The organism is Shinella sp. WSC3-e (assembly GCF_945994535.1).
Lineage (GTDB): Bacteria > Pseudomonadota > Alphaproteobacteria > Rhizobiales > Rhizobiaceae > Shinella > Shinella yambaruensis.
Genome location: NZ_OZ000533.1, coordinates 283,044 through 339,636 on the forward strand (window position 1 = coordinate 283,044; position 56,593 = coordinate 339,636).

Genomic DNA, 56,593 nt, shown 5'->3' on the forward strand with positions numbered 1-56,593 from the left:
GGCTGCACAGCCGCTACGATTTCCGCGCCGTCTTCGAAAAGCGCGCGGCCGGCATCGTCAATCCGGATACGGCCCATGTCGGCGGCATTTCCGAGATGGTGCGCATCGGCCACATGGCGGAAAGCTACGATATCGCAATGGCGCCGCATTGCCCGCTCGGGCCGATCGCGCTCGCCGCCAGCCTCCAGGTGGATGCGATCTGCTACAATGCCGTCATTCAGGAACAGTCCCTCGGCATCCACTACAACAAGGGCGGTGATCTCAACGACTACCTGAAGCCGGAAAGCCGCTTCAAGGTCGAGGCCGGCTTCCTGCCGATCCCCATGGGTCCCGGCCTCGGCATCGAGGTGGACGAGGACGTGGTGCGCGCCCGCGCCGTCGAGGGCCACGCCTGGCGGGCGCCGGTCTGGCGCCATGCGGACGGCTCGATTGCGGAATGGTGAGATGACGGGCTTCGACTATATCATCGTCGGCGGCGGCTCCTCCGGCTGCGTGACCGCGGCAAAGCTGGTCAGCGAGCACGGCGCCCGCGTCGCGCTCATCGAGGAGGGTCCGTCGAACCGCCACCCGCTGCTGCGCATGCCGGCTGGCTTCGTGAAGATGCTGAAGGGCAGCAGATACCTGACCTTCCACAAGACGGAGCCGCAGCCGCAGCTCGACGGCCGGTCGCACGACCTGCCGCAGGGCCGCGTGCTCGGCGGCGGCTCGACCGTCAACGCCATGGTCTACATGCGCGGCCGCCGCTCGGACTACGACGCGTGGAACCGCATGGCGAAGGCCGGCCCCAACGGCATCGGCTGGGGCTGGGACGACATCCTGCCCCACTACCGCCGGCAGGAGGGCAACCAGTCGCTCGCCGGCCCTGCCCATGGCACGGATGGGCCGTTGAAGGTTTCCAATCCGCGCCACATCGCCGAAATCTCGAATGTCTTCGTCAAGACGCTGCAGGAGATGGGCCTGCCGCTGCGCAACGATTTCAACGACGGCACGCAGGCTGGCGTCGGCTACATGCAGACGACGATCGGCGGCGCCCGCCGCTGCGGCGCGGTCGAGGCCTTTATCGAGCCCCTGGCCGCCGATCCGAAGCTCACAATCCTGACCGGCGTACGCGTCCTGCGCCTCCTCATAGAGGGCGGCAAGGCTGCAGGCGTCGAGATCGCCGAAGGCAGCCGGATCAGGACGCTCCATGCGGCAAACGAGGTCATCCTCACCGCCGGCGCCTTCGGCACGCCGAAAATCCTGATGCTCTCGGGCATCGGTCCCGCGCACGAGCTGCGCCGCCACGGCATTGCGGTCGAGGCGGACCTTGCCGGCGTCGGCGAGAACCTGATGGACCACCACGAGGTTCCGCTGGTCGCCGCCACCCACGAGAAGCTCGGCTATTATGGCGAGGATCGCGGCCTGTGCATGCTTCGCAACGGCCTGCAATACATGCTGTTCGGCTCCGGCCCCGTCTCGACGAACGGCTGCGAGGCCTGCGCCTTCATCAACCCGCTCGACCCCGCAGGCGAACCGATGATCCAGTTCTACTGCGTTCCGACCGTCTATCTCGACCGCGATGTCATGGGCGTCGCGCCGACGGACGGCGTCACGCTCAATTCCTGCTTGTTGCAGCCGAAGGCGCGCGGCACGGTGCGCCTGCGCTCGGCCGACCCCACCGATCTGCCGATGATCAATTCCAACTATCTCGGCCATGAGGACGACATCCGTCACGAGATCGCCGGGCTGCGCTTTGCGCGCGCGGTGCTGCAGACCGGGCCCATGGCCAAGGTGGTCAAGGGCGAGATCTTCCCCGGCGAGGGCTTCCGCTCCGATGCCGAGCTGCTTGCCCATTGCAAGCGCACGGTCAAGACCAACTACCACCCCTGCGGCACCGCCCGCATGGGCGCCGAGGACGATCCGCTCGCCGTGCTGACGCCGAACCTGCGCGTCAAGGGCATCGAGGGCCTGCGCGTCTTCGACGTTTCCATGATGCCCCGTATCGTCAGCGGAAACACCAACGCGCCCGCCATGGCGGTCGCAGATCGCGGCGTGGACATCATGATGGGTGCAGCATGACAGAAACCGGCATTCACGACGGCGTCTACGCCGTGCTCTTCGCCCTGTTCGACGCCCAGGAAGCGCTCGATCACGACGCGATGAAAGCGCAGGTCGATTACTGCGTCGAAACGGGCTGTCACGGCATCACCGTGCTGGGGCTGGCGACCGAGGTGCTGAAGCTCACCTTCACCGAGCGTTGCGCGCTCATCGAAACGACGGCACGCGCCAATGGCGGCCGCCTGCCATTCTCGGTGACCGTCGCCGGCAATTCGGTGGGCGAGCAGGTGGAGCTCGCGACCTGCGCGGCGGCGGCCGGCGCGGACTGGCTCATCCTCCAGCCCCCGATGGTCGGCAGTTATGGCGCGGATGTCTATCTCGACTTCTTCGCGCGGGTGGCGACATCGACCGCGCTGCCCGTCGCCGTGCAGAACGCGCCGCAATATCTCGGCCGCGCCCTTTCCGGCGAGGATCTCGTACGCCTGAAGCAACGGGCCCCCAATCTTGCCGCCGTGAAGGCCGAGGACGCGGCGCTCGGCCTTGCCCGCATCATCGACGTGGCGGGCGACAGCCTTGCGGTTGTCGGCGGGCGGGGCGGGCTGGAAATGACCGATGCCCTGCGCATCGGCTGCCGGGGCTTCGTGCTGGCACCCGACATCGCCCCGGTCGCGGCGCGTATCCTCGACCTGTGGCGGGCCGGCCGCCATGCCGAGGCAGAAGCGCTCTACGCGGCCGCACTGCCCGCGGCGACCTTCGTCATGCAGTCGCTCGAACATCTCGTTACCTATGGCAAGCGCATCTTCGGCGAGAATGCCGGCATCGCGATCCACGACCGCGCGCCCTGCCTGCCCGTCCAGTCCGTCGGGCTGTCGATCGCCCGGCAATGGGCCAAAACCCTCTCCCGCCTGCAACAGGAGCAGCCATGAGCGGCATCGTCCACTCGGGACGCCGAAACCTTTTCCGTTTCTCTCAACAAACGCGCCATTGAAACCCGCGATATCTGACGCTATATTGCGTCATAATGAATGGCAAAATCGGAAGGATATCGCCATGGGTCTTGCCCAATATGCCGACGGCGGGCTCTTCATGCCGCGCAAGATCGCCGATGCCCTGCGCACGACCAGCGAGGAGATCGCGCGGACGGCCGGGCTGGGAAAGGACGCCGTCCAGCGCAAGGACCGTGTCCGTTCCGACAAGACGCAGCGGCGCCTGCGCGAGATGATCGAGATCGTCAACAAGGTCGAGCCCCGCTTCGGCTCGGCGCTGATGGCCTATGCCTGGTATCGCTCGGAACCGCTTCCCGGCTTTTCCGGCCAGACCGCCATGCAGCTGGTCAGAAGCGGGCGCGCGGACGACGTGCTCGACTATATCGACGCTGTTGACGCCGGCATCCACGCATAGTCCGGCAGATGCGCTATCAGGGAAAGCTGTACCGGGCGCTGAACCCGGTCTATGCCCGCGAGCCGCTGTCCGGGCGCGGCGCCGAGCTCTATGGCGGCCGGTTCAACCCGAAGGGCATGCCCGCGCTCTACACGTCGCTGTCGATCATCACGGCGCTGCGGGAAGCGAACCAGGTCGGCAACCTGCAGCCGACCACCCTCGTTTCCTATGACGCCGATATCGCGCGGGTTTTCGACTGCCGCGATCCGGAAGCGTTGCGTGCGCAGGACATGGATGCGACGGCGCTCGCCGATCCGGCCTGGCGCGACCGGATGCGGGCATCCGGCGCCTCCCGAACGCAGGAATTTGCACGCAGGCTTTCGGCCGCCGGCTATCACGGACTGCTCGTGCCGAGCTTCGCGCCGGCTGCCATGGACGATGACCTGAACCTCGTCCTGTGGACATGGGGCGACGCCACGCCCAGCCGCCTTGTCCTGATCGACGACGAAAACCGGTTGTCGCGATAGCAGGCAGCGCCACCAACGGCCATCGGCAGGCAACCTTATGCCTGCCGGCAGGAAGGGCGGACCGGGCCCGTGTCACGCCGTCATTGCGGCCCGGTGAGCGAAAACAGGACGAACTGCGTTGCAGGCATCTCCTTCTTCGTCTTGTCCGTCACGGCCAGGTAGAGCGTGTCCGAGATCCGGGCGAGCCCCTCGAAATTGTCGTTCAGCAGTGCATTCGATCCTGCATCGAGATCGATTGCCGTGCAGGTCTCGCCCGTGCACCCCTCAGGATCGACGATGCGCAGGCGTCCGGCGGTCGGCCCGCCCTTGCTCTCGCGGGTGCGCTCGAGCACCAGCAGCTGGCCGCCGGGCATCGTCTCGATGGCCTTCAGGTTGCTGCGCTTCGGCTGGAAGGTCGCGAACGTCCAGCGCCCGCCATCAAGGCCGTAGATCGTATGGGCGTCACCCGGCTGGCCCTGCATGGCCTCCTCCGGGGCTGTGACGATGCCGTGGTCCTGCGTGGCGGCCACGGCTTCCAGCCGGCTGTTCGGCTCGTTGTACCGTGCTGCGTCCGACAGCGCATCCGGCAGCGGCACGGCGGCGATTGCCGTGCCGTCCGGCTTGAAGCGATGGATGGCGGGGCCATCCTCGAAGGCGATGAGAAGCTCGCCGTCGGACGGCGTGCCGTTGTCGCCATTGACGACGGCGAGCCCCTCGGCATTGACGAAGGCGGGCGTCGTGCCGGTGGCCAGCCGGACGGAGAACACCGCCTCCATGCCGGCGATCCTGCCACCTTCGATCTCCACCCGGAAATGATGCAGCACGCCATCATCCGAAACCGCATAGAGCAGCTTGTCGTCGGCATCCCAGGCAAGCCCGGACAATTCGCTGATGTTGCGGCCGTCCGGCCCGGTAGCGGCAGCCGTCCTGCCGTCGAGCACGGTCAGCGCAAAGGACGCCGGCTGCGCGAAGGCGACGGACGCCGGCACGAAGGCAGAGCCGCACAAAAGCAGCACTTTCAGCATTTTCTCGATCATCATCTCTCACTCACTCCTATTCATTGTGTAACCGGCGCAGGACATCATGGCCGGGCAGGCTGCCAAGCTTGCGCAGCGCCGGCAGGAACTTGTTGTGCCGGGTGCCGGGATTGAGCAACGCCGTGCCGACGCAGTATTTCGAGCACCGTTTGGTCGGGTGCTGGTGCAGCGCCCTGAGGATGCCATCGGCAACGCCGTTGCCGTTGGCCGATTTCGTCTCGAGGATGAACAGGCTCTCATCGACCGCGTGCCGCGCATCCGGTGTGTAGAACTGCAGGCCGCAATCGATGGTCATGCGCTCGCCACCCTGCTTGGCGACCAGCGTCATGCGCCGGTAGCGCATGTCGATGACGCGCGTGAGCGTGTGGGGAAAGGGTTGCCCGTATTGAGCCCGGTACACGTCGTCGATATAGGCAAGCGCCGTCTTGTCGAGCATGCCGAAGGTTCCCGGATCCCGGTTGAGCCGCTTCTTGACGGTGATGCCGCGCCTGTCCTTCAGCTTGACCTCGAGAAAGCACAGGCCGGCCTCGGCGTAGCGGCGGAGCCGGACCTTTGCACGCCGGCGCCGGCCCTGATGGTGGTCGAAATAGCTGCGGCGGCCGGCATCGTCGAAATAGCAGGTCTCGTAGGTGAAGGCCCGCAGACCGTCGATTTCCAGCATGTCGAAAGCCTCGGCCAAGGCGCCGGCGGCGTGCTTGAGCACGGTTGCATCGACGACATATTTGTTGTCCAGCCGCTCCAGCATCGCCGCCTTGCCGTTCAGCGCAGCCAGGCTGATGGGTTGGAAACCGTGCTGCAACCAGTCGTCAGTGTTTGCGATAATAGACATTGAGCTTCGCCATTTCGGTGATGTAGTCGAGTTGAAGGACCTGGTAGGACAGCACGTCGACGCCGAGCCGCCGGGACAGTTCCGCCCGCATGGCCGCGGGATCCGCGAGCAGCGCATGGTGGATCTTGTCGAGCGAGATCTTCGTGCCGCTGACCGACTGGAGCATCTTCGGATGGTCGACGACATAGGCGCCGACCAGCACGAACAGCACCGTGACGGCCACGAACGGGATCGTCGTTCCCTGCACGGACGAAATGACCGCGATGGCGACGCTGCCGAAGAAATAGGTCATCTCGGTCTTGCTGAGCGGTTCGGAACGCAGCGTGAAAAGCGCCAGGATCGCAAACAGCCCGAAGCCGGCCGCCACGCCGAAATCGACGACGGAAAGCACGGTCAGGACCGCGAAGACGAAGATGTTGAAGAGCGCTGCCGCCGTGACGAGTTCCTTGTCGCGGTAGCGCCGGTAGTACATGCCGAACATCAGGACGGACATGCCGGCAAGATCGATGCCGAAGCGCACGAATTCCATCACGAAAAGGGTCTGCAGCATCTGGGGAGTCATCACGGCCTCCCCTTGCAAACGCCGAGAACGGGCGCAAACGAACCTGACGGCAAGCCCCGCGGGCATGCCGGTCGACGAGGGATCAACATATTCCACCTCCTGAACTTTCCGCCGCCATGGCGGTGACCTCAGGAAGAACGGAAGCGAGCGGGCTCTATTCCCTCGGCGATGAAAATTTATGAGCCGGATAAAAAGAAGCGCGTTTCCGCCGTCTCGGCCGTTCGATGTCCAGCCCCCGTGGAGAGCGGCTGTGTGGGTCGCGATCCGCAGCCGCCCTGATATCGTCCCCTCGTTGCCTCCAGTGCCTCGGGAACATGAGAGGTGCCGTTTCCGTTCCGCCTCGAAGAAGCGAGGAACGCATGAACCGAACCCACATCCTGCATGCCCTTGTCGCCGTCGCGGTCCTTCTCGCCGGCTGGCTGATCTACCGGACGCTGAGCCAATATTCATGGCAGGATATTTCAGGTTCCGTCGCCGCCATTCCCGCGGCAAGCTTCGGCCTGGCACTCGTTTTCGCGGCCTGCTCCTATCTCTGCCTGACGCTCTTCGACTTCCTGGCGCTGCACTATGTCGGCAAGCCGCTCTCCTATCCGCGCGCGGCGCTCGCCTCGTTCACCAGCCTCGCCATCGGCCATAATGTCGGTGTCGCCGCGCTCTCCAGTGGCGCGGTGCGCTACCGTTTCTATTCCCGCTGGGGCCTCGACGGGGAGGAGATCGCCAAGCTGATCGTCTTCTGCGGCGTGACGGTCGGCCTCGGCCTCGTCACGCTGGCCGGGCTTTGTCTTATCCTGCTTCCCGGCACCGCCGGCAGGATCGCGGGGCTCGGCACGGCCGCATCCGTTACCCTCGGTATCGCCTGCCTTGTGCTCGGTGCGACCTATCTTGCGCTTGCCGTCTTCGTGCGCGGCGAGCTGAAGGTGAAAGGCTGGCGCTTCGCCTTGCCGACGGCGCGCCTCGCCGGCTCGCAGATCCTGGTCGGGACCTTGAACTTCGCCTGCGTGGCCGCCTGCCTGCACCAGTTGCTGGGCGGCAAGGCGGGCTACATGGAAACGACGGCCGCCTATGTGGTCGGCAACCTGACGGCACTCATCAGCCATGTGCCGGGAGGGCTTGGCGTGCTGGAGGCGACGATCGCCTTTCTTTTGGGAGGGTCTGCATCGATCGGCGCGCTGATCGCCTTTCGTGTCGTCTATTTCTTCATCCCGCTGCCGCTGGGGCTGGTCTCGCTGCTCGCCAGCGAGGCCTTGCTGGGATCGAACGGCGATGCGGGCCTGCGTGAAAACCCGAACTGACGGCCAAGGAATGCCCGGGCCGCATCCCGCCAGGCAGGAAGCGGCCACCACGGCGCGACCGGATCGACGAGCCCGGTGCCGGCGACCGGCTCGATGGCACCCCTGCCCCCGGCATCCCGGAACGGCCGCAGCCCGCGCCCGCGCGTGTTGAAGGCGTCGATGGTCCTGCCCAGAAATCCCTCCGCATCCACCACCGCTCCGAACAGCGCCGGGTCGGCATCGAGGTGCTCGGCCAGCAACCGGTCGCGCAAGCCGACGATGGCCTTGCGCTCTCCTTGTGTGCGTGCCTCGATCGCGACGTCGAGCTCTGTGTCCAGCCCTTCGCTGCGCTGGTTGAGGTTCGAGGAGCCGATGCGCAGGAAGACATCGTCCACGATGACGAGCTTGGAGTGGACGACGATCTCCTGCTCCATGCCGCCGGGCCTCGGCACGACCGGATAGAAGGCACGCATGCGGCCGTGCCTGTCGCACCGGCCGAGGCGGCGGATCAACCGGTCGCGATTGGCGCCGAGCACGAGGCGCTCAATGGTGCCGTGGGAACTCAGCGTCGAGATCACGACGACCTCCGGCCCGTCCGGTTCGGCGAGCTTTTCACACAGCACGTCGCAAATCCTCTTCGAGGCGAAGTACTGGCTTTCGATATAGATGTGCCGCCGCGCGGCCCTGAGGGCGGCCACGGTCAGGTCCATCGCCTCCGTAGAGGCCTCCCGCCCGCGGATCGCCGGCTCCGTACGGGCGAAGGCGACGTCCACCCCGGCCATGTCGGGCGCAAGGCCATCGAGCGAGACTTCAGCCGCAGCCCTGTTGGGCGGCACCGCCTCGTCGGTGGCGAACAGCCAGCGCCGGCGCGCGATATCGCCGGCGAGCCGCGCCACATCCCCCTCAAGCGCCACCTGCATGTCATGCACCGGCTCGTAGGGTTCGCCCGAGGGCATGATCCGGCGGGGATCGTCGATACGGTGCTCGTTCGTGTCCCAGCGCTTGGCGGTGAGGTCGATGCCGCCGACGAAGGCGACGCGGTCGTCCACCACCACGAATTTCTGGTGATGGGAACCGCGGACCGGATGGCGGTTGTCGAAGGCGAGCCGGATGCGCGGATGGGAGGACCAGCGGCGCTTGCGGAACATCTTCAGCGACTTGCCGGAATAGATAGGCCCCATGGCCCAGACCAGCACGCGGATGGTGAGGTCCGGACGCTCCGTAACCAGATCGCGCAGGAAGGTGCCGAGGCTCGGTGATTGCGGCTCGTCGGGCCGGATCGGGATATCCGGATTGAAGTCCCAGCCGACGATCCAGACCTCCTTCCGCGCCTGCCGCAGGATACCTTCCAGCAGCCGGAAGTAGGCGTCGCCATCGACGAGAACCTTCAACCGGTCGGCCCTTCCCACCCGCCAGGCATTCACGCCAGGCCGGATGATGGGGGACGGCGCGCTGATGTTTGCAACGCGCACCGGGGAACTGTCGTTTCGCACTCTCTGCCGCCTCGTCTGGTGATATCACGCATCCTGCGCGGAAATTCGCGGAAACGGTTTTGGTTCCCTCCCGTGCAGAGCGTCACTACCGGATGGACACGCCGCCATGGGCTTCAGCAGGCCGCATGCTGCTTCAGCCAGGCATCCAGCCGGATCGTCACCGCCGCGATGACGAGGAACGCCAGCGTGATCAGGCCGAAGCTGACGACAAGGCTCGTCGCCTGGGCGAGGAACCCGAGCAGGGCCGGGCCCAGCAGCAGGCCGCTGTAGCCCATGGTGGTGACGATGGAGATCGCCCTGCCGGCCGCGTCGGCACCGACATTGCCGGCACGCGCGAACACGGCCGGCACCATGTTCGCGACCCCGAAGCCGCAGAGGACAAGGGCGGCAAGGCAGAGGACGACGCTGTCGGCAAACAGCAGAATGGCGACAGACAGCGCGCAGAGGAGGCCGCCGGTCCTGATCAGGGCCACATGGCCCACGCGCCGGGTCACCGCATCCCCGACAAGGCGGCCGCCCGCCATGGCCGCGGCGAAAAGGGCGAAGGCATAGGCCCCGTGGCTGTCCGACGCGCCGAGAATGTCGATCATGTAGATCGCGGTCCAGTCCATCATGCCGCCTTCCGCAAGCAGCGCCAGGAACGCGATGGCGCCGAGAAGCAGGATGAGGGGTCGCTGCGCGGCGTCGAGCGAGGCGTACCTTGTCGGCAGAGCTTCCGAAGAGAGGCCCGGGACAGCATGGGCGGCTTTCCTCGCCGTCATCCGGGCGGACAGGGCGAGGAGCATGACGAGAAGGCCGGCAGCCCCGAGGCAGACCTGCAGGTTGCCGCCATGGCCGATCAGCTGCCCCACCAGGAAGGCGCCCGCAAGATTGCCGATGCTGAAAAGGGCGTGGAACGACGACATCATGTGACGCCCGGTCTCCCGCTCCGCCCGGGATGCTTCCGTGTTCATCGCCACGTCGAGCGTTCCGAAAGCCGCCCCGGTGACAAAGACGACTGCGCCGAGAGCGATGGGACTGTCGATCAACGGAATGACGAGGAAGGAGGCGCCGAACAGCAGGCTGCCGCACAGGCTCAGTATCCGGCTGCTGATCACCCGGTCGATATAGCGGCCGATAGCGATCATCAGCACGATGGCGCCGAAGGCGAAGCACAAGAGGACCAGCCCGAGCTGCCCCTTGTCGAGCCCGACGCCGGCGGCAAGCAGCGGAAGGCTGGACGCCCACGCGCCAATGCCGATGCCGGCCGCAAGGAAGAACAGGCTGCAATGCAGCCGGCTCGACCCCGAAGGCGCTTTCACTGCGATTGAATTGCCCGCCATTTCAACAAAACCACCTGTACCGTACGTTGCGCGAATGCGCTCAACCGCCCGCTGCGTTCTGCCGCACACGGGCTGCCGCCTCCGCCACGCGATCCGGCGCGAGGCGCCCGGAACCGGCAGCATCGGCAATGCCGTCGCACAGCGCATCAAGGTGCGGCCCGCCGCCCACGAGCAGCAGGTCCGCCCCCGCACCGACGGAGGCGATCGCGGTTTCGAGGAGGGAGCGGCCACGCATCGTGGCGGGAGCGTCGAGATCGTCGCTGACGATCAGGCCCTTGAACCCGAAGTCGTTGCGCAGCATCGCCATGACCGCCGGCGCGGTGCTGGCGGCATTCTGCCTGTCGAGCGCGGCGACGGGTGCCGGCCCCGTCATGATCGCCCGCGTCCCGGCTTCGATGGCGGCCGTGAACGGCAGGGCATTGTGAAAAAGGCGATCACGCGGCGTGTGAAGGGAGACATCCACGAGCGCCGGGTCGCCGTCCAGGGCATTGAACCCGGGGAAATGCTTCGTCACCGCGGTGATGCCAGCGCTCTGGACGCCTTTCACGAAGGCCGACACCAGCCGGGCAACGGCCTGCGGATAGCTGCCCATCGTGCGGCCGCGCAGCCAGGCGTTCTGCCCGTCGAGGACATCGGCGATGGGCGCCAGGAACATCGAAACCCCGAGCGTGCGGGAGGCGGCGGCCGTTGCCCTGCACCGTTCGGCGAGCGCCGCGTCGCCAAGCGCATGCGCTTCGTCGAGCGAGGGAAGCGGCGGAACCAGCCCCTGCAGCCGCTGGATGCCGCCCAGTTCCTGGTCCACGGCAACGATCAAGCCGGGAGTTACGGCCTTCAGCCGCGCGACGGCGGCGCGGAAGCTATCCGGCGTCTCGCGCGCCAGCCGCTCGGCCGACATGCGCCGCGCGACATATTCCGCCCGCGTCTCGCCGATCAGGACGGAACAGCCGCCCTTTTCCAGGAAGGGCGCCATGACATCCATGATGTCGAGCGTATCGAAGGCGGGCAGAAGGATCGCCCGGGCGTCCTCATCCGGTGAAAAGCGCATGGTCATCTCCGTAAACCGTCAGACTGTCTCGACATCGACGCCGGCCTCGCGGATGGCCTTTAGGATGGCGGTATCCCGGCTGCTGGTGAAAAGCGCCGATACCGCCGAGACGGGCGCCACTTCATAGGTCGCCGCCTGGCCGAGCTTATCCGCCGTCGCCAGGAGCAGGGTCTTGTTCGCGGCCCGGATCATCGCCGACTTCAGGTGGGCGTCCTCGAAATCGTCCGCGCGGAGCGTCAGGCCGTGATCGACGCCGCAGGTGCCGAGAACACAATAGTCGACCCGCAGCGCCCGGATCGCGTCGATCGCGCCGGCGCCGGTCGCGCTGCGCGTCAGCCGGCCCAGGCGGCCGCCGAGCATGACCACCTCGGCGAGCGGATGATCGAGCGCGGCAGCGGCGACGTCGACCGCGGTCGTGATGATGCGCAGGGACAGCGCCGGCGAGAGCGAGCGCACGAAACGGACGACCGTCGTGCTCGAATCCACCAGCAGCGTCGCCCCGTCGGGTATCGTCGCGGCCGCGGCGCGGCCGATCGACTGCTTTTCCTCCGCGTGCAGCGTCTCGCGCCGGTGGAAATCGAGAGCCGGCGTGACGAGCCGCGCCGCGCCGCCGTGAAAGCGCTGCACCAGCCCCGCATCCGAAAGGTCGCGCAGGTCGCGGCGGATCGAATCCTCCGACACGCCGAACTCCTGCGCCAGCCCGGCCGCAAGGACCCGGCCGGCCGCATTGACCTTTTCGAGAATGACGGCCTGCCGCTCCTCCGGAGAAAGCGCCGCCAGTTCCTTCCTGTCCGCGGTCATCCCGCCGTCTCCGCCTGGGGCACAAGCAGGCCGAGGGCCGTCAGGCGGGCCTCAAGCGCCTCGGCCGTGCTGAAGTGCTCGGTGTGGAAGCCAAGCGCCGCTGCCGCGGCAATGTTCGCCGGATTGTCGTCGATGAAGATGCATTGCTCGGCGCGCACGCCCGCCCGCTCCAGATAGCGCTCGAAGATGGGCGCATGCGGCTTTATGAGCTTCTCCCGTCCGGAGACGACGAGCACATCGAACGCATCGAGGAAGGGAAAGATCGCCTGCGCCCGCGGGAAGGTCTCCGCCGACCAGTTCGAGATCGCGTGCACGGGAACGCCGTCCGCCTTCAGCCGTCCCAGAATGCCGGCGGTCCCCGGCACCTCGCCGCCCAGCATCTCGTGCCAGCGCAGCCAGTAGGCCTCGATCAGATCGGCCCGTTCAGGATGGCACTGCACGAGTTCGGCTATGCCCTCGGCAAACGGCCGCCCGGCATCGAACGCCTCGTTCCACGCCGGAGTGCAGACCTCCGCCAGGAAGGCCGAAACCGCCGCCTCGTCCGGCAGGATCTGGCGATAAAGATAGGCGGGATTCCAGTCGATCAGCACGCCGCCGATATCGAAGACCACAATGCTTGGATTCATTTCACTTGCCTTTTTGTGCATGCATTGATTCCAATCATGCACAAACATGCAAATATATGCAATAAAAAGCAGAACCTATTGACGCAAAAAATCGGCAGCGCGTTCGCCGATCATGATGCAGACAGAATTCGGATTGCCGGAGATCAGCGTCGGCATGACCGAGGCATCGGCAACACGAAGCCGCTCGATGCCGTGCACGCGCAGCTTCGGATCGACCACGGCCCGGTCGTCCTCGCCCATCCGGCAGGTCCCGGCGGGGTGCAGGGCCGCATGGGCGTCCTTGACGCAGAAGGCACGGATCTCCTCGCGGGTCCTGAGGGATGGCACCGGCGTATGGCGCGCCGTCACGAATTTCGCGATGGCCGGCTGCGCCATGATGTCGAGGGCCGCCATCGTGCCGTCGGTGATGGCTTCGAGATCGTAGGGATCGGAGAAATAGCGCGGCGCCACGCGCGGATTTGCCGCCGGATCGGCACTCTGAAGCGTGACCTCCCCTCGCGAGCGCGGCCGGATCTGCCCCAGATTGACCGTGCAGCCATTGCCGCCCGGCACGGCATCGACGCCCTCCTCAATGCCGGCGCCGACCACCATGAAATACTGGATGTCGGGCGTCGCCTCGCTCCTGTTGCCCCACCAGAACGCACCGCCCTCGATGAGGTTGGACGAAGCGGGACCGTTACGAAAGAGCGCGTAGTTCAGGCCGGCAAGGGCCTTCCAGTGCAGCTTCTTGTACTTGTCGTAGCTGTGCGGGCCATTCAGCTGGTAGACCAGCGAGATCTCGATATGGTCCTGGAGGTTCTGGCCGACGCCCGGCAGGTCGGCATGGACGTTGATGCCGTGCCGTTCGATCTCACCCGCCGGGCCGATGCCCGACAGCATCAACAGCTTCGGCGTCGCGATCGCCCCTGTGGAGACGACCACTTCCTGATCGGCGCGGTAGACGACCTTGCGTTTGCCCCTGGCGCATTCGACACCGACCGCCCTGCCCTTCTCGATGAGGATACGGGTGACCGTCGTTCCCGTCTCGATGTGCAGGTTGCCGCGCTTGCGGGCCGGGCCCAGATAGGCGACGGCGGCCGAGCTGCGGCGGCCATTGCGCGCCGTGACCTGGTAGAGCCCGCAGCCCGCCGGATCGCCGGAATTGAAGTCCGGATTGTAGGGCAGCCCCGCCTGCTGGCAGGCCTGCAGCCAGGCGCGGGTCAGCGGATGGATGTAATCGATATCGGAGACGCCGAGCGGTCCGCCGACGCCATGGGCCTCGTTGCAGAAGCGGTTGTTGTCCTCGGCGCGCTTGAAATACGGCAGGACATCGGCATAGCCCCAGCCCTCCGCGCCGAGGCGCGCCCATTGCTCGTAGTCGTCGGGCACGCCGCGGATATAGATCATCGCATTGACCGAGCTGCCGCCGCCAAGCACCCGGGCCTGCACCATGGTCGGCGTTTCCGTCCGCTCCTGCTCGGCCATCGGCTCCCAGGGGATGCGCTTCAGGAGATCGCCCTGCGCGGTCTTGTAGTAGGCGCCGGGAATGTGGATGTAGGGGCTGAGGTCGCGCGGCCCCTCCTCGATGAGGAGAACGCGCACGGCGGGATCCTCCGAGAGACGCGCGGCCACCACGCAGCCCGTCGAGCCGCCGCCGACCACGATATAGTCGAACGTGTCGACCTCGTCCGGATGCCGGGGAAAAATCCCGAAACGGGCCGATCCCATGTCGCGAAGTGCCATCACTTTCCCTTTCCAATGGCGCTGCCGGCCTTGATGGCGAGGGCAGCGATGGTGAGTGCCGGATTGACGGCGGCCGAGGTCGGCAACACGGAGGCATCCGTGATGTAGAGGTTCTCGACATCGTGGCTGCGGCAATCGAGATCGACGACCGAACTTTGCGGATCATGCCCCATGCGCGCCGTGCCGCATTGATGCGATGTCGTCTTGCGGCCGAAGGTGTGCGTCAGCACGATCGGGAACCCCGCCTTGCGCATGACGGCGCGGGTTTTCGCGATCAGCGCCTCATGCGCCCGCATGTTGGAGCGGATCCAGTGCATGACGATGCGATCGTCGCGCACCATGACCCGGCTTTCCGGATTGGGCAGGTCCTCGCTCGTCAGGAACCAGCCATAGGCATGACGCGCCACCAGCCTTGCAAACCAGGCCGGCGCCGGCATCGGCAGGTTGGCCTTGAGGATATTGCCGGTGATGTGGCCGAGGAGCTGGACATTGCCGAGCGGGAAACCGTACTCGTTGTCCTCGTTGTAGAAATCGTTGAAGGCGATGGTCTTCTGGTAGACGCAGCTGTTGGCGGCGAAGGGACGGACCGTCAGCATCGCCGTCGTGTTGTGGTTCATGAAATTGCGCCCGAGCTGGTCCGAACTGTTGCCGAGACCGGCCGGATGGACCCCATTGGCCGAGCGCAGGAGAAGCGCAGCGGACTGGACCGCGCCGGCGGCAACGGCGAAGCGGCCGGCGGAAATGCGATGCTCCACGCCGTCCTTCCTGTAGACGGCCGCGGTGACGCGGCGCCCGGTCCCGTCCGTTTCGAGGCGCATGACGCTGGCACCGGTCACGAGGCTGACATTGGGATGGGCAAGCGCGCTGGCAAGCGGCCCTACCTCCGCATCGATCTTTCCCGTTCCGGTGTTCGGAAACGCATCCCACCCCGTCGGCGCCCGTTTCAGCCAGGCGTCGAGATCGATCGACAGCGGAAGGGAGGCCGGATGGATGCCCGCCTTCTCCAGCCGGCGGCGCACGGCGGCGATCGCCGGCTCGTCGGGAACCGGCGGGTAGGAATAGGGTCTTTCATGCCGCGGCTCCGTCGGATCGTCCGTGGTCGAGCCGCGCACCCTGAAAATGTGCTCGGCCGCGTCATACCAGGGCGACAGGTCCTCGTAGGACATCGGCCAGCCGGGAGACGCGCCGTCCATATGCGGCCGCGGCGCAAAATCCTCGCGGCGGTACCGGTACATGACCGCGCCGAAGAACTTCGAATTGCCGCCGACATAATAGTAGTTGCCCGGCAGGAAGCTCTCGCCGTCCGTTCCCAGCCATTCCTCCGAGGACCGGTAGAAGCCCTTCTGGAAGATGGCGACATCGTCTCGCGCCTCTGGACTGTCCTTCAGATGCACGCCCCGTTCGAGAATGACGATCTTGAGGCCCGAAGGCGCTAGGCTGTGCGCCAGGGAGGCTCCGCCGACGCCGGAGCCGATGATGACGATGTCTGCCGTCTCGGTCATGAGAAGTCTTTCAGTCGATGCGCGTTTCGGTTTCGCTGTCGAAGAGCACGATCTTGGACGTATCGACCGCCAGCGCGGCCTCCCGGCCCGCATGGGCCTGGCGCGGCGGAAGGCGGGCGGTCACCTCGACGCCGCCGAGCTGGAAGACGGCGAGCGTATCCGGCCCTGTCGGCTCGACGACGTCGAAATCGACGGTCAGCGCGGGTGCGGCACTCGTCGTGGCGATCGAGAAATTCTCCGGGCGAATGCCGACCAGCACCTTTCGGCCCGCATAGCGGCGAAGCGCCTCCGCGGAGAGGGAAATGCCCGCGACGCGCGCCGCCGGCCGCCGGGCGATGTCGATGACGGCCGCCGCCGTTGACCCCTCGGCCTCCAGAACCGCCGGCACGATGTTCATGGCCGGCGAACCGACGAAGCGCGCGACATAGACATTGGCCGGCCGGTCGTAGACGGCCTGCGGCTCGTCGAGCTGCTGCACCACGCCGTCCTTCATCACGGCGACGCGGGTCGCGAGCGTCATCGCCTCGATCTGGTCATGCGTGACATAGACGATCGTTGTGCCGAGGCGGGCATGCAGACGCTTGATCTCGGTGCGCATGTCGACGCGTAGTTTCGCGTCGAGGTTCGACAGCGGCTCGTCGAACAGGAAGAGTTTCGGCTCGCGCACGATCGCCCGCCCCATGGCGACGCGCTGGCGCTGGCCGCCGGAAAGCTGCGAGGGCTTGCGGTCGAGAAGGTGGGTGATCTGCAGGAGATCCGACGCGGTCTTCACGGCCCTGTTGCGGTCGGCCTGGGCGATCCGGCGGATCTTCATGCCGAATTCGATGTTCTGCCGCACGGTCATCGTCGGATAGAGCGCATAGGACTGGAACACCATGGCGATGTCCCGGTCCTTCGGCGAGAGGTCGTTGACGGTCTTCCCGGCGATGCGGATCTCGCCGCCGGTAATGGTCTCCAGCCCGGCGATCATGTTGAGCAGCGTGGACTTGCCGCAGCCGGAGGGGCCGAGCAGCACGAGGAAGTCGCCGGTTCCGATGGAGATCGACACCTCCTTCAGGACCTCGAGATGGCCATAGGCCTTGCGGACGCGATCGATTTCGAGAGTGGACATGGCTTCAGCCTTTCACGGCGCCGGCCGTCAGCCCGCGGACGAAATAGCGGCCCGCGACGATGTAGACGACCAGGGTTGGGATGGCGGCGATCATGGCGGCGGCCATGTCGACATTGTACTGCTTGCGGCCGGTGGTCACGTTGACGATGTTGTTGAGCGCCACCGTGATGGGACTGCTGGAGCCGGACGTGAACGAGACGCCGAACAGGAAATCGTTCCAGATCTGCGTGAATTGCCAGATGCAGGAGACGACGATGATCGGGATGGAGGTCGGCAGGATGACGCTCCAGAAGATGCGGAAGAAGCCCGCGCCATCGACCATCGCCGCCTTGGTCAGCTCATCCGGCAGCGACACGAAGTAATTGCGGAAGAACAGCGTCGTGAAGCAGATGCCATAGGAGGCATGCACGGCGACGAGGCCGGGAATGGAACCGGCAAGCCCCAGAAGGCCGAGCGTGCGGGCCATGGGGATAAGGATCGCCTGGTAGGGCAGGAAGCAGCCGAACAGCAGGAGGCCGAAGACGAAATTCGCGCCGGGAAACCTCCATTTCGTGAGGATGTAGCCATTGATCGCGCCGATGCCGGTCGAGAGCGCCACCGCCGGGATCACCATCAGCAGCGAGTTGACGAAATAGGGTTTCAGGCCGGTGCATTCCGTGCCGATGCAGGCCTCGGACCACGCCGCGCGCCAGGCATCGAGCGTCACCACCTTGGGCACGCCGATGAACGAGCCGCCATAGATCTCGTCGAGGGGTTTCAGGGACGTCACGACCATGACCCAGAGGGGCATGAGGTAGAGGAGCGCGACGACGACGAGGCAGCCGTAGACGAAGAGACGGCCGAGCCGCGCCTTGCCGGATTGGGAAAGGGCTTCAGCCATTGTTCTCACTCCGCAGTTCGGAATAGAGGTAGGGGACGATGATGGCCGCGACGGTCATCAGCATCATCACGGCACTTGCCGCGCCGACACCCATCTGGTTGCGGCGGAAGGTGGCGGAGAACATGAAGGTCGACGGCAGCTCGGTCGCCGTGCCGGGGCCGCCATTCGTCAGCGCCAGAACCAGGTCGAAGCTCTTGATGGCGATGTAGCTCAAGAGGACGATGACGCTCAGCATGGCGGGGCGCAGCATCGGGATGATGATCTGCCGGTAGATCAGCGGAAGCGAGGCCCCTTCGATCTGCGCTGCCTTGATGACGGAATTGTCGATGCCGCGCAGGCCCGCGAGGAAGATCGCCATGGCGAAGCCGGAGGACTGCCACACGCCGGCGACGACGACGGTGTAGATCGCCATGTCGGGGCTGGTGATCCAGTCGAAGCGGAAGTCGGTCCAGCCGAGATCGTTGACGACCTTCTGCACGCCGAGACCCGGATTCATGATCCACTTCCAGGCCGTCCCCGTCACGATGAAGGAGAGCGCCATCGGGTAGAGGTAGATCGCACGGAGCGCGCCTTCCGCCCGGATGTTCTGGTCGAGCAGGATGGCCATGAGCAGCCCGAGGCCCGTGGAAAGCGCAAGGAACAGCGCGGAGAAGATGAAGAGATTGGCGACGGCGGTGTGCCAGCGGGGCGTCGCCCACAGGCGGACATATTGCTCGAGGCCGACGAAATCGTAGGTCGGCACGAATTTCGACGAGGTGACGGAAATCACGCCTGTCCAGAGAATGAACAGGTAGACCGTGACGATGACGACGAGCAGGCTGGGAGCGACGACGATGCGCGGCAGCCAGCCTGCCAATCGCGATGACATGCGCGTAGAGGCGCTCATGGGTCAGCTCCGATGGCAAGGACTGTGGGAGGAGCCGGCCACGCCGGCTCCTCCGATGGGGATGCGGGTTACCGGGCGTTGTCGATGCCGGAGACCAGCATCTTGACGGCGTCCTCGGAGCTCATCTTGCCGACGAAGAACTGCGCGGCCACATCGCTGAAGACGGAGGCGAATTCCGGCTTTGCGGCAAAGCCATGGGTGATGGCGCCCTGCATGCTGCCCTTCTCGATCGCCGCCGCGCGCTCCTGGTAGCCGAGCTTGGCGCAATCGTCGAAATCGTCGACCGGCACGTCGTTGCGGGCCGGGATCGAGCCCTTGATGAGGTTGAAGCCCTTCTGGACCTTCGGGTCCATGATGGTCTCGGCCAATGCGACCTGGGCCTTCTGCACGGTCTCGTCGCTGACGGTGAACATGCCGAAGCTGTCGATGAGATACTGGAAGGCGTTGACCTCACCCGGCGTCGCGAAGCAGTAGAAGTCCTGGTTGGGCTTCAGGCCCTTGGCAAGGAATTCGCCCTTCGCCCAGTCGCCCATGAACTGCATGGCGGCCTCGCCATTGATGACCATGCCGGTGGCGACAGCCCAGTCGCGGCCGACGAAATTGTCGTCGACGAGGCCGCGGACCTCGCGCAGCATATCGAACACCTTCACCATTTCAGGGCTGCCGAGCGCCTCGGGGTCGAGATCGATCGCGGTCTTCTGATAGAATTCCGGTCCGTTGATGTCGGAGAGCAGCGCGTCGAAGATGATGCCGATCTGCCAGGGCTCGTCGCCCATCGCGACCGGGACGATGCCCTTCTCCTTGAGCGTCTTGCCGGTCTCGATCAGTTCCGCCCAGGTCTTGGGAACGGCAACGCCGGCGTCGTCGAAGAGCTTCCTGTTGGCCCAGACCCAGTTCTGGCGGTGCATGTTGATCGGCGCGGCGATGAAGGCCTCGCCCGAGGTCACGAAGGGCAGAAGCTGCGGGGCCAGCGCCTCACGCCAGCCGCCGGCGGTGGCGAGGTCGTTCAGGTCGCGCACGACGCCCTGTTCCGCCCATTGCACGCCTTCCCAGCCGAGGAACTGCATGGCGCCGGGCGGGTTGCCCGCCGTCAGGCGCGAGCGCAGCGCCTGCTGGGCATTGGCGCCGCTCATGCCGCCGACCGCCGAATCCTTCCACTCGAAGCCCTTGGCCTCGAGTTTCTTGCGGATGACGTTGAGCGCGTCGACCTCGCTCTGCGAGACCCAGTGGTGCAGCACTTCGATCTGGCCTTCCGCGTAGGCTGCGACGGGCACGAGCATGGTCGCCGCAAGCGCTGTGGCGATAAATCTGGACATGGTTTCATCCTCTCTGGTTGGGTTTTGGGCGCGGCCCCTGACGGACTCTGTGCGCGGTTGTTAAACGGGGTCTGCGGGCATCGCGTAGCCGACGTTCCGGCCGCCATATCGGCGGACACGGATATTGGCCTGCTCGGCATGGCCGGAAAAACCTTCCATCAGGCAGAGCCGCGAGCTGTAGGCGCCGATCAGGGCCGAGGCCTCGTCGGTCAGGACCTTCTGGTAGGTGCAGGTCTTCAGGAACTTCCCGACCCAGAGGCCGCCGGTATAGCGGGCGGCCTTGTTGGTCGGCAGGGTGTGGTTCGTGCCGATCACCTTGTCGCCGAAGGCGACATTGGTGCGGGCGCCGAGGAAAAGCGCGCCGTAGTTCTTCATCTTTTCGAGGAAGTAGTCCGGGTCACGGGTCATGACCTGCACATGTTCGGAGGCGACGCGGTCGCCTTCCGCCACCATTTCATCGACGGTGTCGCACAGGATGATCTCGCCGAAATCCTCCCAGGCCTTGCCGGCGACGGCCGCCGTCGGCAGGATCTGCAGAAGGCGCTCGATCTCCGCCAGCGTGTCGCGCGCCAGCTTTTCCGAATTGGTGATGAGGATCGCGGGCGAATTCACCCCGTGCTCGGCCTGGCCGAGGAGGTCGGTCGCCACCAGTTCGCCGTCGACGCTGTCGTCAGCGATGACAAGCGTTTCCGTCGGGCCGGCGAAAAGGTCGATGCCGACATGGCCGAAGAGCAGGCGCTTGGCTTCCGCCACATAGGCATTGCCGGGGCCGGCGAGCATGTCGACCGGCTCGATCGTCTCGGTGCCATAAGCCATGGCGGCAATGGCCTGCACGCCGCCGAGGCAATAGATCTCGTCCGCGCCGGCAAGCGCCTGTGCCGCCACGATCTTTTCCGCGATCCTGCCCTGGAACGGCGGGGCGCAGGTAATGATGCGCTCGCAGCCGGCGACGCGCGCCGTCAGCACCGTCATGTGGGCGGAGGCGAGCAGCGGATATTTGCCGCCCGGCACGTAACATCCGACATTCTGGATCGGCACGTTCTTGTGGCCGAGCACGACGCCCGCCAGCGTCTCGACCTCGATATCCTTCAATGCCGCCTTCTGCGCTTCGGCGAACCGGCGGATCTGGTCCTGGGCGAAATCCAGGTCCTCCCGCTCCCGCGGCGCAAGCGAATTGACGCAGTGCGCGATCTCTTCCTTCGTCAGGCGGTAGGTTTCCCGGTCGAACCCGTCGAACTGGACCGAGAGCGCGCGAACCGCCTTGTCTCCGCCGTCCCGGACCTTCGCGAGAAGGGCCTCGACCGTCCTGGTGACCGCGCTGTCGGTGCCGCCCTGCTCGATGGAGGCCTTGGCTGTTTTGATGTGGCGTATCATGACAAGTCTCTTCGTTCACGGCCGCCGTCAGCGCCGCGTTGTCAATCGTCTTGGGGGGACAAGGGAGGCGGATGCCTCCCCGCCGGGATTTTAGAGGTGCTGTTCGAGGGCGCGCATGTCCGCGTAGGCGGCCTGCTCCTTCTCGTAATAGGCCGGCGACGGGAAATCCCACCAGCCGGTGGCGAACGGGCCGGCGGCATCCCGCGAGACGATGACTTCGACGAGGGCCGGGCCGCCGCAGTCGAGCGCCGCCTTCAGGCTGCTTTCAAGGTCCTCATCCTTCTCGACCTTCCAGGCCTGGAGGCCGAAGGCCCTAGCGGAAGCGGCGATATCTGCCGAATAGGGCGCGCCATTGCCGGCGTGATGGTTGAACTCGGAGGCGATGTGGCGGCCCATGAACTTGCGCTGCCCGCCGCGGATCGACATGTAGCCCTGGTTGTTCAGGACGAGGAACACGACATTGATGCCGTTCATGACCGCCGTGCCCATTTCCGGCAGCGACATCATGAAGTCCCCGTCGCCGACGATGGCGACGACCTGCCGATCCGGGCAGGCAAGCTTGGCGCCCATCGCCGCCGGCACCGCCCAGCCCATCGGCGAATAGGAACCGGAGGTGAGGTGCGTGCGCGGCTCGTATACCGGGAAGCTCTGCTTCACCGAACCCTGCGTATTGCCGGAACCGACGACGACGATGCCGTTGCGGTCCAGGACCTTGCGCAGTGCCACCAGCGGGCGCTGCGAGGTGAAGGGCGTCTCGCGGCTGTTCTCGCGCGGCTCGACCTGGGCGCGCCAGTCGGCCTTGGCCTTCTGCACGTCGGCGAGGAAGGTCTCGCGGCGTGCCTGCATCTTCTGCGCGTCCGCATCGGAGATGAGCGACAGGATCGCCTCCAGCGTCACCTTGGCGTCGGCGACGATGCCGACCTCGGTCTCGTAGTTCTTGCCGATCTCGCGCGGGTCGAGGTCGATATGGATCAGCTTGGCCGAGGGGATCGAGAAGGAGACGCCCTTGGCATAGGACGAGGCCGACCAGTCCGTGAAGCGGCAGCCGACCGAGACGACGACGTCGGCCGAGGCGGTGATCTTGTTGCCGCAGGTCGTGCCTGTCTGGCCGACAGCGCCGATGAACAGCGCGTGATCTTCCGAAATCGCACCCTTGCCGTTCCAGGTGATGGAGACGGCCGCGCCGAGCTTTTCGGCAAGGCGCGTCAGTTCGGCCGAGGCGTTCGCCGTGATGGCGCCGCCGCCGGCGACGATGACCGGACGTTCGGCGGCAAGAAGCACCTTCAGCGCCGCCTCGACGGCCTTCGGATCCGGATAGGCGACGCCGACCGGCAGGCGCTTGCCGAGCGGATGGATGGTGACATCCGCCGCCTCGACCTGGACGTCCATCGGAACTTCGACATGGACCGGACCCGGGCGGCCCGTCATGAGTTCGCTGAAGGCGCGGTGCATGATGCTTGGGAGGACCTGCACCGAATTGGCCTGCCAGGCGCGCTTGGTCACCTGCTCGGTGATGCGCGGGAAGGCGTTGTCCTGCTGGCGCTCCAGCTCCTGCATGGTGCCGTGGCCGTGCATGTAGGTCTGGGGCGAACCGGAGACGTAGAAGAGCGAGGTGGAATCGCAATAGGCGGTCGCAAGGCCGATGATTGTGTTGGCCGCGCCCGGGCCGACCGAGGTGGAGCAGGCCATCGGCTTGCCGGAGGCGCGATAATAGCCGTCCGCCATGTGAACCGCGCTCTGCTCGTGCATCACCTGGATGAAGGGGATCTCCGAGCCTTCCTGCAGGAAGGCGTCGAACAGCGACCAGATGCCATGACCGGGCACGCCCGCCACATATTCGACGCCGTATTCCTTCAACGCTTTCGCGACGACTTGGCCACCTGTCAGTTTCATGTGATCGACCCTCTGAAATATCGTTGTCTCGTGAGCAGGAAGGGGAGCCTTCCGGCGATGGGCTTATTCTTCGGCCGAGCGGAGCGCCGCCGCAAGTTCGCAGCCATCGAAACACTGACGCGAGATGACGCACTCCAAAAGCAGTTCTGCGTCATAGTTTCCAGTCTCGCCCGCTACACCGCCGCTGGCTTGGACAATTTCTAATGGTCCCCATGCGTCCTGATCGGACAGAGCGGATGCCCGCAAAGGAAGCCATCTTTCGCAAAGTGAAGCTGGTATCGCGTCATCACGCGAACAAATTAATTCCGCCGCGCACTTCTATCGCGACACGCGCTATGGCTTTCTCAGGACACGGACAGACAAAAGAGGCATCGCCGTGCAGAACCTGAGCAGAGACCTGGCTTTCGCAGACGACTTCATTTCGGCAAAGCTGGTCGAGAACGTGGTCGACCATGACGTGGCGGACGCCATCGTTGTCAATATCAGTCCCACCCCGATGGTGACGGGCGACGAGCACCCCGCCATCGTGCCGGCATGGAAATCGACCTGGCTGAAGGGTGGCCGCATCCGCTCGGCGGAGCGGGCGGCGCTCATCAAGGTCGTCAACCCGACCAATCTCGGCGGCTGCATGTTCCGCGGCTGGGACTGGCTGGGCAACCGCATCCGCAGCTTTCCGCGCGACACGCCGCTCTATATCTCGGCGCAGGACGAGATCGGCACCGTCACGCTCGATCCGCGCGTCTTCACCAATGAGCGCGCGGCGGCCGAGGCGCCGCAGGTCTTCACGCTGAAGCTCAATCTCTGGTGGTCGCCGGGCGACACGGATTGCTTCATCCACAACGAGCACCCGTTCCTGGAAACGCACACGCAGATCCACGGGCTCGGCCGCATGCAGAAATTCAAGGCCCGCGACGCGGCGACCCTCTACGAGGACGTGGTGATGCCGATCGGCTATTCGCACGATCCCTTTTGCCGGGTGACGGGCGAGAACCAGTGGACCTATCCCTGGCATCGCTACTATGCGGACAGCGACAGCGTCTGGCTCGCCGTCGAACTGCACCCCTGACCGAGCCGTCTCAGCTCATCTGGATCATGTCGGAGCCGTCGCCGAGATACTGCAACGCCTCGCGCGGAATGCTGGGATCGTTGCGGTCCATCACCGTCAGCTCCTTGAGATGCTCGCGGCGCAACAGGCCAGGCCCCCGGTAGTGCAGCGCGACCTTCGTGGAATAGGGCTGGCGGAAGACGGTCGCGGCGATGCCGCTCGAAATGCCGAACATGAAGCGCTTGGCATTGCGCTTGACCTGCGCATAGACGCCGAAGGTCATCTCGTTCGACTGGATGCCCTCGAAATCCGCCGTGAAGAGACGGTCGGCGACGGGGAAGCAGAAGCCGTAATATTTGAAGACATATTCCGTCTTCTTCGGGTCGTCGAAACTCGGGAAGCGCTCGACATAATAGTGCTGGAGGAATTCCCTGTTGCGGTAGATGCAGAAGGCCGACCGCAGCACGAAACCCTTGTAGATCGAGGAGAACTGGTAGCGGTCGTAGACCCCGACGATGTCGTTGTGATCGGCATTGTTCTCGACGATCATGTCCGAGACGAAGCGCGAGAATTCCGGCAGCTGCCGGGCGGTCGCCATCGCGTGGAAGAAGTTGCCCTCCACCAGCGTGCGGAACTCCTCCGGATCGGCAAAGAGCATGGGGACGCTGAGGCCGAAATAGTTCGCGATGATCCTGAGATTGGCCGGCGAGGGCACATGGGCGCCCGACAGGTACTTGTTGAACTGCTGCCGGTTGACGTTGATCTTGCGGCAGACGGCCGCGACCGAACCGTGCTGCTCGCAGAGCGTCCTGAGGTTCGCCGCCAAGGCGGCCCCGTCTCGTCCCAGCTGATCCATTCCCACCCCCGCCAGCGCCCTACCTGACGCATTATGACGCTAGTTCTACTTCATATCGCTAAAGACATCAATCGCCTGCGCAATTGTGGCACCGGGGTCGAGCGGTCAAGCTCCGCAGGATGAAAGGGAGGATCCGTGGTGCAGTCCAGTGAAGCGGTCGGATGGTCCGTCATGGGGACCGGAACCATAACAACGGAGCACATGGTTGCGGCGATCCGCTCGGCCGGACAGGAACCCCTGTGGGTCGTCAGCCGCAACCGGCAATATGCGGCGCATTTCTCGCAGGACATGCACATCCCCGGCGTCGCCCTCGATGCCCGGCGCGCGCTGCAGGATCCGCGCATCGGCTTCGCCTATGTCAGCGCCGTCCGCGGCCGGCGCAAGCATTACATCCTGGCAGCGGCGGATGAGCGCAAACACGTCCTGTGCGACGGCCCGATCGCCGGCAGCAGCCGCCTGGCGGCAAGCCTCGTCGAGACATGCCGGACGGCGGGCATCACCCTGGCGCTCCACCAGCCCTTCCGCACCCTTTCGCCCCACCAGACCATGCGCCGGCTGCTGCTGGAAGGGGAAATCGGCACGCTGCAATCGCTCCTCATCGCGCGCGGCGCGCCCTTTCAGCCGCCGCCCAACCGCCATGTCGACGAGGCGGTGGACCGTGGCGATGCGCTCTTCGAAGCCTCCATCGACAGCATCGACCTTGCGCGTTTCCTCACCGGCCAGGAGCCTGTCGCCGTCTCCGCCCTTTCGGCCTCCCCGGCGCAGGGCGAGACCGACCAGCAGTCCTATGCGCTGGGCCTGTCGGGCGGCGCCGTCCTTCAATCCTACGAGAGTTTCACGACAGCGGAGTTCGAAAGCATCGTCATGCTCGCCGGCGACCGCGGCACGCTGACCGCCCATGGAACGCTCAGCGGAAAAGGCGCCGGCACGCTGGTCCGGCGGCTGAACGGGCGGAACGAGCTCATCCCGGTGCGCGAGCGCGACCCGCATGTCACGACGATCGAAGCCTTCCTGGCCTTGCCCCGCAAGCCGGCGACATGGATGTCGCTCGGCGAGGACAATGTCATCGCGCTGCGCGCCGCGGAAGCCATCCGCGCGGCCCGGAACAAACGGCCCGTTTCCATCGGGACCGTTGACGCAAAGACGAGCGCAGGAGGCTCGCATCCATGACCCGGACAGAAAACCAGCTCATCTACCATTCCATGGCATCCCGGCCGAACACGCTGGCGATCGACATCGCGATCACGCGCAGCCTCGGCTTCGACGGCCTCGAAACCTCCGGCCCGAAGATCGCCGCCTTCCTCGAAGCCGGCTTCTCCACATCCGAGCTGAAGGCGCGGCTCGACGGCCTCGCCCTGCCCGGCATCGGCTTCCTGATCGACCTCGAGCGGCAGGGCGACGGCCGCCGGCAGATGCTGCGGGAGGCCGAAGAGCTCTGCGCACTGGCCTCGGCAGCCGGGGCCAGGGGCATCGAGGCCATCACCGGCCCGCTGGATATCCGGGTCTTCGAGGCGGGTGCCGCACAGCGGTATCCCCATCTCTACCGCGGCCTCGTCGACCTGCCGACGGACGCCCAGCTGGACCTCACCGCCGCCAATCTCCAGGCCGTCGCGGACATCGCCGCATCGCATGGCCTGCTCGTCTATCTCGAAGCGCTGTCCTGGACGCCGCTCAATACGATGGATGCCCAGTTGCAGGTGATCGACCGCTGCAAGCGGGACAATGTGCGCATCGTCATCGATTTCTGGCATTCCTATACCAGCGGCGACACACCGGAACGCATCGCCCGGCTCGACAAGGCGCTGATCTACGGCGTGCATCTTTGCGATTCCCTGCCCTATGCCGGCGGCATACCGAACGAACCCGTCCTCCGGGACGTGCCGACCGGCCAAGGCGTGCTCGACCTCCAAAGCTGGGTCGATGCCGTCAAGTCCACCGGTTATACCGGCTGGTGGAGCTGCGAGCTCTTCTGCAGGCGCCAGCACCAGGACGACAGCTTTGCCGTGGCGAGGGACCTTAAAGCCCTCATGGAGCGCCTTATCCTGCGGTGACGCCCTTTTCGGCGTGACGGGAAGCCCTATGCGAGCCGCGCACCCTCTTTGTTGAAGAAATGCAGGCCCGATGCCGCAGCCCCGATGGTCATGGTGTCATCCATGGCGATGCGCGAGCGGCCGGCGACGCGGAAGACGATCGGGGTGCCATCCGGCAGCGTGCCGTGCACGTAGCTCTCCGCGCCGACAAGCTCGACGGCGGCAACCTTGACATCGGCGCGGAAGGCATCGTCGCGCCCCTCCTCCGCCAGGTGCAGGTCCTCCGGCCGGATGCCGAGGGTGGCGACGCCGGCCGGCAGGTGTGTCGCGCCGGAAAGCACCCATCCGGCGCCCGGCGCCGGCGTGGCAAGCAGGTTCATCGACGGTGAACCGATGAAGGTGGCGACGAATGTCGTCGCCGGCTTCTCGTAGAGTTCGATCGGCGTGCCGACCTGCTCGATATGCCCGCCGTTCAGCACGACGAGCCGGTCGGCAAGCGTCATCGCCTCCATCTGGTCATGGGTGACATAGACGCTGGTCGTCGCGAGGGACCGTTGCAGCCGCTTGATCTCGACCCGCATCTGCACCCGCAGCTTGGCATCGAGGTTGGAGAGCGGCTCGTCGAACAGGTAGGCTGCCGGCTCGCGCACGATGGCGCGGCCCATGGCGACGCGCTGGCGCTGGCCGCCGGACAATTGCCGGGGCTTGCGCTCAAGGAACGGCTCGATCTCCAGCGCCTTGGCCGCCGCGGCGATCCGCCGGTCGATCTCCGGTTTCGGCGTGTTGCGGTTCTTCAGGCCGTAGGCGAGGTTCTGGCGCACCGTCATATGCGGATAGAGCGCGTAGTTCTGGAAGACCATGGCGATGTCGCGCTCCGATGGTTCCAGATCGTTGACGACCCGGTCGCCGATCGAGATCGTGCCGCCGGTAATGCCTTCGAGCCCGGCGATCATGCGCAGCAGCGTCGACTTTCCGCAGCCGGACGGACCGACCAGCACGATCAGCTCACCATCCGCGATGTCGAGCGAGACGCCCTTGATCGCTTCCACCGTTCCATAGGTCTTGCGGACATCGTTGAGTACAATCCTGGCCATTACTTCTCCGTCTCCACGAGACCTTTGACGAACCATCGCTGCATCAGCACGACGACGAGGATAGGCGGAATGATGGCGAGGATCGCCGTCACCATGACGTAGTTCCACGGCGTGGAGGCATCCGTGAAGTCCACCATGCGGCGCAGCCCGATGATGATCGTGTTCATCTTCGCGTCGTTGGTAACGAGAAGCGGCCAGAGATACTGCGTCCAGCCGTAGATGAAGAGGATCACGAAGAGCGCCGCGATATTGGTGCTGGAGAGCGGCAGCAGGATATCGCGCATGAAGCGGAACGGCCCGGCATTGTCGATGCGCGCCGCCTCGACCAGTTCGCCGGGAATGGTGAGGAAGAACTGCCGGAACAGGAAGGTCGCCGTGGCCGACGCCATCAGCGGCAGCGTCAGCCCGGCATAGGTGTCGATCAGGCCGAGATCGACGATCACCTTGTAGGTCGGCAGGATGCGCACCTCGACCGGCAGCATCAGGGTGACGAAGATCATCCAGAAGAACACCATTCGCAGCGGAAAGCGGAAGAAGACGATGGCGAAGGCGGACAGGAACGAGATGACGATCTTGCCCACCGCGATGGCGATGGCCACGACGAAGGAATTGAGCAGCAGCCGCTCCAGGCTGACGCCGACGACCCGCTCGACGCCGCCGGCCATGGCGTCGGAATAGTTCTCGACCAGGTGGCCACCCGGCAACAGCGACATGGGTGGCCGGATGATGGCCTCCGAGGTCATCGTCGAGGCGATGAAGGTGTAGTAGATCGGAAAGGCGACGACGATGATCCCGAGGACCAGCACGAAGTGGCCGATGAGATTGGCGATGGGGCGTTTTTCGATCATGGCCTCTCCTCACCCGTAGTGCACGCGCTTCTCGACGAAGCGGAACTGGAAGGCGGTCAGCGCGATGACGATGATCATCAGGATCACCGATTGCGCGGCGGAGGAGCCGAGGTTGAGGTTGACGAAGCCGTCGTTGTAGACCTTGTAGACCAGCGTCTCGGTCGCCTTGGCGGGACCGCCGCCGGTGACCGCGTGAATGATGCCGAACGTGTCGAAGAAGGCATAGACGGTGTTGACCACCAGGAGGAAGAAGGTGGTGGGCGCAAGAAGCGGGAAGACGATGGTCCAGAAGCGCCGCGCACCCCGCGCGCCGTCGATGGAAGCCGCCTCGATCAGCGATCTCGGGATCGCCTGGAGGCCGGCGACGAAGAACAGGAAATTATAGCTGATCTGCTTCCAGGCCGCGGCAACCACGATGAGCGCCATGGCCTGGTCGCCGTTGAGAAGCGGATCCCAGCCAAAACCGTTGCGCCGGAGCAGATAGGCAAGCGTGCCCATGGCCGGGTTGAACATGAAGAGCCAGAGCATGCCGGCGACGGCCGGCGCCACCGCATAGGGCCAGATCAGCAGCGTGCGATAGAGCGTCTGGCCGCGCACCACCCTGTCGGCGGCGGTCGCCAGCAGCAGCGCGACGCCCATCGACACCAGCGCCGTCAGGATACTGAAGATCACGGTGACCTGCAGCGAGGAAAGGTAGTTGGGATCGGCAAGCACGGCGGAGAAATTGGCAAGCCCGACAAAGCCGCTCTTCAGGCCGAACGGATCCTCGCGCAGGGTCGACTGGTAGATCGCCTGGCTCGCCGGCCAGAAGAAGAAGACCACGGTGAGGATGATCTGGGGCGCGACCAGGAGATAGGGCAGGATCTTGTTGGGGAAGGCGACAGTGTGCAAGGCAGGCTCCCGAAGCGACAGGTCAAGACGTGCCGTCCGCCGCCCGCATCCCGAGGGAAGCAGGCGGCATGACGCATCCTACGCTCAGTTGCCGATCGCCTCGGCGATGGCCGCATTGCCGCGTTCGACGGCCTTGTCGAGCGCCGTCTTCGCATCCTGCGAACCGGCCAGCATCGCCTCGAACTCCTCGTTCATGATGTCGCGCACCTGCGGCAGGTTGACGAGGCGCACACCCTTGGAGTTTTCGGTCGGCGCCTTGCCGATCATCTGCAGGATCGGCGTCTCGCGGGCCGGGTTCTTCTCGTAGAAGCCCGATTTCTTGGTTTCCTCATAGGCCGCATTGGTGACCGGCAGGTAGCCGGAGACCTGGTGGAGGCGGGCTTGGATCTGCGTCTGCGAGAGGAAATTGAAGAACTGCGCGACGCCCTTGTATTCCTCGTCGCTCTTGCCGCCGAAGACCCAGAGGCTGGCGCCGCCGGGAATGGTGTTCTGCGGGCCGTGGCCTTCGTAATAGGGCAGCTGGCCGATGCCGTAGTTCACGCCGGACTTGACGATATCGCCGAGGCCGCCGGAGGATTCGGTCAGGATCGCGCATTCGCCCGACATGAAGAGCTGCTTGGCTTCCGAGGTGCGCCCGCCATAGCGGAACGTGCCGTCCTTGGCGAGGTCTGCAATGGCCTGGAAATGCTCCACGAACAGCGGCGCGTTGAACTCGAGCTTCACATCGGTGCTGCCGAGGCCGTTCTCGTTCGTGCCATAGGCGACATTGTTCCAGGCCGCGAAATTCTCGGTCTGGATCCAGGTCAGCCAGGTGGAGGTGATGCCGCATTTCGAAGCATCGCTCGCCTTGATCTTCCTGGCGGCCTCGAAGACTTCCGGCCAGGTCTTCGGCGGATTCTCCGCGTCGAGCCCCGCCTTCGTGAAGGCGTCCTTGTTGTAGTAGAGGATCGGCGAGGACGAATTGTAGGGGAAGGACAGCATGGTGCCGTCCGGCTTGGAATAATAGGCGACGATGCCGGCGAGATACTGCGACTTGTCGAACGTGTAGCCGCCCTTCTGCAGCACGTCGGCGGCCGGCACGATGGCGCCCTCGGCCCCCATCATCACGCCGCTGCCCGCGTCGAACACCTGGATGATCGCGGGCGGCTGCTTGGAGCGGTAGGCCGCGATGCCGGCATTCAGTGTTTCGGGATAGGTTCCCTTGAACACCGGTACGACCTTGTACTCGCTCTGGCTGTCGTTGAATTCCTTCGCCAGCTGGTCGACGACCTCGTTGTTGGCGCCGGTCATGGCATGCCACCATTGCAGTTCGGTGGCGGCAAGGGCACTCGATCCAAACAGGAGCGAAAGGGTGATAGCCGCTGTCGAGGCAGCGATGAGACGATTGGACATGGTTCCTCCCTGATGTTCCAGCCGCTGGAACGACCCGTTCCGAAGGGAGATCCTCCTCGATCCCGCCTCGGCTCGCTTCGTCGCGAAGCAGGCTGCATTCAAAACGAAGATAAACGAACCTGCAAACGAAATTATAGGTCGCTGGCGCGAATTTCCAATGGGCAAATTATGCCAAACGACGGCATCCTGGCGATAGGGTGAGGATCGGCCAGGGGAAGCCTCCCGCCGCTTAAGCCTTTTCTTACGTTAGGTGATTATCCTCGGGCGCGGAGGGTCTCCGTGGCCTGGCACAGACGACGATGGGTAGCGGATCGCATGAGCAGTACAGCGTCGCAGCGAACCAAGACGAACGATGTTCCCCACGGCAGGTCCCGTGAGGAAGTCGATTTCTGGATGGGGTGCGTCGGTGCACCGATGGTGCTTGTCGAAAAGGGCACCCTGCATGTGCGCCGGGCAAATGCCAATGCCGCGGTTCTGTTCGGGCTGGGGCTGGATGCCTTCGAAGACCTGCCGATGGAGGATCTCGTCGGCCGCGAGGCGAGCATTCTCCTCTCGCAGATATGGAGTGTCGCCCCGATCGGCGTGCCCGGCGAACCGTTCCTGATCCGTGCCATGGTGCAGGGACAGGAACGCGTATTGATGGTGCAGGTCACCAAGCTTGCGATCGAGGGCGAGCTCGTGCGCCTGTTCACCTTCACCGATGCGCCGCCGCAAGGCTCCGTCTCCCTCGCCGGCTGGCAGGAGAATGTCGTCTCGCTTCTGGACTGGCTGCCCTTCGGCTTCGAGATCGCCAGCACGGACGACCAGATCCAGTTCGCCAATGCGACGTTCAAGGCGCTCTTCGGCTATACGCAGGACGAGATCGAGAGCATCGAGGACTGGTGGCGCCTGGCCTATCCCGACCCGCAATATCGCGAGTTTGCCCGATCGCACTGGCATTCGTCCATCGAAGCGGCCCGCCGCGAGAACCGCGAGATGACGCCGTTCGACCTCAATGTCATGACGGCGAGCGGAACGGAGCGGCGCATCCAGTTCCGCCACAGGACGATCGGCAACTTCAACGTCAATCTCTATATCGACGTCACGAAGGAGCGCGCCTATGCCGAGCAGCTCAAGGCCCTTGCCGACACCGACCCGCTGACCGGCATCCTGAACCGCCGGCGCTTCTTCGAGGAGGCGGAGGAGATATTCTCGAGGGCGGGCAGCGGCCGCTCCATGGGCGTGCTCATGCTGGACATCGATCATTTCAAATCGATCAACGACACGCACGGCCATCGTGCGGGCGACCTCGTCCTCATGGAATTCGTCCGCCGCTGCCAGGAGGTCGCGCGCCCGGACGATCGCTTCGCGCGGCTTGGCGGTGAGGAATTTGCCCTGTTGCTGACCGCCGGGGAGCCGGCCGCGGCCGGAACACTGGCCGAGCGCATCCGCACAGCGATCCATGCCTCGCCCTTCGACATCGAGGGTACCGCGATCCCGCTCAGCGTCAGCATCGGCGCCACGCTCGCCGATCCATCGAAAGAGCCGTTCGGCTCGGCGATCCTGCGGGCCGACAATGCGCTCTACGAAGCCAAGCGGACGGGCCGCAACCGCGTCGTGACGATCAACGCATAAACACGTCAGCGCCCGCGACCTTGTTGCCGGCGCCCGTTCCGGAGCGTCAGGCGATGTGCCTATACCCTCCGCCCGGCTCGCGCAGATGCACCTCGATGCCCGGCAGCGTGCGCAGCGCGGCCGCGATCCCGTCGCCGTCCATGAAGCTGAAGGCGGTGGAGAAAGCGTCGGCGGCCGCGGCGGTCGGCGCGACGACGCTGACGCTGTCGTGGCGACCCGCCGAAACGCCGGTCCGGGGATCGAGCAGGTGGCTCGGGGAGCCCGGCCCGCCAAAGCGGAAACCATTCGTCCCGGAGGTGGCGATCGCGCGGTCGACGAGGTCGACGCGCGCATCCGTTCCGGCGATGCCGGCGCGCCAGGGCGTTCCATCCTCGCGCGGCCCGAGCGCGCGGATTTCACCGAGGTTGGCGAGCGTGTGCACCACGCCGCCGGCGCGCAGGATCTCCACGGCCCGATCCGTGATGTAGCCCTGCGCTATGCCGTTGAGCGTCAGCGCCATGCCCGCCCTGCGAAAGGCGATACGGTTTCGGTCGAAGGCGACGTGCCCGAAGCCCACGCGGCGCAACGTTTCCTTGATGCTGTCGCGCGGAGGGCCGGCAGGATCTGCACCGGGAGCGGAGAAATGCCGGGCATGAAGCAGCCACAAGGGCTGGACGGTCGGGTCGAACAGGCCGTCGCTCTGCTGCCAGACGGCATGGCTCTGCTCCAGCAGGTCCACCAGTTCGGCCGGCGGATCGGCGAGCGCGCCCCGGGCATTGAGTGTGGCGAGCGCGGAATCCGGCAGGTAAAGGCTGAAAATGCGCTCAAGGCGATCGATCTCGGCAACGACGCGCCGGATCAGCCGCGCGGCCTGCGCCCGGTCGGGATGGTGGAGGATCATTTCCGCCGGCGCGCCGAGGGCGCGGCCGCGCCAGCGGACGGCCCTGGACCCGGCGCCTGCGCCGAGCGGGCAAAGCGCCGTGCCGGCGGCAGCGGCCGAAAGCATGATGAAACGACGACGGGTCGGGCCTGCGCCCATGGTCATTGCCCTTCCTCCTGGCGCTGCGGCGCCGCTCCGTCGGCCGCCTGGCCGTCGCCCAGCACATAGCCGGGCGGAATATCCGAGAAGCCGACCACCTCGCCGCCATGCTTTCCGGCGAAATCGCGCGCGTCCGTCTCCCTGGAGAAGGGAATGGTCTCGGCGACGCCCATGCCGCCGCGCTGTGCGCTGCCGATCACGTAGAAGGCGGTGCGGGCATCGATCCAGTTTTCGGCGCCGGGCTGCGCCCAGCTCGCAGCAGTGCCCATGTCCGAGACGTAGATGGCGGCGATGGCCTTGGGCTCGTCCGGCAGAAGAGTGAAGGCGACCGCATCGCGCGCCGAGGAAAACCAGATCGGCTCGGGAATCTGCGACAGGATGATCTGGCCCTTGGGGCCTTCGTGCTCCAGCACGTTCATGCCGCAATAGCGGCCGATCGCCTCCTCCGTCAGGGCGAAGGGTTGCGGCACCTCGGCCGGCTGCTCCGAGCAGCCGGCGACGAGGACGAGAACGAGGGTGGCGAGCATGCGTTTCATGCCTCTCTCCTTGAAAAGACCAGCATGGCGGCGGCAAGCGGCAGCGCCGCCCACAGCGCGAGCGCGGCGACAAGCGCGGGCGCACTGAGCGAGGCTGCCCCGGCCATGCCGGAAATCGCCCCCGCCTCGCCGCCGAGATTGAGCAAGCGATAGGCATCGGTCGGGTTGAGCAGAAGGAGGGCATTGAGCAGCCCGCCCGTGACCGTGCGCCCCTGGTCGGCGACCAGGAGGCCGAGCAGCGCCATGTCGTAGACCAGCACGGAGACCAGCCACACACCGACGGCGATGCCGCCCGCCATGCCGCGCTCGCCGGCGAGCGTGCTGACGAGATAGCCGATGGCGATGAAGACCGCGCCGAGCAGCACCGAGGAGCCGATCAGGAGGGCGAAGGCCGGCCAGCCGGCGGCGAGCCCGGCACCGCCGCCAAGCCCGAGCGCGAGCGCCGCCGCGCCGTAGCCGATCAGCGTGGCGAAGGCGAGGATCGCCAGATGCCCGATGAACTTGCCGGCAATCACCTGGAAACGCGCCAGCGGATAGCTGAGCAGCAAGAGGAGTGTGCCCCGCTCCGCCTCGCCGACGATGGCGTCATGCGAGATGAGGAGGGCGATGAGCGGCACGAGGAACACCGACAGGCTCGACAGGCTGACGACGATCACGTCGAGCGCACTTGCCCCGACATTGCCGGTGGGCGCGCTGCCGAGGAAGGTGAGGGTGAGCGCGAGCGTCGCCAGAAGCAGCGTGGTCGCGAGGACCCAGCGGTTGCGCAGGCCCTCCTGGATTTCCTTGCGCGCGATGACGAGGATGGTCCTCATTGGCCGGCCTCCCGCTGCCTGTCCTGGAAATGGGCATAGAGCTCGTCGAGCGTCGGCGGCGTCACGTCGAGATCGGCGATGCGGGCGCCGACGGCGGCGCGCAGCAGCGCCAGCTTGTCCTCCGGCGCGGCGTCGATTTCCAGCATATGGCCGTTGACCGGGCGCCAGTCCGCGTCCCCTTCGAGCCGCCGTTCCTCGCCCTCGGCAAGGCGCACGCGGATGCGCGTCGGCAGCCGCGCGATGCCGCGCAGCTCGTCCAGCGTGCCGTCGGCGATCTTGACGCCCTGCCCCATGATGACGATGTGGTCGGCCCGCCCCTCCAGTTCGCTGAGCGCATGGGAGGACAGCAGGATCGTCGCGCCTCCTGCGCGCAGTTCGTCGAGGAAACCGTAGAAATCGCGGCGGAGCGCCGGGTCGAGGCCGGTCGTCGGCTCGTCGAGCAGCAGGACCTGCGGCGCGCCGAGCAGCGCCTGCGCCAGCCCGAGCCGCTGCCGCATGCCCTTGGAATAGGTGCGCACGCGCCGGTCGGCAGCCTGCGACAGGCCGACGCGTTCGAGCAGTTCGGCGACCTGACCGTGCGGCGCGCGCTTCAGCGCGGCGTAGAAGGCCAGCGTCTCGCGGCCGGTCAGGGCCGGATTGAAGGACACGCTTTCCGGCAGGTAGCCGAGGCGCGCGCGCACGGCGGGATCGGCCGCCGGATCGCCGCCGAGCACGCGGACGGTGCCGGCGGTCGGGCGGATGAGGCCGAGCATCAGCTTGATCAGCGTCGTCTTGCCCGCGCCGTTGTGGCCGACCAGCGCGACGATCTCGCCTTCGGCAAGCGAGAAGGAAACGTCGCGCACGGCCTTGAACGCGCCGAAAGCCTTGGAAACGGCCTGGATGTCGATGCGATGGGTCATGGCATTCACATTCCTTCGTCCGGCGGGGCCATCAGCGGGCGGCTGTCGACCACGCCGCCGGGCAGGAGCGCCGGAAACTGGCTCTGCGCCCAGCGGATGACCTGCACGGCCGGACTGTTGGTGAGGATTTTCGCCTGCGGCGCGGTCCACAACACCCGGTCGACGAGATCGTTCGGCCTGTAGGGCGTGTCGGCGATGCCGTCGCCGTCGAGGTCGAAGGCGGGGTTGTCGCTCCAGTAGTTGCCGCGCCCTTCCGCCGACCAGTCGAGGTAGCGCGTGCCGACATACTTGACCTGGTTGCGGTTGCGGATGAAGGCGTTGCCGCTCATGCGGTTGCCCTCAGAGCCCGCGGTGAAATGGATGCCGATCGCGCAGTTCTCGAAGCGGTTGCCGGAAAAGCGGTTGCGGTTGGCATTGTAGATGAAGACGCATTTTTCCGGGCCGAGGCGCCGGTCCGCGACGTCGTGGCCGGCATCGCTTTCCATGGTCACGCCATGCGTGTCGCTCTGGCGGCCGGCATTGGTCCAGCGGGAAACCGGCTGCATCCGCCCCTTCACCCGGTTGCCGGATACCGTCGAGCCCTTCGCGGTGTTGAGCAGCAGGCCATGGTCGCGGTCACCATCGGAGACATTGCCGGTGATCGTCAACCGGTCGGAATACATGATGGCATAGCCGACGGAATTGCCGGTCGAGACGTTGTCGCTGATCTCGCTTTCGTTGGTGTACATGTAGTGGACGGCGAAACGCAGGTCGCGCATGCGGTTGCCGGAGAAGACGTTGTGGCGGCTGGCATTGGTGAAGATGCCGTCGCGGCCGAAGCGGATGTCGTTGCCGATCACCTTCGCCCCCGGCGCGTTCCACAGATGCACGCCGTTGCCGGCCTCCGCCGAGCGCCCCTCGCGCATGCCCTCGATCCGGTTGCCGCGCACCAGCGCGTCCCTGGCGCCCCTGATGTAGACGCCGTAGAGATTGCCGAGGATCGCATTGTCCTCGACGATCGCCCCGGTCGCGGCCTTGTCGAGGAAGACGCCGGAATCGAGCGAGCCGATATTCGTGCCGGAGCCCTGGATTTCAAGCCCGCGCACCACCGCGCCGGGTGCGGCGACGGTGACGACGCTGCCGGTGCCCGTGCCCGACAGCACCGCCCCGCCCTCGCCTTCCAGCGTCAATGCCGTGGCGATGCGCAGCGGGCCGCGATGCCCGCCCGCCTGCAGCCGGATCACATCCCCCGGCCGGGCCGCATCGAGGATCGCCTGCAGGTTTTTCGCGCCGGCGGGAACGGAGATCGTCTCCGCCCGCGCGAAGACCGGTGCGAGGGCGGCCACGAGGGCCGCCACCGCAATCGTCATCGTGGCGGGATAGGCCGTCACGTCAGGCCGCCTGCGGCTCGACGAACATGCGGCCCTTCATCTCCATGTGCATGGCATGGCAGAACCACGAGCAATAGTACCAGTAGACGCCGGGCTTGTCGGCGGTGAAGGTCACGGAAGCCGTCGCCTGCGGAGCCACTTCCATGTTGATGCCGTAGTTGATGATGGCAAAGCCGTGGCTGAGATCCTCGACCTCGTCGATATTGGTGACATAGACCGTCACCTCGTCGCCCTGCTTGACCGAGAAGGTCTCCAGCCCGAAGGCCGGGGCGGCGGAGGTCATGTAGACGCGCACCTTGTTGCCGTCGCGGATCACCTCGCTGTCGGCCATCAGGTCGATGCCGTCGGCCGCCGCCTGCTTTACCGCATCGGCGAAGAACGGATCGTCACGCTTCCACACATGCACCGGATCGATCTTCGAGTGGTGGACGATGGTGGCGTCGTGCGGCTCGGCAAAGGTCGGGTTGTCGTGCACCAGCACCATCTCGTCGCCGGAAATATCGATGAGCTGGTCGTTTTCCGGCTTCAGCGGACCGACGTTGAGATAGCGGTCCTTGGAGAACTTGTTGAGCGATATCAGCCACTTGCCGTCCGCGTCCTTGGTCTGGCCCATGGAGGTATGGTTATGACCTGGCTGGTAGTGCACATCGAGCTTCTGGCGGATCGGATCGACCTGCTCGCCCTTGTAGGCGCGCTTGGCGTCCTCGATGTTCCATTTGCAGATCTGGCTGTCGATGAAGAGCGTCGTATAGGCGTTGCCCCTGCCGTCATAGGCCGTGTGCAGCGGGCCGAGGCCGAGCTCGGGCGCGGCGACGATCGTCTCCTTCGGCTGGATCTTGTCCTCGAACAAATCGTCGAAGGTGCGCACGTCCATGACGGTCACGGTCGGCGAGAGCTTGCCGTTGGCGACGATGTGGATGCCGTCCGGCGCGGTGTTCATGCCGTGCGGGCTGTTGGGTATCGGAATATAGCGGGTGAACGGCGAGCCCTTGCGCCCGTCGAGAACCGGCACCCCGCCCATCTCGGTGAATTCGCCGCGGGCGACCGCCTCCTCGATGCGCTTCAGGTTGAAGACGACCACCCAGTCCTGTTCGGCCTCCATCATCTCGGCAAGGTTCACGCCCTCCTCCGAGTTGTAGCAGGTGGAGAAGGCGTATTTGCCCTGGTAGTCGGCATCGACATTGTCGAGATTGCCGTCGACCATGATCTGCCAGGCGACCTTCATCGTCTCGCCGTCGACGGCCGAGAAGATCGAGCGGTAATGGGCTTTGTCGTCGAGCACCTTGCCGTCGTTCGGGACCGGTACGCGGTCCTCGCCGTTGCAGAAGACATAGCCGGTCTTCGGATACTTCTGGACGCGCAGGCCGTGGACCGTGTGCTGGTTGGGCAGCTGGACGATCTTGTCGCACTTCATCACGTCGAGGCGGATGCGGCAGACGCGGGTGTTCGCCTTGTCGTTGGCGAAGAGGTAGCGCCCGTCATAGGTCCCCTCGGTGAAGGAGGGATGCGGGTGGTGCAGGTCGCCGTTGAGATAGGCGGCAGCGCCCCGCTTGTTCATCAGTTCGCGATATTCCGGCAGCATGCCCTCCGTCAGGATCCTCAGGCTCTCGTTCGTCTGCCCCCAGCCGGTGGCGCTGCAGCGGTTGAAGACCGGGATGCGCATCAGCTCGCGCATGGAGGGAAGGCCGACGATGCGGACCTCGCCCGACTGGCCGGAGGAGAAGAAGACGTAATATTCGTCGAGTTCGCCCGGCTTGACCTCGTAGTTGCCGCTGGCGGCGGCCTGCGCGAGCGCGGGCGCCGCGGTGATCCCGCCGAAGGCGAGCGCGCCGGTTCCCACCGCCCCCGCCGCGACGGCCGTGGAGCCCAGCAATTGGCGGCGGCTCAGACCTGCTTTCGTTTCATCCTGTGGCATGGCATCTCTCCTTGTTCTGGTGTCAGTTCGGCGATCCGGCAGCCGGATCGGGTTTCTCGATGGCGACGCCCCTGTGGGTGATGACCGGCGGAACCGGCCCCGGTCCGCGCGTTGCGGGCGAGGACAGCCGCTCGAACTTCTCCCGCTTCAGCCGCACCTGGATCATGTGCGGACAGCGGTGGTCGTCGTGGTAGAGCTCCTGGCAGTGCATGCAGTAGATGCACTCGTTGACGTTGATCTGCCCCTCGGGATGGATGGCCTGCACGGGGCATTCCTTGGCGCAACGCTGGCAGGGCGAGCCGCATTCGGGCCAGCGCTTCAGCCATTCGAACATGCGGATGCGGCCGGGAATGGCGAGCGCGGCGCCGAGCGGGCAGAGGTAGCGGCAATAGAAGCGCTCGATGAAGAGGCCGAGCGAGAGCAGCGTCAGCGCGAAGAGCACGAAGGGCCAGTCGCGGGCGAACTTAAGGATGATCGCCGTCTTGAACGGCTCGACCTCGGCAAAGACCTCCGCAAGCGCCACCGAGTAGAACGACAGGCCGAACAGGCCAAGGAAGAGGATATACTTCACCGGCCACAGCCGCTCGTGCAGCCAGAACGGCACCTTGATCTGCGGCACCTTCAGCCATTGCGCGAGATTGTTGGTGAGCTCCTGCAGGGCGCCGAACGGGCAGAGCCAGCCGCAGAACGGCCCCCGCCCCCAGAACAGCAGCCCGGCCGCCACCGTCGCCCAGAGGATGAAGATCAACGGTGCGGAGAGGAAGAACTCCCAGTTGAAGCCGGTGATCAGCGCATTGGTGAAGGTCAGCACGTTGACGACGGAAAGCTGCGCATTGGCATACCAGCCGAGCCAGACGAGGACGAAGACGAGGTAGGAACGCCGCACCCAGACATGCAGCACGGGACGGCGAACGAGCCAGTCCTGGAAGAAGAAGATGGCGGTGAGCAGCAGCAGCGCGAAAGCGGTGATGCCGATCTCGACCATGTTCATGCGCCACATCTGCATCCAGAGCGGTTCGTTCTCGCCCTCGAAGGTCGCGGCGGCCTGCGGTTCGGCTTCGGTCGTGGCGACCGGCACCGGCTTCGTCTTTTCCACGGTGACGTAGCGATCCGGCAGGCTGTAGCCGAGGTCGAAGGGCAGGACGGCCTTGTCGCGCACGCTCCACGAGCGCTGCGCCAGCAATTGCAGCTCCCAGGGCGCCGTCACGTCGAAGGCGAAATCCTCCGGCACGGTGAAAAGCGCGATCTCCCGGAAATGCGGCGCGCCGTCGGCGGCAATATCGGCAAGCCGCGTGTGCCCCCGGTCACGGAACCGCACGCCCTGCCCGTCCTGCATCAGCTCGATGCGGTCGAAGATGCCGCCGCGCACATAACCCGATCCCTTGAACGAATAGGCCCCGTCGCCGGCAACGAGAATGGCCTGCTGGCCCGGCCGCAATTTTGCGCGAAGCCGTTCGTAGCCTTCCTTGCCGAGCAGGCTTAGGCCGATCTCCGGCACGCTGGCAGGCGCGATGTAGAGGGAGATGAAACGGTCTTCAGGGCTGCGCGTCTCGGGATGCTGCGCGGCCTTCTCCTCGCCGGCGCGCGCGAAAGCCTCGCTTACCTCGCCGACGGACAGGCTGAGGCCACGGATGGAACCGTCGCCGACGAGCGCTTCCCAGGAACGGGCCCCGCCGGCTCCCGCCTTGAGCGTGCGGATCTCGGCCGGCGGCGCGGCACCGGCCGCCGCGTCGACCCCCAGCCGGCCGCTGCGGATGAGCCGCACGGCCGAGCGCACGACGCTGTCGCCCATGACAAGCACCGTCACCGTCGCACCGCTGACGATATCCACCTGCGGCGGCCGCTCCGCGCCCGCGGCGACGCGGCCGATATCGCGGCCGATCAGCGTGTCGAGCGCGGCGACCACCTTCTCCTCGGGAATGCCGATGAGGACGATCGGCTCCTGGTGATGGACCAGCTTGAAGCCGCGCAGCACGCCCTGCGGGTCGATGCCGGCGAGGATGTGGATGGGCTTGCCCGAATAGCCGGTCGCGCTGGTGAAATCGGAATTGAGATAGGCGTAGCCGACAAGCGCCTGGCCCTGCCAGACCGGGGCGATCGGCGGTTCGCCCGCCGGCTCGCCGAAACGGTCCGCGCCGGGAAAGAGGTCGGCCGGCTGCGCCTTCGGAAGATATTCCGCAAGCCTTGAGGCGGCCTCCGCCCTCGACACGGCCGGCACCGTCGCCAGCAGGGTGAACAGCACCAGCAGAAGGTGCCTCAACCAGGCCGCGGGGCGGATCGTTTTGCGGGTCGGGGTCGGCAGGCGGTCCGTCAAGATGGCACTTTCCGGCAAGGGAGTATCGATGCCGGCATTCTAGGCAAGATACCTCTGCGCAATTTGTTGCAGCACAAACACCGTACCGATCCGCAATGGGAGAGTGGCGCATGCAAGGGAGATGCCGCCGATGCCGCTACTCGGGAACGAACCTTCGGGCACCGTCGAAACCATGGAAGAGCTCTTCGCCATCGCCGCGGCGATGGAGCAGGAGGCGATCGCGGGCTATGCCTCGCTCGCCGGCCGCATGAGGAAAGAAGGCCGGCACGACCTTGCCGCGGTGTTCGAAAAGCTGGTGGAAGAGGAGAGCGGCCATCTCGGCAATGTCGCCTACTGGTCGCAACGCACGACCGGCAAGGCGCCTGACCCGTCTGCGGTGCGCTGGAGCCTCGACCCGACCTTCGACGACGAGGGGACCTCCCTCGTCGCGCCGGAACTCATCAGCGCCTACCGCGCCTTCTCGATCGCCGTGCGCAACGAGGAACGCGCCTTCGCCTTCTGGACCTATCTCGCCTCTCGCAGCCCCTCGACCCAGCTGCGCGAAGCGGCCGAGCAGATGGCGCGCGAGGAGCTGACGCATGTCGCGACCCTGCGGCGCGAGCGGCGGCGCGCCTTCCATCTCCAGCGCGAGGCCATGTCCGGAGAGGCGCGGCAATGGTCGCTCGCAGCCCTCGAGGAACGGCTGTCCGCGCTGCTTTCGGCAAGGGCTGCCGGCAACGCGCAGGCACCGGCCGGGGCCGTGCTGGCGAACCTCTCGGCTGAGGCCAGTGCCCGCGCGAACGCCCTCACCCGCGATCCGCTGTCGCCGGCACCGGCACCGGCGCCGGCCTTCGCATCGCTGGAACCGGCCGTGCTGGAAACCCCGCAGGCCCTCAGCGAAGCCTTGCTCGACGCCTATCTCGATCTTGCAGAGCGCCTTCCCGACGAAGCGGGGCGTGACCGGGCGCAAACCCATGCCGCCCGCATCCTCGACTGCATATCGGCCCTTCGCATGGGCGGCTGAGGGCCGCGGCAGACAAAGGCCCCCGGGTCCGGAAACGTCCGGGCCGCGCCCGCGCGGCATCTTCATGTCATGCGCCAAAACCTTGGCCGGCCCGCGGTCCCGGAATATCTGCCGACGCCACATGCTCCCAGCCGCGGCGCCGGATCGCCAGCCTCAAGCGACGGGTGCCTCGAAGCGTGGAAAGAGCACCGTGTTCTCCAGATGCATGTGCATCACGAGATCGTCGGTGAACTTCCTGAGCCCCGTATAGAGCGCCGTCCACGAACCACAGGCGCCGGACGGCAGGGCCATGCCATGGGCAGCATGCTCTATGTCATGGAGGAGCCGGACGGCATCGTCGTGCTCGCGGCGCATCTGCGCGACCGGGTGGGTGATCCGCGTGGCTCCGCCCTGCCGTATCATCGGGAAGACCAGCTGTTCCTCGTTCATCATGTGGCCTTCCAGCTCGTCGCGCAGCGCGGTCAGCGCCGCGGCCAGTCCCGAGGGCGCGGCCGGATGGTCGCCATGGACCCGCTCGACCTTCTCGGCGAGCGGAATCAGGAACGCCAATTCCTGGCGGTGGGTCTCGTGATAGCGGGTGAGGAGGTGGTCGATGAGCGGTCCGGTCTCCTCGGGCGCATCGCGGCCTGCCGCCCGTTCGAGCGCCTCCAGCGCGGCCAGCAGTTCCTCCGGCGAGAGGCCCGCCCGCTCGGCCGCCGCGCGAAGCGGGACATTGCCCGCACAGCAGAAATTGATGGCCGAACGACGAAACAGATCGGCGGCGCCGGGCAGTTCCGCGGCGATCGACGCCACGGTCAGGTCAAGGGAAAGGGTTTGCATCCTGGCTCCTTCACAAGGATTGGCTCTTCCGGTTGTCGCCAGTCCATTGCAGCGGAAGAACACCAGGGTCTTTGTGCAGGGGCAAAGAAGAATCATCTCCGGGGTCCGCGCTCGGCGGAATGGGGAACCTGCCGCGATATTTGTCGGGCCAGAGGCAAAGGCGATATCGCCGGCGGGCCGCCCGCGGCCAGATCGGCGAGCGGCGCAAGCGCCACAGAATCCGCCGCGAAATCGTTCCGGCTTCAAGTTGAAATGAACTCAATAATAGAATTTTTTTCTTACCGTGTGGACAATTTGGCATCAATGTGCCAAACAGTGTCCATATTGCGACGCGCTATCGTTTTTGCGAAGCCTTTCGGCTTGCGCGTGTTTCATCCCGCTGAGTGCTTGATCAGCTGACAACCAACAAAGGAGAGCGCCCCGCTTCTGGAGCCGGGCCCAGGACAATATGGCTTTTGCAACTGAGAGCGACCTTTCGGCAAACGACCGAGGGATCAAGATCAGTATCAAGAACGTCTTCAAGGTTTTCGGCGAGCGACCCGACAGGGCCCTCGCGCTCCTGAAGGCCGGAAAGACCAAGGCGGATATCCACGCGGCCACGGGTTGCACCATCGGCGTCGACAATGCCAGCTTCGATATCCGCACCGGCGAGATCTTCGTCATCATGGGGCTTTCAGGCTCCGGCAAGTCCACCATGCTGCGCCTCATCAACCGGCTGATCGAGCCGACATCAGGATCGATCGAGATCGAGAGCCGCGACGTCGCGCGCATGCCGCGCAGCGAGCTGATCGCGCTCCGGCGCCGCGACATCAGCATGGTCTTCCAGTCCTTCGCGCTGCTGCCGAACCGCACCGTCATCGACAATGCCGCCTTCGGGCTGGAGGTTGCCGGCATGGGCGAGGCCGAGCGCAGGCAGCGCGCCCGCGCCGCGCTCAGGGCCGTCGGGCTGGACGGCTATGACGACAGCCGCACCGACCAGCTTTCCGGCGGCATGAAGCAGCGCGTCGGCCTTGCTCGGGCGCTTGCCGGCGAGCCGACCGTGCTCCTGATGGACGAGGCCTTTTCCGCGCTCGATCCGCTCATCCGCACGGAGATGCAGGACGAGCTGGTGCGCCTCCAGGCCGAGCACAGCCGGACCATCGTCTTCGTCAGCCACGACCTCGACGAGGCCATGCGCATCGGCGACCGCATCTGCATCATGCAGAACGGCGCGGTCGTGCAGGTCGGCACGCCCGACGAGATCGTGCTGAAGCCTGCCAACGACTATGTCCGCTCCTTCTTCCGCAATGTCGATGTCTCGCAGGTCTTCCGCGCCGGGGACGTCGCGCGCAAGACGCAGGTGACCATCATCGAGCGCCAGGGCGTCTCCGCCGCCGCGGCCCTGGAACGCATGGAGCATTTCGACCGGGAGGTCGCCATCATCCTCGGCCGCGACAAGACCTTCCACGGCATGGTCAGCCGCACATCGCTGATCGAGACCAGCCGCGACGGCGCGGGCGATCCCTATCGCCGGGCGTTCCTGCCGGGCATCGAGCCGATCCCCGCCTCGGAAAACCTCGCCAACGTCCTCGGCAAGGTCGCCGCCAGCGCCTTTCCGGTCCCGGTCGTCGACGAGGCCAACCGCTACCTCGGCTCGATCAGCAAATCCGCGCTTCTCGAAGCGCTCGACCGCACCGCCTGATCCCGCCGGCCCGGAGAAAAATCCATGACATTCGATATCGGCGACGGCGTCGACAACGCCGTCAATTACATCCTCGACAACTTCGCCCCGCTGCTCGACTTCATCGCCGCCGTGATCGGCGCGGTGACGAACGGCATCCAGGCCGCGCTTCTCGCAACGCCGATGCCTGTCGGCCTTGCGATCTTCGTGCTGTTGTCGCTCTGGCGCGTCGGCTTCGGCTTTGCCGCCTTCACCGCCGCCGCGCTCTGGCTCGTCGATCATATGGGCCTGTGGTCCGCCATGATGGAGACGCTGTCGCTGGTTCTCGCCTCGACGCTTGTCGCCATGCTCGTCGGCCTGCCGCTCGGCATCGCCATGGCGCGCAGCGACCGGGTCGCGGCCGTCGTACGCCCCGTGCTCGACCTCATGCAGACCATGCCCGCCTTCGTCTACCTGATCCCGGCGGCGATGTTCTTCGGCCTCGGCGCCGTGCCCGGCACCATCGCGACCGTCATCTTCTCGATGCCGCCGGTCGTGCGCCTTACCAATCTGGGCATCCGCCAGGTGCATGCGGAATATATCGAGGCCGGCAACGCCTTCGGCTGCACGGCCCCGCAGCTGCTCTTCAAGGTGCAGTTGCCCAACGCCATGCCCTCCATCATGGCCGGCATCAACCAGACGATCATGCTGTCGCTGTCCATGGTGGTGATCGCCTCGATGATCGGCGCGGGCGGCATCGGCAACACGGTGCTGACCGGGATCCAGCGTCTCGACGTCGGCACCGGTTTCGAGGGCGGCATCGCCGTCGTCATTCTCGCGGTGATCCTCGACCGGATCACCCAGAGCCTCGGAAAGGAACGCGCCGGCCTCTGGCGCACCGTCTTCCGAACCCGGGCGCAGGCCCCGGCGGCGTCCACCGCCACGGCCTGACGCCCGAAAGCCGGCGGCGCGCGCCGCCGAACGCGAACCTTCCAAAAGGAGCAAAGATGTTCAAGACACTCGTTACCCTCGGCCTTGCGGCCGGAATGTTCATCGGCGCGGCCGGCACGACGCTGGCCGAAGACAAGGCGCCGGTGAAGATCGGCTGGGCCGCCTGGTCCGACGCCGAATTCGTGACGAAGCTTGCCGCCAAGCTCATCAAGGACGAACTCGGCCACGAGGTCGAGCTCGTCCAGACCGACGTCGCGCCGCTCTACCAGGGCGTCGGCCGCGGCGACCTCGACGTCATGATGATGGCCTGGCTGCCACAGACCCATGCCGACTACTTCGCCAAGGTGAAGGACAAGGTGACGACGCTCGGCACCGTCTATGACGGCGCGAAGCTCGGCTGGGTGGTGCCCGCCTATGTGCCGGAAGACGCCATCGCCTCCATCGAGGACCTGAAGAAGGACGACGTGAAGGCGAAGCTGAAGGGCAGCGTAGAGGGCATCGATCCGGGCGCCGGCCTCACCCGCCTTTCGGAACAGGCGGTCAAGGACTACGGCCTCGACGGCTACAAGCTGCAGATCTCCAGCGAGGCCGGCATGCTGACGACGGTCGACCGGGCGATCCGCAAAGAGGAATGGTTCGTCGCCACCTCCTGGAGCCCGCACTGGATGTTCGGCAAATACGAGCTGCGCTACATCGACGACCCGAAGGGCGCCCTCGGCAAGGCCGAGCATGTCGACGTGATCGCCCGCAAGGATTTCGACAAGGACAATCCGGAGGTCGCGGCCTTCCTGTCGCGCATGAAGCTGCCGATCGGCGACCTCGAGGCCGCGATGTTCGACGCGCAGGAGACCTCGTACGAAAAGGCCGTAGACGCGTACATCGCGAACCATGCCGACCAGATCAAGGCCTGGCTTGCCAAGGAAGACGGCTGACGCCGGCGCAGGACCGACAGCCTGCCTCGCGCGAACCGCGCGGGGCATCCCTCCACGAACAAAGGATATCGACATGTACAACGACGCCACACTTGCCCCACGGACCGCTGTCGACACGGCCTATGACACGATCGGCGGGCGGATTTCGCTCGCGCGCGATGCCGTCGGCCTTACCGTCGAAGAGATCTCCGCCATTGCCGGCGTGACGGTCGAGACCTGGACCAACTGGGAGAACGACCGCGCGGAGCCCCGCGCCAACCGCCTCGACATGCTCGCGCGCATCCTGCAGGTCAGCATCGCCTGGCTGCTCGACGGGCAGGGCAAGGGGCCCATGGAGAGCTAAGTCCTAGCTCGCGTCGAGCGCCTGCACCAGATCGGCCACCAGGTCATCGGGATGCTCGATGCCGATGGACAGGCGGATGGTCGATTCGAGCACGCCGATACGCTGGCGCACCTCGACGGGGATACCCGAATGGGTCATCGTCGCGGGATGCGAGGCGAGCGATTCCGTGCCGCCGAGGCTGACGGCGAGCTTGAAGATCTTCAGCGCGTTGAGGAACCGGAACGAGGCCGGCTGCCCGCCCTTGATGTCGAAGGAGAAGGTTGAGCCGGCACCGCTGCACTGAGTGGCAAAGGTCCGGCCGGCCGGCGATGCGGGGTCGTAGAAGGGCAGGTAGTGGATCGCCTCCACCTTGGGATGCTCGCGCAGGAATTCGGCGACTGCTGCCGCATTGCTGTTCGCCCGCTCCATGCGGATCTGCAGCGTCTCCAGCGAGCGCCCGAGCATCCAGCAGGAATGCGGGTCGAGCTGCGTGCCGATCGCGCCGCGCAGTGCCTTGACCTGCTTCATGACCGCCTTGCGGCCGAGAGCCGCCCCGGCGATCAGGTCCGAATGACCGCCGACATATTTGGTCAGCGAATAGAGCGAGAGATCCGCCCCGTGCTCGATTGGCCGCTGGAAGACCGGGCCGAGCAGCGTGTTGTCGCAGGCAACGACCGGCACGTGGCCCTGCCGCTTGCCGATCGCATCGGCGACCCGGCGGATCATCGCGATATCGACGAGGCTGTTGGTGGGGTTTGCCGGCGTTTCGACGAGGATCACGGAGACGCGGCCCTTCTGCATCGCCGCCTCCGCCGCGGCCTGCACCGACGCCTCGCTGACGCCATCGGCAAAACCCACGGCCGAGACGCCGAGATTGAGGAAGGTCTTTGCCAGCAGGGTTTCGGTGCCGCCGTAAAGGGGCTGCGAATGCAGCACGGCATCGCCCGGCCGCACGAGGGCGAGGAGCGTGGTGGCGATCGCCGACATGCCCGAGGAGAACAGCGCACAGCTTTCCGTCCGCTCGTAGACGGCCAGGCGATCCTCGACGATCTCGCTGTTGGGATGGTTGAAGCGCGAATAGACGAGGCCGGCGCCCCTGCCTTCCGGCGGCTCCTTGCGCCCGGAGACGTAGTCGAAGAAGTCGCGCCCGTCCTCGGCGGATGCGAAGACGAAGGTCGACGTCAGGAAGACCGGCGGCTTGACGGCGCCTTCGGAGAGCTCGGGATCATAGCCATAGTTCAGCATCTGCGTTTCGGGATGCAGGGCGTGGTTGCCGATATGGGTTCTCGACGGATGCGGCGCGGTCATGAAACGTCTCCCTCGTTCGTGTAGCGATCTCCAACGACAAATTATATCAGAGGCGGCGGCGTTTCCTTGCTATTTGGTGCGGCTTGTTGTTTTTTAAAGCAACTTCTTGCGAGGAAAGCTGAAAATTGTCGCAGAAAATTGCAGATGACATCGACCGGCGCATCCTGCGCGAGCTTGCAGCGGATGCCCGCATCACCAACAACGAACTGGCCGAGCGCGTCGGCCTGTCCGCATCGGCGTGCCTGCGCCGGCTGCGGCGCCTCGAGGAAACCGGGATTATCCGCGGATATACCACGATCATCGATCCGGCCGTCGAGGGCTGGACGATGACCGCCATCGCATCGATCCGCCTCAGCCGCCAGCACGACGACGAAATCCGCATGTTCGAGGAGGCCGTCAACGGCTGGGACGAGGTGATCGAGTGCCAGCTGGTGACGGGCGCGCGGGACTATGTGCTGATGGTGATGAGCGCCGGCCTCGATCACTACGAGCGCTTCATCAAGGACAAGATCGCAAAGCTGAAATGCGTCGACACGATCGAGACCAGCTTCGTGATGAACACGATCAAGGCGCGGCGATCCTAGCGCCGCGCCTTGAGGAGGCTGCAAATTCCGGGTTCAGGCGAGGGTCGCAATCACTCCGCCGGCTGCAGGACCGGCACTGGTACCGGCGTTTCCTCGATGCCGCCGCTCAGCGCCGCATTCAGCTTGGCGACATCCAGCTCGTCTTCCCACCGGGCGACGACGATCGTCGCGACGGCATTGCCGATGAAGTTGGTCAGCGCCCGGCACTCCGACATGAAACGGTCGATGCCGAGGATGAGCGCCATGCCGGCAACCGGCACGGAGGGCACGACGGAAAGCGTCGCGGCAAGCGTGATGAAGCCGGCGCCGGTGATGCCGGCGGCGCCCTTGGAGCTCAGCATCGCCACGAGCAGCAGCAGGATCTGGTCGCCCATCGACAGCGGAATGTCGACGGCCTGCGCGATGAAGAGCGCGGCAAGCGTCATGTAGATATTCGTGCCGTCGAGATTGAACGAGTAGCCCGTCGGAATGACGAGGCCCACGACCGAGCGCTTGCAACCCGCCCGTTCCATCTTCTGCATCAGGCCCGGAAGCGCCGCCTCGGACGAGGACGTGCCGAGGACGAGCAGCAGCTCTTCCTTGATATAGCGGATGAGCGCGATGATCGAGAAGCCGTTGTACCGGGCAACGGCGCCCAGCACGACGAAAACGAAGAGGAAGGCGGTGAGGTAGAAGGTGGCGATCAGGAAGGCGAGGTTGGCGACCGAGCCGATGCCGTATTTGCCGATGGTGAAGGCCATGGCACCGAAGGCACCGATCGGCGCCGCCTTCATGAGGATGGCGACCAGCCGGAAGATCGGCGTCGTCAGGGCCTGCAGGAAATCGACGACGGGCTTGCCCTGCTCGCCGACCATGCCGAGCGCAATACCGAACAGCACCGAGAAGAACAGCACCTGCAGGATGTCACCCTCGGCGAAGGCGCCGACGATGGTCTGCGGTATGATGTTCATCAGGAAGCCGGTGATGGTGGATTCATGCGCCTTGCTGGCATAGGTCGCCACCGCATCGGCGTCGAGCGAGGCCGGATCGATATGCATGCCGGCGCCAGGCTGCACGACATTGGCGACGAGCATGCCCACGGCAAGCGCGAGCGTGGAGAAGGTGAGGAAGTAGATCATCGCCTTGCCGGCGACGCGCCCCACCTTCTTGAGGTCCGACATGCCGGCAATGCCGGTCGCGACCGTCAGGAAGATCACCGGCGCGATGATCATCTTGACGAGCCGGATGAAGGCATCGCCGAGCGGCTTCAGGCCGGCGCCGAAATCGGGATAGTAGTGGCCGACCAGCATGCCGGCGACGATGGCGACGATCACCTGGACATAGAGGTGGCGGTAGAACGGCAACGGGCCACGGTCGGGCGTGGCGACAGACGAGATGTGCATGGCTTCCTCCTTTCGCACCCCAACCAGCGCACTGGCTCTTCCCGGGGTGGCTTTGCTGCAATCGCAGGAGGTTCAGCAAGCGGCGTGCCAATTTGCATTTCTTCATTTAAGTGACTGTAATAAATAAACATTTTAAAATCGTACAAATCTCTAAAAGCAAAGGAGTGCGGATTTTCGCACTATTCTTCTTGAGGATCGTGCGGTTTCATGCTCAAAATCTCCGATGAACCCGCTTCCGACGACGAGCAGCCAGATCGCCCTCGACCGCGCGACGCGGCGGCAATGGGTGGCATTCGCCATTGCCGTCCTCGTCCTCACTCTTGCCGCGCTCTATGCTGCCGGCCTCTACGGCCGCGCCTCGGCCCTTTCGGGACTTGAGGCGCAGGGCCGGATCGATGCGAACCTCAAGGTCGCGCTCCTGCAGGCCGTTCTGGAACGCCCGCGAGCCCTTCCCTTCCTGCTGTCCCGCGACCGGGACGTCATGGAGGCCCTGGCAGGCACCGACGCCGCCCGGCGCTCCTTCCTCGACCGCAAGCTGGAGGAACTGGTTGCCGGCACCAATGCGGCGGTGATCTATGCCATCGACGACAAGGGCGTGGCGATCGCCGCAAGCAACTGGCGCGAGCCGACGAGCTTCGTCGGCAACGACTATTCGTTCCGCGCCTACTTTTCCCGCGCGATGGCGGAGGGCACGGCGGAGCATTTCGCGCTCGGCTCGGTCAGCAAGCGGCCTGGCCTCTACATCTCGCACCGGATCGGCCCGGCCGCCGCGCCCCTCGGCGTCATCGTCGTCAAGATGGAATTCGACCAGCTGGAGCGCGACTGGCACGAAACGCAGCGTCCGTCCTACGTGGTGGATGCCAATCATGTGGTGCTGATCACCAGCATCCCCTCCTGGCGCTTCATGACCACGCAGCCGCTGCCGGGCGAAAGCCTCGCGGCCATTCGCGAAAGCCTGCAGTTCGGCGAGGCGCCCCTCGCCCCCCTCCCCTTCGATCCGGTGGAGGGAAGCCTGCTGCTGCGCGCCGTCCAGCCGGGCGGCGGCGCGGAGACCTATCTCAGGATCACCGCGCCCGTCGCCTCGACGCCGTGGCATTTCGAATATCTCATACCGACCCGCGGCGCCGTCGACGCCGGCATGCGGGAGGCGCGCCTCCTGGCCCTCATGGCCGTCGGCGCGGTCACACTCATAGCCGCGCTCTGGCTGCGCCGGCGCCAGACGGCGCTTGCCGACGCCGCGCGCGATCAGGCGGCGCGCGAGGAACTCGAACGCCGCGTGATCGAGCGCACGCGCGACCTCAGCCTCGCCCGCGACCACCTGCAGGCCGAGATTGCCGATCACCGGGAAACCGAAACGAAGCTGCAGGCCGTGCAGGAGGACCTGGTGCAGGCCAACCGGCTCGCCATCCTCGGCCAGGTCGCCGCCGGCGTCGCCCATGAAATCAACCAGCCGCTCGCCACCATTCGCGCCTATGCCGACAATGCAAAGGTTTTTCTGACGCGCAACCGGCCGGAGCCGGTACAGGAGAACCTCGACCTCATCGCCGGCCTCACCGACCGGATCGCCGGCATCACGGAAGACCTGAAGGCGCTGGCGCGCAAGGGACGCACCGCCGCGGAGCCCGTCGTGCTGCAGGAGGTCATCGACGGCGCGATCCTGCTGCTGCGCAGCCGCTTCACCGGCCGGCTCGAACGCCTGGTCGTCGCCCCGCTGCCGGAGGGCCTGCGCGTGACCGGCAACCGGCTGCGGCTGGAACAGGTCTTCATCAACCTGTTCCAGAACGCCCTCGAGGCCGTGGAGGACCGCGCGGACGGGCGCGTTACTGTCTCCATCGCCGCCGGGAAAAGCGATGTCGTCGTTTCGGTGGCCGACAACGGTCCCGGCCTGCCGGCCGACATCCTCGCCTCGCTCTTCGAGCCGTTCAACACCTCCAAGGAAAAGGGCCTCGGCCTTGGCCTCGTCATCGCCAAGGACATCGTCTCCGATTATGGCGGCCGGCTGGAGGTCGAGACGGGCGAGCGCGGCGCCACCTTCCGGGTCCACCTGCGAAAGGCTGATGCATGAGCACGCCCGTTCTCCTCATCGATGACGACAGGCAGCTTCTACGCGCCACGGCCCAGACGCTGGACCTTGCGGGCTTTGCCGTGTCGCCGCTCGGTTCCGCCGCCGAGGCGCTGGACCTGCTGGACACGGATTTTGCCGGCGTCGTCGTCTCCGACATCCGCATGCCCGGCATGGACGGCCTCCAGCTTTTCGCGCGCGTTCACGCCCTCGACGCCGAGATCCCGGTCGTTCTCGTCACCGGCCACGGCGACATCGCAACGGCGGTCAAGGCCATCCAGGAGGGAGTCTACGATTTCATCGCAAAGCCCTTTCCCGCCGAACGGCTGATCCAGTGCGTCCAGCGCGCGGCGGAAAAACGCAGCCTCGTCCTGGAAAACCGTCGCCTGCGGGAAAGCGTCCGGCAGGCGGAGGACGACATCCCCCTGATCGGCCAGACGCCGGCGATGGACCGGCTTCGCCAGACGCTGCGCCAGATCGCCGATACGGATGTCGACGTGCTCGTCACTGGCGAGACAGGGAGCGGCAAGGAGGTCGTGGCCCGTCTGCTGCATGGCTGGAGCCGCCGGGCGAAGGGTAACTTCGTGGCGCTCAACTGCGGCGCCCTGCCCGAGCAGGTGATCGAAAGCGAGCTTTTCGGCCATGAACCCGGCGCCTTCACCGGCGCGCAGAAGAAACGCATCGGCCGCATCGAACATTCGAGCGGCGGCACGCTCTTCCTCGACGAACTGGAAAGCATGCCGCTTTCCACGCAGGTCCAGATGCTGCGCGTGCTCGAACTGCGCGAGGTGACGCCGCTCGGCACGAACGAGGTCCGGCCGGTGGATATCCGCATCGTCGCGGCCGCCAAGGTCGATCTCGCCGATCCCGCCCAGCGGAAGACCTTCCGCGAAGACCTCTACTACCGGCTGAACGTCGTTTCCCTCACCATTCCGCCACTGCGCGAGCGCCGCGAGGATATTCCGCTGCTGTTCAGCTATTTCACCGAGCGCGCCGCCCGGCGCTTCCAGCGCGCGGCACCCGGTCTTTCGGCCGATATCCTGCGCCACCTGCGCGAGCACGACTGGCCCGGCAACGTGCGCGAACTCTCCCATTTCGCCGAGCGCACCGTGCTGGGCATGACGTCCGCGGTGCTTTCGCCGCAAAGCCCCTCGCCCGAGACGGGCGGCGCCGGCTCGCTGCCGGAACGGCTGGAGCGGCTCGAGGCCGAGATCATCCGCGACACGCTCAGCGCCCATGACGGCGACGTGCAGGAAACGATCGCCGCCCTCGGCATCCCGCGCAAGACCTTCTACGACAAGCTCCAGCGCCACGGCATCGTCCGGCGGGATTTTTCCGCCGGAAGCGACAAGGCGGCCCCGGCGAAAACCCGTCGTTGACAGGGCCTTTCAGCGGTCGGCAAGGCCGGATGCTTGACGGGCCGATATCATGGGCCGGTCTCTCAATCTCGTTTGCGTCGTCGTGGCTATACGAGAGGCCCTGCCACGGGTTGACTCTGCAAGCCGTTTACGTTGATATCAACATCAATATCGCCAGGCAGCGGATCCTGCGTCGCGGACAAAACGACAACCACGAGGAGGAATGAAGCATGAAGATCGTGACCAGCCTGAGTTTCCAGGGACAGTGCCGCGAGGCATTCGAATTCTACGCCAAGGTTCTGGGCGGCAAGATCACCGCCGCCATGCCCTATGGCGAAGGCCCGCCGGACATGCCGATCAGCGATGCGAAGTACAAGGACTGGCTGATGCACTGTTGGCTGGACGTCGGCGACCAGGCACTGATGGGCGCCGACATGGATGTCGGATGGGCGCCCAACATCGACAAGCCCAAGAACGGCTTCGACGTCACGCTGCACACCACGGACAAGGCCGAGGCACAACGCTGGTTCGACCAGCTCGCCGAAGGCGGCAAGGCCGTCATGCCATTCGGCGAGACCTTCTGGTCGCCGGGTTTCGGCTCCGTGGTCGACAAGTTCGGCGTCCCGTGGATGATAAACTGCATTCCTCCGGCGGACTGGAAGCCGGCGCACGGCTGACAGGCGGCCGCTTGCCCGCCCGCAATCCGCCGCCCCGGCTCCGGGGCGGCGTTCTCCTTACCGGTATCGGGATATACGCCCCTACGCCTTCACGCGCAGCGCCTTCGGATCGTAGGCCGGCGCGAGGCAGGGCGTCAGCGGGAACCGCTCGCCCGCAAGGTCTATCTCGAAGCGCCCGGTCTCCAGGAAGGCCTTGTCGACGCCCGAAGGGTTCTCGATGAGGCCGAGAGCGACGGAGCGGCCGAGCGTGTGGCCATAGGCCGCCGACCGGGCCTCCCCGACGGGCTTGCCGTCCCGAAGAATGAGCTCGCCGCCCCAGAGCATGGGCAGCGGGTCATCGACGGTGAACTGCACGATGCGCTTCGACGGCGTGCGCCTGGCCTTTGCCGCGACCAGCGCCTCCCTCCCGATGAAGCCGCCTGCCTTGTCGAGGCAGACCGCAAAGGCAAGGCCCGCCTCGTAGGGGTTGATGTCCGGCGTCAGTTCGCGGCTCCAGGCGCGGTATCCCTTTTCCAGCCGGAGCGCTTCCAGCGCATAGTAGCCGCAATCGACCAGCCCGAGATCACGTCCGGCCTCCTGCAGCGCCTCGTAGACACCAACGGCAAATTCCGTCGGCACGATCAATTCCCAGCCGAGCTCGCCGACATAGGTCATGCGGTTGGCATAGGCGGTGGCGTAACCGATGTCGATCTCGCGGATCGTGGCGAAGGGAAAGCCTTCGCCGGAAAGGTCGGCGGAGGTGAGGCGGGCGAGGATATCGCGCGATTTCGGGCCCATCAGCGCCAGCACGGCATAGGCCGACGTGACATCGGTGAGGCTCACATGAGCGTCCACGGGGATGTTCTTGCGAATCCAGTCCGCGTCATGGACCGCCTGCGCCGAACCGGTGACGAGAAGGAAACGGTCGGCCGCAAGACGCATGACCGTCAAGTCGCTCTCATAGCCGCCGCGCTCGTTCAGCAGGCCGGTATAGACGGAGCGGCCGATTTCCACATCGACCTCCGCTGCACAGATGCGGTTCAGCGCTGCGGCGGCATCCCGTCCCTGCACGAGCAGCTTGGCGAAGGAGGTCTGGTCGAAGATGCCGGCCGCCTCGCGCGTCGCCTTCATCTCGCGCTTCACCGCCGCATGCCAGTTCTGCCGGCCGAAGGCATATTCCGTGACCGGCCGCTCGCCCTCCGCGGCAAACCAGTTCGCACGCTCCCAGCCCATTTTCGAGCCGAAGCAGGCCCCTTTCGCGGCCAGCCGGTCATAGAGCGGCGAGCGGCGGAAGGGCCGCGCGGTGTCCAGCTCCCGGTTCGGCCAGGGCATGGCGTAGTGCAGGCCGAG

51 protein-coding genes (2 of these 51 only partly in view) are annotated in these 56,593 nt (G+C 65.8%); 19 read left to right on the plus strand and 32 right to left on the minus strand.

What is annotated here, in order from left to right:
• The 5 genes from dgoD to AABF56_RS30085 all read left to right on the plus strand — a co-directional run.
• Window positions 1-443, plus strand: the final stretch of a protein-coding gene (dgoD, locus tag AABF56_RS30065; RefSeq protein ID WP_272808739.1) for a galactonate dehydratase. It extends 706 nt beyond the left edge of the window; 443 of the gene's 1,149 nt are visible here — the last part of the coding sequence; the start codon falls outside the window, past its left edge; its stop codon occupies window positions 441-443.
• Window position 444: 1 nt separating this feature from the next.
• Window positions 445-2,058 (plus strand): GMC family oxidoreductase, encoded by a 1,614-nt coding sequence (locus tag AABF56_RS30070; protein WP_272808738.1) that lies wholly within the window; start codon window positions 445-447, stop codon window positions 2,056-2,058.
• Window positions 2,055-2,963 carry a dihydrodipicolinate synthase family protein gene (locus AABF56_RS30075; protein WP_272808737.1) on the plus strand — a complete coding sequence of 303 codons (909 nt, stop codon included), beginning with the start codon at window positions 2,055-2,057 and terminating at the stop codon, window positions 2,961-2,963. The genes AABF56_RS30070 and AABF56_RS30075 overlap by 4 nt, the downstream gene beginning before the upstream one ends.
• Window positions 2,964-3,087: 124 nt before the next feature.
• A complete protein-coding gene (locus AABF56_RS30080; protein WP_272808736.1) occupies window positions 3,088-3,438 on the plus strand; it encodes an MbcA/ParS/Xre antitoxin family protein in 351 nt (116 codons plus the stop codon).
• Between the two features lie 8 nt (window positions 3,439-3,446).
• A complete protein-coding gene (locus AABF56_RS30085) occupies window positions 3,447-3,944 on the plus strand; it encodes an RES family NAD+ phosphorylase (protein WP_272808735.1) in 498 nt (165 codons plus the stop codon).
• A gap of 80 nt (window positions 3,945-4,024) precedes the next feature.
• Here the strand turns inward: AABF56_RS30085 and AABF56_RS30090 are convergent, their stop codons facing one another.
• Genes AABF56_RS30090 through AABF56_RS30100 form a run of 3 tightly spaced genes read right to left on the minus strand, consistent with a single transcriptional unit; the run spans window position 4,025 to window position 6,351 of the window.
• Window positions 4,025-4,963: an esterase-like activity of phytase family protein gene (locus AABF56_RS30090; RefSeq protein ID WP_272808734.1), complete on the minus strand. Its 939-nt coding sequence runs from the start codon at window positions 4,961-4,963 to the stop codon at window positions 4,025-4,027.
• A gap of 13 nt (window positions 4,964-4,976) precedes the next feature.
• Complete coding sequence (locus tag AABF56_RS30095) at window positions 4,977-5,789, minus strand: polyphosphate polymerase domain-containing protein (protein ID WP_272808733.1); 813 nt, start codon at window positions 5,787-5,789, stop codon at window positions 4,977-4,979.
• Window positions 5,767-6,351: a DUF4956 domain-containing protein gene (locus AABF56_RS30100; protein WP_244768783.1), complete on the minus strand. Its 585-nt coding sequence runs from the start codon at window positions 6,349-6,351 to the stop codon at window positions 5,767-5,769. The genes AABF56_RS30095 and AABF56_RS30100 overlap by 23 nt, the downstream gene beginning before the upstream one ends.
• Before the next feature lie 359 nt (window positions 6,352-6,710).
• Here AABF56_RS30100 and AABF56_RS30105 point away from each other — a divergent pair, with 359 nt between their 5' ends.
• Entirely contained in the window at window positions 6,711-7,643 is a 933-nt protein-coding gene (locus AABF56_RS30105; protein ID WP_272808732.1) for a lysylphosphatidylglycerol synthase domain-containing protein, read from the plus strand.
• On the opposite strand, the gene AABF56_RS30110 is transcribed toward AABF56_RS30105, so the two are convergent.
• The 13 genes from AABF56_RS30110 to AABF56_RS30170 form a co-directional block, all read right to left on the minus strand.
• Entirely contained in the window at window positions 7,541-9,094 is a 1,554-nt protein-coding gene (locus AABF56_RS30110; protein ID WP_338341928.1) for a phospholipase D-like domain-containing protein, read from the minus strand. The two genes, AABF56_RS30105 and AABF56_RS30110, sit on opposite strands and share 103 nt — an antisense overlap.
• 134 nt (window positions 9,095-9,228) lie before the next feature.
• Window positions 9,229-10,416: an MFS transporter gene (locus tag AABF56_RS30115; protein ID WP_272808730.1), complete on the minus strand. Its 1,188-nt coding sequence runs from the start codon at window positions 10,414-10,416 to the stop codon at window positions 9,229-9,231.
• 61 nt (window positions 10,417-10,477) lie between these two features.
• The gene (locus AABF56_RS30120) at window positions 10,478-11,482 is read right to left on the minus strand and encodes a glycoside hydrolase family 3 N-terminal domain-containing protein (RefSeq protein WP_272808729.1); all 1,005 of its coding nucleotides are present in this window, start codon (window positions 11,480-11,482) and stop codon (window positions 10,478-10,480) included.
• An 18-nt stretch (window positions 11,483-11,500) separates the two neighbouring features.
• Window positions 11,501-12,283: a DeoR/GlpR family DNA-binding transcription regulator gene (locus AABF56_RS30125; protein ID WP_272808728.1), complete on the minus strand. Its 783-nt coding sequence runs from the start codon at window positions 12,281-12,283 to the stop codon at window positions 11,501-11,503.
• Window positions 12,280-12,909, minus strand: a complete 630-nt coding sequence (locus AABF56_RS30130) for an HAD family hydrolase (RefSeq protein ID WP_272808727.1) — start codon at window positions 12,907-12,909, stop codon at window positions 12,280-12,282. Before AABF56_RS30130 ends, AABF56_RS30125 begins: the two co-directional genes overlap by 4 nt.
• Before the next feature lie 75 nt (window positions 12,910-12,984).
• The gene (locus tag AABF56_RS30135; RefSeq protein WP_272808775.1) at window positions 12,985-14,616 is read right to left on the minus strand and encodes a GMC family oxidoreductase; all 1,632 of its coding nucleotides are present in this window, start codon (window positions 14,614-14,616) and stop codon (window positions 12,985-12,987) included.
• 14 nt (window positions 14,617-14,630) lie between these two features.
• Window positions 14,631-16,133 carry a GMC oxidoreductase gene (locus AABF56_RS30140; protein WP_272808726.1) on the minus strand — a complete coding sequence of 501 codons (1,503 nt, stop codon included), beginning with the start codon at window positions 16,131-16,133 and terminating at the stop codon, window positions 14,631-14,633.
• 10 nt (window positions 16,134-16,143) lie between these two features.
• The gene (locus AABF56_RS30145) at window positions 16,144-17,244 is read right to left on the minus strand and encodes an ABC transporter ATP-binding protein (RefSeq protein ID WP_272808725.1); all 1,101 of its coding nucleotides are present in this window, start codon (window positions 17,242-17,244) and stop codon (window positions 16,144-16,146) included.
• A 4-nt stretch (window positions 17,245-17,248) separates the two neighbouring features.
• Window positions 17,249-18,124 carry a carbohydrate ABC transporter permease gene (locus AABF56_RS30150; protein WP_133035013.1) on the minus strand — a complete coding sequence of 292 codons (876 nt, stop codon included), beginning with the start codon at window positions 18,122-18,124 and terminating at the stop codon, window positions 17,249-17,251.
• Complete coding sequence (locus tag AABF56_RS30155) at window positions 18,117-19,010, minus strand: carbohydrate ABC transporter permease (RefSeq protein WP_272808724.1); 894 nt, start codon at window positions 19,008-19,010, stop codon at window positions 18,117-18,119. The genes AABF56_RS30150 and AABF56_RS30155 overlap by 8 nt, the downstream gene beginning before the upstream one ends.
• 68 nt (window positions 19,011-19,078) lie before the next feature.
• Window positions 19,079-20,326 (minus strand): ABC transporter substrate-binding protein, encoded by a 1,248-nt coding sequence (locus AABF56_RS30160; RefSeq protein WP_272808723.1) that lies wholly within the window; start codon window positions 20,324-20,326, stop codon window positions 19,079-19,081.
• 60 nt (window positions 20,327-20,386) lie between these two features.
• Window positions 20,387-21,700 (minus strand): histidinol dehydrogenase, encoded by a 1,314-nt coding sequence (gene hisD / locus AABF56_RS30165; protein WP_272808722.1) that lies wholly within the window; start codon window positions 21,698-21,700, stop codon window positions 20,387-20,389.
• 90 nt (window positions 21,701-21,790) lie between these two features.
• Window positions 21,791-23,593 (minus strand): thiamine pyrophosphate-binding protein, encoded by a 1,803-nt coding sequence (locus tag AABF56_RS30170; RefSeq protein WP_272808721.1) that lies wholly within the window; start codon window positions 23,591-23,593, stop codon window positions 21,791-21,793.
• Window positions 23,594-23,969: 376 nt separating this feature from the next.
• On the opposite strand from AABF56_RS30170, the gene AABF56_RS30175 reads away from it, so the two are divergent.
• Window positions 23,970-24,659 carry a hypothetical protein gene (locus AABF56_RS30175; RefSeq protein ID WP_244768770.1) on the plus strand — a complete coding sequence of 230 codons (690 nt, stop codon included), beginning with the start codon at window positions 23,970-23,972 and terminating at the stop codon, window positions 24,657-24,659.
• 10 nt (window positions 24,660-24,669) lie between these two features.
• Here AABF56_RS30175 and AABF56_RS30180 read toward each other — a convergent pair whose 3' ends face one another.
• On the minus strand, window positions 24,670-25,494 hold the full coding sequence (locus tag AABF56_RS30180) for a helix-turn-helix domain-containing protein (RefSeq protein WP_272808720.1): 825 nt from the start codon (window positions 25,492-25,494) through the stop codon (window positions 24,670-24,672).
• Window positions 25,495-25,632: 138 nt separating this feature from the next.
• Here AABF56_RS30180 and AABF56_RS30185 point away from each other — a divergent pair, with 138 nt between their 5' ends.
• Both AABF56_RS30185 and AABF56_RS30190 read left to right on the plus strand, forming a co-directional pair.
• Complete coding sequence (locus tag AABF56_RS30185) at window positions 25,633-26,664, plus strand: Gfo/Idh/MocA family protein (RefSeq protein WP_272808719.1); 1,032 nt, start codon at window positions 25,633-25,635, stop codon at window positions 26,662-26,664.
• Entirely contained in the window at window positions 26,661-27,545 is an 885-nt protein-coding gene (locus AABF56_RS30190) for a sugar phosphate isomerase/epimerase family protein (protein WP_272808718.1), read from the plus strand. Before AABF56_RS30185 ends, AABF56_RS30190 begins: the two co-directional genes overlap by 4 nt.
• 26 nt (window positions 27,546-27,571) lie before the next feature.
• Here AABF56_RS30190 and AABF56_RS30195 read toward each other — a convergent pair whose 3' ends face one another.
• The 4 genes from AABF56_RS30195 to ugpB form a co-directional block, all read right to left on the minus strand.
• Window positions 27,572-28,618, minus strand: a complete 1,047-nt coding sequence (locus AABF56_RS30195; protein WP_272808717.1) for a sn-glycerol-3-phosphate import ATP-binding protein UgpC — start codon at window positions 28,616-28,618, stop codon at window positions 27,572-27,574.
• Window positions 28,618-29,466: a sn-glycerol-3-phosphate ABC transporter permease UgpE gene (gene ugpE, locus AABF56_RS30200; RefSeq protein WP_272808716.1), complete on the minus strand. Its 849-nt coding sequence runs from the start codon at window positions 29,464-29,466 to the stop codon at window positions 28,618-28,620. Before ugpE ends, AABF56_RS30195 begins: the two co-directional genes overlap by 1 nt.
• Window positions 29,467-29,475: 9 nt before the next feature.
• Window positions 29,476-30,357 (minus strand): sn-glycerol-3-phosphate ABC transporter permease UgpA, encoded by an 882-nt coding sequence (gene ugpA, locus AABF56_RS30205; RefSeq protein WP_244768764.1) that lies wholly within the window; start codon window positions 30,355-30,357, stop codon window positions 29,476-29,478.
• Window positions 30,358-30,441: 84 nt separating this feature from the next.
• The gene (gene ugpB / locus AABF56_RS30210) at window positions 30,442-31,749 is read right to left on the minus strand and encodes a sn-glycerol-3-phosphate ABC transporter substrate-binding protein UgpB (RefSeq protein ID WP_272808715.1); all 1,308 of its coding nucleotides are present in this window, start codon (window positions 31,747-31,749) and stop codon (window positions 30,442-30,444) included.
• Window positions 31,750-32,064: 315 nt separating this feature from the next.
• Between ugpB and AABF56_RS30215 the strand changes: the two genes are divergently transcribed.
• Window positions 32,065-33,363 carry a GGDEF domain-containing protein gene (locus AABF56_RS30215; protein ID WP_244768762.1) on the plus strand — a complete coding sequence of 433 codons (1,299 nt, stop codon included), beginning with the start codon at window positions 32,065-32,067 and terminating at the stop codon, window positions 33,361-33,363.
• Between the two features lie 46 nt (window positions 33,364-33,409).
• Here AABF56_RS30215 and AABF56_RS30220 read toward each other — a convergent pair whose 3' ends face one another.
• From AABF56_RS30220 to AABF56_RS30250, 7 genes are read right to left on the minus strand one after another with little or no spacing between them, the layout of a single operon-like run.
• Complete coding sequence (locus tag AABF56_RS30220; RefSeq protein ID WP_272808714.1) at window positions 33,410-34,387, minus strand: FAD:protein FMN transferase; 978 nt, start codon at window positions 34,385-34,387, stop codon at window positions 33,410-33,412.
• On the minus strand, window positions 34,384-34,917 hold the full coding sequence (locus AABF56_RS30225; RefSeq protein ID WP_272808713.1) for a nitrous oxide reductase accessory protein NosL: 534 nt from the start codon (window positions 34,915-34,917) through the stop codon (window positions 34,384-34,386). Before AABF56_RS30225 ends, AABF56_RS30220 begins: the two co-directional genes overlap by 4 nt.
• Complete coding sequence (locus tag AABF56_RS30230; protein ID WP_272808712.1) at window positions 34,914-35,729, minus strand: ABC transporter permease; 816 nt, start codon at window positions 35,727-35,729, stop codon at window positions 34,914-34,916. Before AABF56_RS30230 ends, AABF56_RS30225 begins: the two co-directional genes overlap by 4 nt.
• On the minus strand, window positions 35,726-36,628 hold the full coding sequence (locus AABF56_RS30235) for an ABC transporter ATP-binding protein (RefSeq protein WP_244768758.1): 903 nt from the start codon (window positions 36,626-36,628) through the stop codon (window positions 35,726-35,728). Before AABF56_RS30235 ends, AABF56_RS30230 begins: the two co-directional genes overlap by 4 nt.
• Before the next feature lie 5 nt (window positions 36,629-36,633).
• Window positions 36,634-37,977 carry a nitrous oxide reductase family maturation protein NosD gene (locus tag AABF56_RS30240; protein WP_272808774.1) on the minus strand — a complete coding sequence of 448 codons (1,344 nt, stop codon included), beginning with the start codon at window positions 37,975-37,977 and terminating at the stop codon, window positions 36,634-36,636.
• A 22-nt stretch (window positions 37,978-37,999) separates the two neighbouring features.
• Window positions 38,000-39,913 carry a TAT-dependent nitrous-oxide reductase gene (gene nosZ / locus AABF56_RS30245; protein WP_272808711.1) on the minus strand — a complete coding sequence of 638 codons (1,914 nt, stop codon included), beginning with the start codon at window positions 39,911-39,913 and terminating at the stop codon, window positions 38,000-38,002.
• A gap of 22 nt (window positions 39,914-39,935) precedes the next feature.
• On the minus strand, window positions 39,936-42,215 hold the full coding sequence (locus tag AABF56_RS30250) for a 4Fe-4S binding protein (RefSeq protein ID WP_443021263.1): 2,280 nt from the start codon (window positions 42,213-42,215) through the stop codon (window positions 39,936-39,938).
• Window positions 42,216-42,357: 142 nt separating this feature from the next.
• Here AABF56_RS30250 and AABF56_RS30255 point away from each other — a divergent pair, with 142 nt between their 5' ends.
• A complete protein-coding gene (locus tag AABF56_RS30255; protein ID WP_272808710.1) occupies window positions 42,358-43,230 on the plus strand; it encodes a ferritin-like domain-containing protein in 873 nt (290 codons plus the stop codon).
• 153 nt (window positions 43,231-43,383) lie between these two features.
• Here AABF56_RS30255 and ric read toward each other — a convergent pair whose 3' ends face one another.
• Complete coding sequence (ric, locus tag AABF56_RS30260) at window positions 43,384-44,049, minus strand: iron-sulfur cluster repair di-iron protein (protein WP_272808709.1); 666 nt, start codon at window positions 44,047-44,049, stop codon at window positions 43,384-43,386.
• 448 nt (window positions 44,050-44,497) lie between these two features.
• On the opposite strand from ric, the gene proV reads away from it, so the two are divergent.
• From proV to AABF56_RS30280, 4 genes are all read left to right on the plus strand, one after another.
• Entirely contained in the window at window positions 44,498-45,730 is a 1,233-nt protein-coding gene (gene proV, locus AABF56_RS30265) for a glycine betaine/L-proline ABC transporter ATP-binding protein ProV (protein ID WP_272808708.1), read from the plus strand.
• Window positions 45,731-45,754: 24 nt separating this feature from the next.
• On the plus strand, window positions 45,755-46,639 hold the full coding sequence (locus AABF56_RS30270) for an ABC transporter permease (RefSeq protein WP_272808707.1): 885 nt from the start codon (window positions 45,755-45,757) through the stop codon (window positions 46,637-46,639).
• Between the two features lie 56 nt (window positions 46,640-46,695).
• A complete protein-coding gene (locus AABF56_RS30275) occupies window positions 46,696-47,571 on the plus strand; it encodes a glycine betaine ABC transporter substrate-binding protein (protein ID WP_272808706.1) in 876 nt (291 codons plus the stop codon).
• Between the two features lie 73 nt (window positions 47,572-47,644).
• On the plus strand, window positions 47,645-47,914 hold the full coding sequence (locus AABF56_RS30280; protein WP_244768751.1) for a helix-turn-helix domain-containing protein: 270 nt from the start codon (window positions 47,645-47,647) through the stop codon (window positions 47,912-47,914).
• Window positions 47,915-47,917: 3 nt separating this feature from the next.
• On the opposite strand, the gene AABF56_RS30285 is transcribed toward AABF56_RS30280, so the two are convergent.
• The gene (locus tag AABF56_RS30285) at window positions 47,918-49,201 is read right to left on the minus strand and encodes a cystathionine gamma-synthase family protein (protein WP_244768750.1); all 1,284 of its coding nucleotides are present in this window, start codon (window positions 49,199-49,201) and stop codon (window positions 47,918-47,920) included.
• A gap of 125 nt (window positions 49,202-49,326) precedes the next feature.
• Between AABF56_RS30285 and AABF56_RS30290 the strand changes: the two genes are divergently transcribed.
• Window positions 49,327-49,785, plus strand: a complete 459-nt coding sequence (locus AABF56_RS30290; protein ID WP_272808705.1) for an Lrp/AsnC family transcriptional regulator — start codon at window positions 49,327-49,329, stop codon at window positions 49,783-49,785.
• A gap of 50 nt (window positions 49,786-49,835) precedes the next feature.
• Here the strand turns inward: AABF56_RS30290 and AABF56_RS30295 are convergent, their stop codons facing one another.
• Window positions 49,836-51,167 (minus strand): dicarboxylate/amino acid:cation symporter, encoded by a 1,332-nt coding sequence (locus AABF56_RS30295; protein WP_272808704.1) that lies wholly within the window; start codon window positions 51,165-51,167, stop codon window positions 49,836-49,838.
• Window positions 51,168-51,390: 223 nt separating this feature from the next.
• Here AABF56_RS30295 and AABF56_RS30300 point away from each other — a divergent pair, with 223 nt between their 5' ends.
• From AABF56_RS30300 to AABF56_RS30310, 3 genes are all read left to right on the plus strand, one after another.
• Window positions 51,391-53,232, plus strand: coding sequence for a sensor histidine kinase (locus AABF56_RS30300; protein ID WP_272808703.1), 1,842 nt, complete (start codon window positions 51,391-51,393; stop codon window positions 53,230-53,232).
• Window positions 53,229-54,608: a sigma-54-dependent transcriptional regulator gene (locus tag AABF56_RS30305; RefSeq protein WP_272808702.1), complete on the plus strand. Its 1,380-nt coding sequence runs from the start codon at window positions 53,229-53,231 to the stop codon at window positions 54,606-54,608. The genes AABF56_RS30300 and AABF56_RS30305 overlap by 4 nt, the downstream gene beginning before the upstream one ends.
• Window positions 54,609-54,817: 209 nt before the next feature.
• Entirely contained in the window at window positions 54,818-55,264 is a 447-nt protein-coding gene (locus AABF56_RS30310) for a VOC family protein (RefSeq protein ID WP_272808701.1), read from the plus strand.
• A gap of 81 nt (window positions 55,265-55,345) precedes the next feature.
• Here AABF56_RS30310 and AABF56_RS30315 read toward each other — a convergent pair whose 3' ends face one another.
• Window positions 55,346-56,593 carry the 3' portion of a GcvT family protein gene (locus AABF56_RS30315; RefSeq protein WP_272808700.1) on the minus strand. 1,203 nt of this gene lie beyond the right edge of the window, so the window shows 1,248 of its 2,451 coding nt (coding positions 1,204-2,451); the start codon falls outside the window, past its right edge; it ends in the stop codon at window positions 55,346-55,348.

What these genes read in the sequence shown, in the direction of transcription:
- AABF56_RS30070 (WP_272808738.1), top strand. Translation starts at nt 445, where the DNA reads ATGACGGGCTTCGACTATATCATCGTCGGCGGCGGCTCCTCCGGCTGC.
- AABF56_RS30075 (WP_272808737.1), top strand. Translation starts at nt 2,055, where the DNA reads ATGACAGAAACCGGCATTCACGACGGCGTCTACGCCGTGCTCTTCGCC.
- AABF56_RS30080 (WP_272808736.1), top strand. Translation starts at nt 3,088, where the DNA reads ATGGGTCTTGCCCAATATGCCGACGGCGGGCTCTTCATGCCGCGCAAG.
- AABF56_RS30085 (WP_272808735.1), top strand. Translation starts at nt 3,447, where the DNA reads ATGCGCTATCAGGGAAAGCTGTACCGGGCGCTGAACCCGGTCTATGCC.
- AABF56_RS30090 (WP_272808734.1), bottom strand. Translation starts at nt 4,963, where the DNA reads ATGATGATCGAGAAAATGCTGAAAGTGCTGCTTTTGTGCGGCTCTGCC.
- AABF56_RS30095 (WP_272808733.1), bottom strand. Translation starts at nt 5,789, where the DNA reads ATGTCTATTATCGCAAACACTGACGACTGGTTGCAGCACGGTTTCCAA.
- AABF56_RS30100 (WP_244768783.1), bottom strand. Translation starts at nt 6,351, where the DNA reads ATGACTCCCCAGATGCTGCAGACCCTTTTCGTGATGGAATTCGTGCGC.
- AABF56_RS30105 (WP_272808732.1), top strand. Translation starts at nt 6,711, where the DNA reads ATGAACCGAACCCACATCCTGCATGCCCTTGTCGCCGTCGCGGTCCTT.
- AABF56_RS30120 (WP_272808729.1), bottom strand. Translation starts at nt 11,482, where the DNA reads ATGCGCTTTTCACCGGATGAGGACGCCCGGGCGATCCTTCTGCCCGCC.
- AABF56_RS30125 (WP_272808728.1), bottom strand. Translation starts at nt 12,283, where the DNA reads ATGACCGCGGACAGGAAGGAACTGGCGGCGCTTTCTCCGGAGGAGCGG.
- AABF56_RS30130 (WP_272808727.1), bottom strand. Translation starts at nt 12,909, where the DNA reads ATGAATCCAAGCATTGTGGTCTTCGATATCGGCGGCGTGCTGATCGAC.
- AABF56_RS30135 (WP_272808775.1), bottom strand. Translation starts at nt 14,616, where the DNA reads ATGGGATCGGCCCGTTTCGGGATTTTTCCCCGGCATCCGGACGAGGTC.
- AABF56_RS30140 (WP_272808726.1), bottom strand. Translation starts at nt 16,133, where the DNA reads ATGACCGAGACGGCAGACATCGTCATCATCGGCTCCGGCGTCGGCGGA.
- AABF56_RS30145 (WP_272808725.1), bottom strand. Translation starts at nt 17,244, where the DNA reads ATGTCCACTCTCGAAATCGATCGCGTCCGCAAGGCCTATGGCCATCTC.
- AABF56_RS30150 (WP_133035013.1), bottom strand. Translation starts at nt 18,124, where the DNA reads ATGGCTGAAGCCCTTTCCCAATCCGGCAAGGCGCGGCTCGGCCGTCTC.
- AABF56_RS30155 (WP_272808724.1), bottom strand. Translation starts at nt 19,010, where the DNA reads ATGAGCGCCTCTACGCGCATGTCATCGCGATTGGCAGGCTGGCTGCCG.
- AABF56_RS30160 (WP_272808723.1), bottom strand. Translation starts at nt 20,326, where the DNA reads ATGTCCAGATTTATCGCCACAGCGCTTGCGGCGACCATGCTCGTGCCC.
- hisD (WP_272808722.1), bottom strand. Translation starts at nt 21,700, where the DNA reads ATGATACGCCACATCAAAACAGCCAAGGCCTCCATCGAGCAGGGCGGC.
- AABF56_RS30170 (WP_272808721.1), bottom strand. Translation starts at nt 23,593, where the DNA reads ATGAAACTGACAGGTGGCCAAGTCGTCGCGAAAGCGTTGAAGGAATAC.
- AABF56_RS30180 (WP_272808720.1), bottom strand. Translation starts at nt 25,494, where the DNA reads ATGGATCAGCTGGGACGAGACGGGGCCGCCTTGGCGGCGAACCTCAGG.
- AABF56_RS30190 (WP_272808718.1), top strand. Translation starts at nt 26,661, where the DNA reads ATGACCCGGACAGAAAACCAGCTCATCTACCATTCCATGGCATCCCGG.
- AABF56_RS30195 (WP_272808717.1), bottom strand. Translation starts at nt 28,618, where the DNA reads ATGGCCAGGATTGTACTCAACGATGTCCGCAAGACCTATGGAACGGTG.
- ugpE (WP_272808716.1), bottom strand. Translation starts at nt 29,466, where the DNA reads ATGATCGAAAAACGCCCCATCGCCAATCTCATCGGCCACTTCGTGCTG.
- ugpB (WP_272808715.1), bottom strand. Translation starts at nt 31,749, where the DNA reads ATGTCCAATCGTCTCATCGCTGCCTCGACAGCGGCTATCACCCTTTCG.
- AABF56_RS30215 (WP_244768762.1), top strand. Translation starts at nt 32,065, where the DNA reads ATGAGCAGTACAGCGTCGCAGCGAACCAAGACGAACGATGTTCCCCAC.
- AABF56_RS30220 (WP_272808714.1), bottom strand. Translation starts at nt 34,387, where the DNA reads ATGACCATGGGCGCAGGCCCGACCCGTCGTCGTTTCATCATGCTTTCG.
- AABF56_RS30225 (WP_272808713.1), bottom strand. Translation starts at nt 34,917, where the DNA reads ATGAAACGCATGCTCGCCACCCTCGTTCTCGTCCTCGTCGCCGGCTGC.
- AABF56_RS30230 (WP_272808712.1), bottom strand. Translation starts at nt 35,729, where the DNA reads ATGAGGACCATCCTCGTCATCGCGCGCAAGGAAATCCAGGAGGGCCTG.
- AABF56_RS30235 (WP_244768758.1), bottom strand. Translation starts at nt 36,628, where the DNA reads ATGACCCATCGCATCGACATCCAGGCCGTTTCCAAGGCTTTCGGCGCG.
- AABF56_RS30240 (WP_272808774.1), bottom strand. Translation starts at nt 37,977, where the DNA reads ATGACGATTGCGGTGGCGGCCCTCGTGGCCGCCCTCGCACCGGTCTTC.
- nosZ (WP_272808711.1), bottom strand. Translation starts at nt 39,913, where the DNA reads ATGCCACAGGATGAAACGAAAGCAGGTCTGAGCCGCCGCCAATTGCTG.
- AABF56_RS30255 (WP_272808710.1), top strand. Translation starts at nt 42,358, where the DNA reads ATGCCGCTACTCGGGAACGAACCTTCGGGCACCGTCGAAACCATGGAA.
- ric (WP_272808709.1), bottom strand. Translation starts at nt 44,049, where the DNA reads ATGCAAACCCTTTCCCTTGACCTGACCGTGGCGTCGATCGCCGCGGAA.
- proV (WP_272808708.1), top strand. Translation starts at nt 44,498, where the DNA reads ATGGCTTTTGCAACTGAGAGCGACCTTTCGGCAAACGACCGAGGGATC.
- AABF56_RS30270 (WP_272808707.1), top strand. Translation starts at nt 45,755, where the DNA reads ATGACATTCGATATCGGCGACGGCGTCGACAACGCCGTCAATTACATC.
- AABF56_RS30275 (WP_272808706.1), top strand. Translation starts at nt 46,696, where the DNA reads ATGTTCAAGACACTCGTTACCCTCGGCCTTGCGGCCGGAATGTTCATC.
- AABF56_RS30280 (WP_244768751.1), top strand. Translation starts at nt 47,645, where the DNA reads ATGTACAACGACGCCACACTTGCCCCACGGACCGCTGTCGACACGGCC.
- AABF56_RS30285 (WP_244768750.1), bottom strand. Translation starts at nt 49,201, where the DNA reads ATGACCGCGCCGCATCCGTCGAGAACCCATATCGGCAACCACGCCCTG.
- AABF56_RS30295 (WP_272808704.1), bottom strand. Translation starts at nt 51,167, where the DNA reads ATGCACATCTCGTCTGTCGCCACGCCCGACCGTGGCCCGTTGCCGTTC.
- AABF56_RS30300 (WP_272808703.1), top strand. Translation starts at nt 51,391, where the DNA reads ATGAACCCGCTTCCGACGACGAGCAGCCAGATCGCCCTCGACCGCGCG.
- AABF56_RS30305 (WP_272808702.1), top strand. Translation starts at nt 53,229, where the DNA reads ATGAGCACGCCCGTTCTCCTCATCGATGACGACAGGCAGCTTCTACGC.
- AABF56_RS30310 (WP_272808701.1), top strand. Translation starts at nt 54,818, where the DNA reads ATGAAGATCGTGACCAGCCTGAGTTTCCAGGGACAGTGCCGCGAGGCA.